Genomic DNA, 56,987 nt, shown 5'->3' with positions numbered 1-56,987 from the left:
GCGAGCTCGCCGGCGTTCTTGATCGCGAAGTGAACCGTCTGGTCCTGCCGAACCTTGATGGTGGCCGGGGTGAAGATCATCCTGCCGTCGTCGGTTTCCTTCATGGTGACGCGGATCGTCTGCGTCGCCTTCTTGCTGTCGCCGGGCTCGCCGATGGAGACCTTATTGTGGCCACCTGCGTGGCTGCCCGATGCGAAAGCCTGGGAGGAGAGGGCGGTGGCGACAACGAGCGCCAGTGCGAATGCTGTTTTCTTCATCGTATTGTTCCTGGTCGATTTGAGAGTGTTCATAACAATCAGCCGTGTCGTCATGGTTTCGGCGTGATCACGGTCTTGGCATCGTTTGCCCGCGTCGCTTCCGGCAGAGCGCCGGTCCACTCCCAGGCTTGCGTTCCCGGCGGGTTTTTGTACCAGCCGGGGTCGCTGTAATCGCCGGCGGAGATGCCTTCGCGCACCTTCACCACCGAAAACATGCCGCCCATCTCCAGCGCGCCGTGCGGACCCCAGCCAGTCATCATCGGGATCGTGTTGTCGGGGAGCGGCATTTCCATTTCGCCCATGTCGGCCATGCCGGCCGTACCCATGGGCATATAGTCGGGCTTGACCTTGCGGATCTTCGCCGCGACCGATGTCTTGTCGGCGCCGATGAAGGTCGGGATGTCGTGCCCCATCGCATTCATCGTGTGGTGCGACTTGTGGCAATGGATCGCCCAGTCGCCTTCGTATTTGGCGTCGAACTCGTAGGCACGCATCGCGCCGACGGGGATGTCGATGGTTACTTCCGGCCAACGGGCCTCCGGCCGTACCCAGCCACCATCGGTGCAGGTCACTTCGAAGTCGTAACCGTGCATGTGGATCGGATGGTTGGTCATGGTGAGGTTGCCGACCCGCACGCGCACGCGGTCATCTTTCGACACGACCAGCGGGTCGATGTCGGGAAAGATCCGGCTGTTCCAGCACCACATGTTGAAGTCGGTCATTTCCATGATGCGCGGAACGTAGGTCCCGGGCTCGATGTCGTAGGCATTGAGCAGGAACACGAAATCGCGGTCGACGCGCATGAAATTCGGGTCCTTCGGGTGCACGACGAAGAACCCCATCATGCCCATGGCCATCTGCACCATTTCGTCGGCGTGCGGGTGGTACATGAAGGTGCCCGACTTCACGAGGTCGAACTCGTAGACGTAGGTCTTGCCCGAGGGGATGTGCGGCTGCGACAGGCCGCCGACGCCATCCATGCCCGAAGGCAGGATCATGCCGTGCCAGTGGATGGTGGTGTGTTCCGGCAGCTTGTTGGTGACGAAGATGCGGACGCGGTCACCTTCGACCGCTTCGATCGTCGGACCCGGCGACTGGCCGTTGTAGCCCCAGAGATAGGCGGTCATGCCGTCCGCCATCTCCCGCTCGACAGGCTCGGCGACGAGGTGGAATTCCTTGACGCCGTTGTTCATGCGGTGCGGCAGGGTCCAGCCGTTGAGGGTGACGACCGGATTGTAGTCAGGACCGCTCGTCGGAACGATCGGCTTCTGGGTCTTGGCATTGTCCATCGTTGCCGCTTCGGGCAGGCCGGAGTTGGAGGTCTGCGCCCAGGCGGCGGTCGAAACGAGAGCTGCGCCAGCGCCGAGGAAGTGTCTTCTGTTGAACATCTTTCTATTCCTTCTTAGTGCCCTGCGCCGCCGGCTTCCGCCGCTGCGGGTGCGGCCGCTGCTCCGCCGGATCCACCCGATCCGCCGCCGTTGATCGCCGTCGTCAGATCGGCGTCGGCCAGCCAGAAATCGCGCTTTGCGTTGACGGAAAGCACGGTCGAATTGACCTTCGCCCTGACGTCGGCCAAGAGCTCGAACGTGCTGGTGATCATGCCGTTGTAGCTGAGCGTCGCTTCCTCCTCGATCTTGCTGCGCAGCGGCACGACGCTGTTGCGATAGTGGCGGGCGATCTCGTAGCGCGAGCGATAGGCTTCGTAGGCGGACCGCGCTTCCGAGCGGATATTGACCGCCTTTTCCGCAAGCAGGTTCGCCGAGCGCATATGGGCAAGCTCGGCCTTGCGCATGCGCGCGCTTCCGCTGTCGAAGATCGGGATCACAAATTCGAGCTCGAACTGGCCCGTGGTCTCGACCTTGGTGCCGTGATCCTCTTTCTCCCGCTCCGCTTCCGCGCCGGCGACGAGCTCGAGGTCGGTGACGAAGCGGGTCGCCTCGGTCAGCTTGTAGGATTTCGCTACCGCTTCGAGATCAAGCCGGGCGATCTGCAGATCGACGCGGCGTTTCAGCGCCTCCGCTTCGATGCTGTCCTTGCGGGCGAGCGCCTTCGGCAGATCCGGCAGACGGTTCGGGACCTGATAGTCCACGTCGGCGCCCCACAGACCCATCAGCCGCGTGAGGTTCTCCTTGGCAAGGCGAGCGGCAAGCCGCGCCTCGGCCGCCTGCCCGGCGAGTTCGGCGTCGAAGACATGTTCACGCGCTTGCGTACCCTTGCCCATGGCGCCGGTCTCACCCAGTTTTGCGGCCAGTTCCGAGGAGGCATCCGCCGCAACCTGCGCCCGGTTCAGCTGTGCGACGGTTTCCCATGCCGCGACGGCGTCGATCCAGGCGCGGCGGGTCTCCGCGGCAAGCTCGAGCGTGCTGAGTGCCGCTGAAAGCTGTGCCTGGCGGAAGCGCGCGTCGGCAATGGCGATGGTCTTGTCGCGCGTCAGGAGTGCCAGGATATTGGTGGTGACCAGCCCCTCGATCGCCTTGTAGGCTTGGAGTTCCGGTGTGCCGATGCCGGTCGTACCGATCGAGACGGTGGGGTTGAGGAACAGCGTCGCCTGCCAGGCGTCGGCCGAGGCATCGCCGAGATCGGCATAGGCGGCCTGCAGGCCCTTGTTGTTGAGAAGCGCGATCTGGACGGCCGTATCGGCGTCGATCGTCTTGCGCTTCAACAGCGCCTTGACCTCGGCATTGACCTTGTCGGCCTGTTCGCGGTTCTGGATCCAGACGCTTTTCTTCGTCGCGGCCGTTGCGATCTTCGCATCGACAGTCGTAAAGCCCGCGTCCTTGGCCGAATATTCTGCGTTGGTCGCGCAGCCGGCAAGCACGAGCGGCAGGCCGATTGCCGCCGCGAGGTTGAGCTTGCGAAGCCTCATGACGCGTCTCCCTTGGCGGTCGATTGCGCGTCGTTGAGAGGGCCCCAGGCCTTGGGGCCGGTCGGCTCGCGGTGGGTGTAGCCCGAAATGGGGCTGCGATACTGCGTGCTTCGAATGCCGCTCGTGCTGTCGGCGGGATCGCCGAGGCTTGAGACCTCGGCAGGCAAGGTGGCAGCGCATCCGCCCAGGATCATGGGCAGGAGCGCCATGGAAAACAATCGTTTCATGGTTCAACCTGAAATGTGAATGGCAGAGGTCGGCGATCGACCGGCAAAGGACCGGGCGGGCCTCGTCGCGGACCGCGCTGCAGGGACCTGCGTCTCACTGGACGACAACGGTCGCTGGAACGCTTGGAACTACTGCAGGTTCTTGTTCCTCAATTGGCTACGACCAAAGGAAACACGCAGCAGCGGTCACGAATTCACGAAGTCAGGCTCTTGGGGGACGATGAAGGCCGTCGAGCTCACCGGGGGTCAGCTGCGGGTGTGCGCCGAAATTACGGATGGAGCGCGGGAAATCCGGATGGCTGCCGTCGGCGTCGCCAAGCACCGCCACGGCCGCGCAGAAGGTCTTGCAGCAATCCTTCTTGTCGGCCTTGCCGCTCTGCTCTGCCGGCTTCACCTTGCCTTTGTCGAGGCTCGGGCAGTGTTCGGTCGCAGCTTGCATCGGATTGGCGGATGCCTCGATCTGCATCGCGCCGTGCGCGGCTGCATGCATCATGCCCGAAGCGGTGGAATAAGGCAGCAGGGCCAGCGACACAGCAATCGCCAGCTTCAGCACAATCAGCAAACGCAGATATGTGGCTCGTACCTTCTCCATGACCGATCCGTAGAAACGCAGACGATTCCTGTCAATGCCGCTTGCGTTTAGCGGCGTCACGAATGCGTGAGACTTTGCAAAGCGCATGGGGCCACGTCATCCATGCCGCCGGTTGCGAACCGGGTCGATGCCGCCGGCACCAAAACGGGCAGGCTCGGTTGTCTTCGCCGGGGTGTTGCCGGCATCGGCCAGATCGTCAAGAATGGGACAGTCCGGGCGCGCGTCGCCATGGCAATGGGCGGCCAGATGCTTGAGTGTGCGGCTCATCGCCTTCAGTTCTTCGGCCTTGCGCTCCAGGATCTCAACATGCTCGAGCGCGATCTTCTTGACCTCGCCGCTGGCGCGCGACCGGTCGCGCCAGAGCGCCAGGAGATCGGTCATCTGCTCGACGGTGAAGCCGAGGTCGCGCGAGCGACGGATGAAGCGCAGCGTATGGACATCGTTGTCGCCATAGTTGCGGTAGCCCGATTCGCTGCGGTCGGCCGGGGGGATCAGGCCGATCGTCTCATAGTAGCGGATCATTTTGGTCGAGACGCCGGAGGCGCGAGAGACTTCACCGATGTTCATGACTTTACCTTTGGAGCTGCGTGCAATCCTTGGGGTTGCATAGGCGGGCAAACCTGTCCGATCGAATATAGGGGGGCTGCCCGGCTTCCGCTACGTCTTGGGAAGCCGGGCAGTGTTTCAATGCGCCGCCGCAACGGGCCGGAAGCCCCTGAGGCGCAGTGCGTTTCCGAGCACGAAGACGCTCGACAGCGCCATGGCGCCAGCCGCAAAGATCGGCGACAGCAGCAGGCCATAGCCGGGATAGAGCGCGCCGGCGGCAACCGGGATCAGCACCGCGTTATAGGCGAAGGCCCAGAAGAGGTTCTCCTTGATGTTGCGGATCGTCGCCTTGGAAAGGGCGATAGCGTTCGGCACGCCGAGCAGATCGCCGGACATCAGCACCACGTCGGCGCTTTCGATGGCGACATCCGTGCCGGTGCCGATCGCAAGCCCGACATCGGCTTCGGCGAGCGCCGGCGCATCGTTGATGCCGTCGCCGACGAAGGCGACAGCGCGTCCGCCTTGCTTCAGCTTCTTCAGCGCTGCCACCTTGCCGTCGGGCAGGACTTCGGCGATGACCTCGTCGATGCCGAGCTTGGCGGCGATAGCTTCCGCAGTGCGGCGATTGTCGCCGGTGATCATCGCGACCTTGAGACCGAGATCGTGCAGCATACGGATTGCCTGCGGCGTCGTTTCCTTGATCGGGTCGGCAACGGCAATGATCGCTGCAAGCTTGCCGTCGATCGCGGCATAGAGCGGGCTCTTGCCTTCCGAACCCAGCCGAGCGGCCTGTTCGGCAAAGACGGCAACATCGAGATTCAGTTGCGCCATCAGCCGGTCTGCGCCGACATGGACCGTGCGGCCCGCCACTTCAGCGCTAGCGCCGAAACCGGGGATGGCCTCGAACTTGGCCGGATCAGCGATCGCCAGGCCTTTTGCCTTTGCCGCCTCGACAATTGCCTCGGCAATCGGGTGCTCGGAACGGGTTTCGACGGCAGCGACCAGCGCCAGAACGCTGTCACGTTCAAAGCCAGCGGCGGTTTCGAGGTCGGTCAGTTCGGGCCGTCCCTTGGTCAAGGTTCCCGTCTTGTCGACGGCGATGACGGCGGCATTGCGCAGCGTCTGCAGCGCCTCGCCCTTGCGGAAGAGCACGCCCATTTCGGCGGCGCGGCCCGTGCCGACCATGATCGAGGTCGGGGTGGCAAGGCCCATGGCGCAGGGGCAGGCGATGATCAGCACGGCGACGCCATTGACGAGCGCGAAGGTCAGCGCCGGATCGGGTCCTAAGACCAGCCAGATGCCGAAGGTCAGAAGCGCAATGGCGATGACGGCCGGCACGAACCAGGCCGTGACGCGGTCGACCAGCGACTGGATCGGCAGCTTCGCGCCCTGGGCCTGCTCGACCATCTTGATGATCTGCGCGAGCACCGTGTCGGCGCCGACCTTGGTGGCGCGGAAGGTGAAGGAGCCGGTCTTGTTGATCGTGCCGCCTACCACCTCGCTGCCTGCGGTCTTTTCGACCGGCACCGGCTCGCCAGTGATCATCGATTCGTCGACATAGGAGTTGCCGTCGATGACGCTGCCATCGACCGGAACCCGGTCGCCAGGGCGCACCACCACGGTGTCACCGCTCTGCACGTCGGAAAGCGGGACCTCGACGGTCTCGCCGTCGCGGATGACGCGGGCCGTCTTTGCCTGCAGCCCCATCAGGTGCTTGATCGCCTCCGACGTGCGGCCCTTGGCGCGCGCCTCGAGGACGCGGCCGAGCAGGATCAACGTGACGATGACGGCAGCAGCTTCGTAATAGACGTTGGCTGTACCGTCAGGCAAAAAGTCCGGCGCAAAAGTAGCGACGACCGAATAGATCCAGGCTGCCGACGTACCGATGGCGACCAGCGAGTTCATGTCCGGTGCCAGGCGGAAGAGGGCGGGAACGCCCTTCTGGTAGAAGCGCAAACCCGGGCCGAAGAGCACCAGCGTCGTCAGCACGAACTGCAGGTACCAGCTTTCCTGCATGCCGATGTTGTTCATGACGAAGTCGTGCACGGCCGGGATGAAGTGCGAGCCCATTTCGAGCAGGAAGATCGGCAGCGTCAGGACGCCGGCGAGGAGCAGGGAGCGCGCGAGCTTTCGGGTCTCCTGCTCGCGCTTCTCACCTTCGCGGTCGACACTTTCGTCGCCGGTGATGCGCTTGGCGGCATAGCCGGCAACGCGGACAGCCTCTTCGAGCGCGGCCGCGGTGGCGATGCCCCTTGTCACGCGGACCGAGGCGCGCTCGGTCGCCAGATTGACGTTTGCTTCGGTGACGCCCGGCACCGTCTTCAGCGCCTTTTCGATGCGTGCGACGCAGGACGCGCAGGTCATGCCTTCGATGGTGAGCTCGATGGTGTCTTCGGCCGCACCATATCCGGCGTTCTCGATCGCCTTGACGATGTCGGCCGATTTGGTCGTCGCGTCGAAGCGGATGTCGGCGCGTTCGGTCGCGAGATTGACCGAAGCCGAGGTGACACCTGGCACGGCGCGGATCGCCTTTTCGACGCGTGACACGCACGACGCGCAAGTCATGCCCTCGACGGGAATACTGGCACTCATCGCAGTCGCCGAAAATTCCTCGGCATCGTTGGTTCTAATGGGGGTCACAGATCCCATAATCGCGCTCCTTTCACATCCTTTTATTGGAAGATGGGGCTTCCAACGATGGGAAGGTCAAGAGCATTGCTGAACTTTCCGCTCGGCGGCGAACGGTGACAGGGCGCCGACCGACGCGATAACCCAGCGGCGTCACAGTGGCCCTCTCGTTTGGATCGGCGATTAGTTCAAGCTTGGTTGTGACGCCAAAGGCACGAAACGCGCCGGCTCGCATCGCGAGCCACCGCTTCACGCCACATGGCGTGCGCGCCTTCTACCCCTCCGGCTTCGCGGTGATAGGTCATCCATCCCAGTGCGTGGCGTGCCCTGAAAAGTGGTCTCGACATTCAGGGCCAAGGCCGTCCATCTCTTCAAAATTTGCGCCAGCATTCTCTTGGAAATGGGTGAGGACTAACCCGCAATCAAGCCATCGAAAACTTCGAGCATCGCGTCACTGATCGCTTTTCCAAGCGCGGCTGCGGTTTCTGCCAGCTCTTGTTCATTCATGTCACGGGCGGCAACCGCGAAGGCAGCGCCTTCGATGGTCACTATTTCTTGCGCGCGCTCGATTGCCCAAAGGGCGAAATCGCTGCGGCCGTTGATTTCCACGGTCTCCATGTCTTCTCCTGATTTGTTTAAGCGGGTGTCTTATAGTGGAAGCGTTGGATGCGATATGCCGAAGTTTATCAAGGTCGACTGCCTGGCGCTCGGGATGCTCGCCGAAGCGCAGCCGCGCACTATCAGGCGAACAAGGGGCAACATTGTCGATCTCGCGATACCGATATAGGTTCGCAGCTCTAGATGTGAGCATCCCGTCCTCAGGTGGAATCACCGACGTCGGAGAAGATGCTCCAGAACCAAAATGCTGGAGCGACCTTTGTGCGTTCATCTGAGCACACGGCGCCCCAGAATGCTGCGAGGTTCCAGGTGGTCACTGTGCCGGTCATCAAAGTGAGAGTTCCTGCATCCGCTGACCCATGCCACAAGGGTACCCTCTCGATCGGGGACTGGGCCATTCCGTGCGTTGTCGGGCGAGCCGGTCTCGTTTCGGCAGCGCTCAAGCGGGAAGGCGATGGTCGAACCCCGATTGGCGTGTTTCCGTTACGCTACGGCTTTTTCAATCCGGTCGCCCGACCGGATTTTCCACGTGATCTGGCCTATCCGTTCGTTCCTGCGTCCGCCGACATGATCTGGGAGGAGGCGGGGGCCAACTACAACCGACTCGTCTACGCCGATGAAGGCGAGCGCGCGACAGAGCGGCTGACCCGCGAACGTGCCGAGCCCCTGTTCGACGTCATCGTTCCTATCGGCTTCAACGATTCCGTCGCCAGGATGGGCGGCGGCAGCGCGCTGTTCATCCACGCAGCAAGGGCCGATTTTGCGGGCACTGCCGGTTGCGTGGCGGTCGCTGCCGGCGATGTCATGGCTCTTGTCCGGCGATTGCGGCCCGGCATGCTGATCGACATCGATTTTGAACCTCGTTCTATCTTGCCTGAGCCGGCCGACGAAGGAACGCCGATCGAGGTCGTGCGCTTCTCTGGGCTGCAGCGTGGGCCCAAGCTGCTCGTTACCGGAGCAGTTCACGGCAATGAAACCTGCGGGCCAGACGCAATTTGGAGAGCGATAACGGCGTGCCGAACGGGCGAGCTCGCCGTCCGCCGCGGAGAGGTTACGTTCGTCCCCGTGGTGAATGGGAAAGCCTATCGACAGGGAACCCGCGAGGGGGATCGCAACCTGAACCGCGACCTGTGCGAAGTAACGATCGAAAGGGACTACGAGGATCGGGTCGCCAACACGCTCTGCCCGCTGCTGCGCCAAAACGACGTCCTGTTGGACATTCATTCCTATCGCTCGGCGGGGGAACCCTTTGTATTTCTTGGCCCTGACAACAGCACAAAGGGGAACCAACCCTTCTCCAAGGCAGAATTGGAGACAAGCCTGGCAGTGAGGCTTGGACCCGGCCTGATCCTCCACGGCTGGCTCGACGCGTACGCCAAGTCGATTGCCGAACAGGCGCGACACGGCGGAGCCGGAAACGCGTTGTCGCACGCCGTCGGGACGGCGGAATACATGCGCTTCTCAGGTGGCTATGGGCTTACTTTGGAGTGCGGTCAGCATAAGGACCCAGGCGCGGTCGACGTCGCCTATCAGGCAATTGTGCGCGCATTGGCTCACCTCGGGATCATCGATTCGCCGGCACCGGAAGCAGTGCATCCCAGGGCTATTCATCTTGTCGACGTTGTTCTCTGCCTTTCGCCGGGAGACCGTCTCGAAGGGGACTGGCGCACGGGTGACCCGGTCACTGCAGGCCAAACGATCGCCCGGCGCGCCTCCGGTGAGGCTGTTGTCGCCCCGAGGGACGGGTTCGTGATCTTTCCGGACGCCGCGGCCACTCCGCTTCAGGAGCTATTCTACTTTGGTGTCGCAAGCGATCGCTTCGCCTGACCGTTCGGCGGCCTCCCACCGCCTGCCTGCAAGGGGCGGGAGGGACAACCGCGGCCCCTACACGTCTCGTGAGACGCGCGGCGCCGTCATCCTCACTTCCACATGGTTCGCATTCGGGCGCCGACATCGATGCGGATTTGCCGGGCGCTGCGTTCACCGGCAGCGGCGGATACTTTCGGCCAGGTGGTTGCCTCGAAAAACTGCAGCAGCGTTGCCGGGATGAACCGCGTGCGTGATGCGTAGACGTGACGGTCGCCTTGCGCATTCTGTCCGTGGGTGAAGAACCTCTGAGGCGTGATCAGCGAAAGGCTGTCGCGCGCCCTGGTCATGCCGACATAGAGCAGCCGGCGCTCCTCCTCCAGTTCCGCGGTCGTTCCCACGCCGAGATCGGAGGGAATGCAGCCGTCGACGACGTTGAGCATGAAGACCGAGCGCCATTCCTGGCCTTTTGCCGAATGGATGGTGGAGAGGATCAGATAGTCTTCGTCGAGGAGGGGCACACCGGCCTGGTCGCTGGTCGCATCCGGTGGATCGAGCGTCAGCTCGGTCAAGAAACGCTCGCGGTTCGGATAGCCACCGGCGATCTGTTCGAGCTGGATGAGGTCAGCCTTACGCGTGTCCGCGTCTTCATGGATGCGGTCGAGGTGCGGCTCGTACCAGGCGCGGGCGGTGCCGATCTCCGCCGGCCAACCGGCTCCGGATTTTCGGAGGCCCGAAACGAGCGTTATGAAACTGGACCAATCATCACCGGTCTTGGCGGGGGCGGGGATATCGGCAAGCGCTGCCAGCGGCTCCGGATCGGCGGCGATGGCGTCGAGGATCTTGCCGGCGGTCTGCGGACCGACGCCCGGAAGCATCTGCAACAGGCGGAACCCGGCGACACGGTCACGCGGATTTTGGGCAAACCGCAAGACCGCCAGGAGATCCTTGACATGGGCGCTGTCGAGGAACTTGAGCCCGCCGAACTTGACGAAGGGAATGTTGCGACGGGTTAGTTCGACCTCCAGCGTCCCGCTGTGGTTGGACGAGCGAAACAGGACCGCTTGTTGCTTGAGGGAGATGCCGACCTCGCGGTTGGCGAGCACCTGATCGACGATGTAGGCCGCCTGATCGGTTTCGTCCTTGACGGTGACAAGGAACGGGCGTTGCTCGGATTGCCGGTCGGTCCAGAGGTTTTTCGTGAACCTTTCCCGAGCAAGCTCGATTACGCCATTTGCGGCAGCGAGGATCGGCTGCGTCGAGCGGTAATTGCGATCGAGCGTGATGACGTCGGCGGGGTCTGGCGAAAACCCCTTCGGGAAATCGAGGATGTTGCGAACCGTTGCCGCGCGGAAGGAATAGATCGACTGCGCGTCATCTCCGACGACCGTTAGTCCGTTACCATCCGGTTTCAGCGACATCAGGATGGAGGACTGGAGGCTATTTGTGTCCTGGTACTCGTCGACGAGAACATGATCGAAGCGGCTGCCGATATCTTCGGCGAGCTCCGGCGCGGAGACCATCTGCGCCCAGTAGAGAAGCAGGTCGTCGTAGTCGAGCACGTTTTGGGCCTGCTTGGCTTCGACATAGCCGGAAAACAGCGCTTTCAGCTGTTCTTCCCAGCCGGCGACCCAGGGAAAGGCCGACTTCAGCACATCGGCAAGCGGGATTTCGGAATTGACCGCGCGCGAATAGATGGCAAGGCAGGTGCCCTTTGTCGGAAAACGGCTCTCGGTCTTGGAGAGCCCGAGTTCATGGCGAACGAGGTTCATCAGATCGGCGCTGTCTTCGCGATCATGGATGGTGAAATCGACGTTCAGGCCGATCTGCTCGGCATAGATGCGCAGCAGCCTTGCGCCGATCCCGTGGAAGGTGCCCGCCCAGGCAAGCGCATCGGTCATGACTGCGGCATTGCCGCTCAAAACCTGGCGACAGATTCGCTCGACCCGACGGGTCATTTCGGACGCTGCCCGCCGCGAAAAAGTCATCAGCAGGATTCGCCGCGGGTCGGCGCCATTGACGATGAGGTGCGCTACACGATGGGCAAGCGTGTTGGTCTTGCCCGAGCCAGCGCCGGCGATGATGAGAAGCGGGCCACCGATCCGGCCTTCCGGCAATCCGACACCATGGACGACCGCCTCGCGCTGACGATCATTGAGCTTTTCGAGATAGGCGGCACCCATAAATTCCTCGTATTCCGACAGATTGCTGTTCCGCTGGTGTCCCGGCGCTCTTCTTCAAGGCCGTGTGACCGTCGCCACTGTTCGCGCGTGCATGTGTACGGTGGACCGGAACATAGTGGGAACCTATCAATTCAAGGTGACACTGAAAACCCGTAAAGTGTTCGGCGACGGAGATCCCCGCCTCTTCCGCCCGGTGAGGTCGTCTGCGCACGGGATTGAGGTTCGATCCGCGCTCGACAGAGCGATAGTGGGTTGAGGTGGCATCAGGCAATGGTTATGTCGTGCCCCACACGCCCTTAGATCAAAGAAGCATAAGGCCAATCGGGATGACCCCAGACTTTCTCGTTACGCATTCCGGTGGGTTCCACGCCGACGAACTTTTGTCCACCGTCATTCTCACGCGGCTCTTTCCGCAGGCTCGTCTTATCCGCAGTCGCGCCGCCGAATGGATCAAACCAGGCGCAGACCGCATCATTTATGATGTCGGGGGGGTATATGACGCCGCCGCCGGGATTTTCGATCACCATCAGCGTGGCGCCCCGATGCGAGAGGATGGCCAACCTTACAGTTCGTTCGGACTGATCTGGAAACACTATGGCCGCGACTATCTTGCCGCCTCAGGTGTTCCTGAAAATCATATCGAAGCGGTACATGCCTCCTTCGACGCTCGCTTCGTGCTGCCTGTCGACCTGGTTGACAATGGTGCGCTCGACCCCTCCCTTCTCGGACCGCTCGCGGGCCTCGCATTGCCGGCTCTTTTGGAAACCTTGAAGCCCGTTTTCGACGAGGCAGGCCCGGAGGCCGACGATCGCGGCTTCCACGCAGCCTTGGCGATCGCCCGCACGCTCGTCGAGGCCAGTGTCTCCCAGCGTGCCGCAAAGCTCAGGGCCGAGGCGCTCGTCCTTCAGCAGATCGCCCATGCCGGTGAGGGACGAATACTCGAGCTGCCAAGGGGAATGCCCTTTCGTCCAGCCATCGTGAAAGCTGGCGCCGATCACCTGTTGTTCGTCGTTCATCCGCGCGAGAGTGACTGGTGCCTGACGGGCATTCGCAAGGCGGATGAAGGGTTTGAACTGCGCGCAGACTTGCCCGCAGCCTGGGCTGGCCTGACGAACAGCGACTTGGAGGCGGCTTGCGGAGTGGCTGGTGCAAGCTTTTGCCACAACGGCCGTTTCATCGCGGCCGCAAAGACGCGCGAAGCTGCGATCGCAATGGCTGAGCTGGCCGTCGCAGAAGCCGTTTCGGTGTAAACCCGCCACCTTGCCCAGCCGCTCGTCATAGCGGCTGGGAGCGGCAGGCGCGGCGGCTGCCGAGGGCGGAATACGATCCGGCGAAATGAGACCCGCCAGGGTTCTCGTTCATGTCGAAAGCGCGGCCCTAAGTTTGCTCGGCGATTGGCCGTAGGTTTTTGCGAATACCCTGGAAAAATGTCCGGCGTTCTCGAAGCCGACTTCGAGGGCTATGTCGATCAGTGGTGCCTTCGTCTGGGTGAGGAGGTGCTTGGCGCGCTCCAGTCGAAATTTCCTGTAGACGAGCGCCGGCGACATTTTCGCTTTCTCCATGAACAGGCGCTCCAATTGCCGGCGGGACAATCCGACGGACGCCGCCAGTTCGGGGATAGAGAGCGTGCTTTCGGTCTGCTGCTCCATGATGATGAGGGCCGCGTTTAAGCGAGGATCGTCGCTCTCGATTGCGAGCGGTTTTCTCGGCTGGACATGCAGGTGCGAGCGCGCTTTGTCGATCTGCAGCACCTCAAGCGCATTCCGCTCCGCTTCCTTGCTGATATGAAGGCGCACGATATGGGCTGCCATATCGGCCGCGCTGCTGCCGCCGGCGCAGGAGCCGCGGGTGCGATCGAGATTGAACAGGCGATCCGAGCGAACCTTAAGGTCGGGGAAACGTTCGCGGAACGCCTGGTAGTGGAGCCAGCTGACGCAAACATTGTGTCCTGTCATCAGGCCCGCTTCAGCCAGGATGAAGGTTCCCGTGCACAGGCCGATCAACGGCACTTTTCGCGCGGCTGCTTTCTGAATGAACCGAACCGTCTCGTCGTCGATCGGGTGTTGGCTGTTGAGCAGGCCGCCGACCACGACGATGTAGTTGAAGGGGGTAGGGTCGACGAGGTCCGACGTCGGCGCCACCTGCACGCCGCAGCTGGAGGTGATGAGATGCCGGGTGTTGCCGAGCACCTGCCAATCTGCGCGGATGCGGCCGGACTTGTCGAGTTCGTCGCTCGCAAGCCTGAGCGTATCGATGAAGAGAGCGAAGGCGGAAAGGGTGAAGGATCGGGCAAGCACGAAGCCGATTTTGAGGCGGCCGGCCGGAGCATTGTTGGATTTCATCGTCATCGGTGTTTCACGCTCTGGCCGCGGAATGCGCCCGCACCTTCGAGTTTGTCGACGCTTGCGCGGCGTTGACATAATCGAGCGGGTAACTGGCGGCGGTCGAGCCTTGCCTTTCGATTGTCAATGGGAGCCGAGCTTTGCCGCTTCGAGCGCGCTCCCATGGATTGGCGCTGGAAGTCGAAGGCGCAGCCGGACGCTTCTCGTTATCACCATGGGGAGCGGCCGGTTCTAAATTGCCCTTCCCACGACTTGCGCTGCCACGGTTACGAGCATCGCCGCAAGCGTAAGCGCTGCGCCAAGGCGTGCAGCCTTCATTCGTCGTCCGCGCGCACCGCTCCAATCATACCCCATCACTTCGCTCCTCGCGACCGGCTTCGGACGCGACCGCTCAGCTATCGGCCAAACCGCAGCGTGATAGGTCGCGGCTCTGAGTTACCGCTCATGCTGCAGCGATGTTGTCGATCGAGTCAAGCTTGCCTCTTCTTGCCCCTAGCAGTGGCGCCAGGGCTGCCGACTTTTCGCGTTTTTGAAGGCAGCTTCAAGGGCGGCCCAGCATCCGGCGTGACCACCGCCGATGACGAGCATGTCGCAATCGATTTCATTGCCTCCGGGACGGGCCTCCCGTGACCCTTGCGATAGTCATGCTCATGACAGGCATCCTTTCGATGAAGAAATGTCGTTGCGATTTAAATCTATGCAATGCATAGAGTTCTGAGTTGCCTTCCCTGGAGCCCACGCATGCTTCTCGCCAGCCTTGCCATGTATGTCAGCCCGCCGCCGGTCCAGGAGGCGACGCGGTTGTTCTGGGAAGCGTTGGGGAAACGGATACGTGGATACGGCCTCGAAGCGCCGAAGGCGCTCGACGAGACCGTGGCCTATAACGAGGCGTGGTTTCGTCCGGATCTGCTGTTCGGCCAGGCCTGTGGGTATCCCTATGTCCAGCACCTGCGGGGCAAGGTGCAACTGGTGGCGACGCCGACCTATGGTTTGCCTGGCTGTGACGGACCGCTCAAATGCAGTTTCATCATCGTCAATGCCGGTTCGTCGGCCGGCTCGATTGGCGATCTGCGTGGTGCGCGCGCGGCGATCAATGAACCGGGCAGCAATTCCGGCTACAACCTGTTTCGGGCCGCCGTGGCGCCCCATGCGATCGACGGGCGCTTTTTCTCGTCGGTCGTCGAGACCGGGGGCCACCGGGCAAGCATCGATGCCGTATCGAGCGGCGCGGCCGACGTCGCGGCCATCGACTGCGTTACCTTTGGCAACACGCTGCGTTTCGATCCCGAACGAGTGGCCGGCGTCCGTATTCTCGCGGAGACGACGAAGGGGCCGGGCCTGCCCTTCATTACCGCCGCCTCGACCTCGGCGAAGGACCTCATCATCTTGCGGCGTGCACTGGCCGAGACGATAGCCGATCCGGAACTCGGTGGCGTCTGTGATACGCTCTCGCTTGCGGGCATCAGCCTGCTCGGCGATGCCGACTACGAAGCGTTGGCCGAGCTTGACCGAGACGCCGCGCGCCATGGTTACCCCGCGATCGCTTGAGGGATGACGGGCGGCTTTGCGGCTAGCGGAAAGTGCATGCGACTTTGCGCCCGCCTTCGTCCGTCTGAGGGGCCGGGTGGACGCCGCCGGGGCAACGATGGTCGCGATGGAAGCGCCGCCAGCAAGCACCTGTCGACGCGTGGGATTGAATGTCATGGGACGTCCGGCCAAGGGCCAGGACTCGTCAAGTCGATGGAGGGATTAAACTCAATAATATATAAATTACATAGAATAAATATTCTCCGTTGATGCTCGCCAACACGACCAGTTTTCCGTTCATCGGGTCTTTCTTGCAAAGTCATACGGCGCGGCCCGAGGCAGCGTGCCTCTATATTGGCGCTTGAAATCTAATGCTTTTTCGCCACCCGGAATTCGCCTCATGTCCAATCGACCGTCATCCGACGCTCTCCCTCCGCAATCAGCTCTCTCCGTGATCGCTGGCATCGAATGGCAGACCCTGACGCTTGCCATCGTCATCTATGGCGGCTTCTTGGCACTCACCTGGTTCTGGCAATCGCTTCCGATAGTGGTCGTTGTCGGCCTTGGCGGCTGGCTGACCGCATGGCACGGCTCTCTCCAGCATGAGGTCATTCACGGTCATCCCACCAGAAACCGTTTCATCAACGATGCGATCGGCTGGCCGCCGTTGTCGCTCTGGTTGCCCTATGCGATCTATCGTGAAGGTCACCTGACGCATCACCGCGACGAGCACCTGACTGATCCGGTCGAAGACCCGGAGTCCTCCTACTTCACACAAGCCGCCTGGGATCGGATGGGCCGCCTTGGCCGCGCCCTTGCGGCCTGGAACACCACCCTCTTCGGCCGGTTGACGCTTGGCCCCCTGGTGATGATCGTCAGCTTTCTGGTGCAGGAGGCGGCGATGCTCAAAAACGGCGATCGCGCCCGGGCGACCCTCTGGATCACTCACGCGCTCGGCGTTGCCGCCGTCTTGGTCTGGGTCATTGGCGTTTGCGCCATGCCGGTCTGGCTCTATCTTCTCGGCTTTGTCTATGTCGGGGCGGCGCTAACCAGATTGCGTTCCTATGCGGAGCACCGCTACGCCGACAATCACGATGAACGCACCGCCATCGTCGAAAACAGCATCGTTTTCGGCTTGCTGTTTCTCTACAACAATCTGCATGTGCTGCACCATCAGCGTCCGGGTCTGCCGTGGTACCGGGTCCCGCTGCTCTATCGCAAACACAGGAGTTCTCTGCTTTCGATCAATGGTGGCCTGATCTATGATGGCTACCTGGATGTCGCGCGGCGTTACCTCTTCAAGCCACATGACGACCCGCGCCACCCCCGACATCGACAGCCAGCTCGAGCTGCAGTTCCAACCGTCAGGGCCGAGGAGAAAACCATGCGGCCACGGTGCGCAATCGCAGAGTAGTCGACCTCGGCGTCACAGGCTCGTGAACGAAAAAGGGCTCCTGTTTCCCAAACCCCACAGTTGTGCGGGGCCTCTCGTTTTGCCGTTGTGGTAGTTTCCCTTGCGTGTGAACTCGAAGGGGAGGCCGAAAATGCCGGGCACATTCTCTACCGCCGACATGGACGCCATTAGACAAGAGCATGAGGAATGGTGCCTTGCGAATGACGTCGACCCGAACAGTACCATCGGAATCGGGAAGGCGATGCAGATGTTGGCAGACTATAGTGGCAGTGCGAGCCGGCAATCACCAAAAGCATCGAACGCGCAGCGTACAAAGGTCCGCGCCTAGTCGCCGAAACTGACCCACACAAGCGAGGCTATTTCACCAATCCCAGCCGTCTCAAGCGACATTCGAAGTGGCTTTGGCACCGCGTCGGCAATTCCTGCGCATGATGCGCAAGCGTGGTCCGGAGGGGTGGCCGATGGATAGGCGCGCGCTGCCGGGCAATCCTTCGGCGGGCTTGGCCGGCGGACCTCAAGGCATTTGCAGCCGGCTTTTCAGGAGGGGCGCGGTTCAGAGGTTCTCCTTGAGAAGGACTTCGATGCGGATTTTGTCCTGTCCGGCGTGGGGTTCTCGTGCGTCGGCGCGTGCGCGCATGATGCGTATCGCGCTTCGCACTGCATGTCCTGGGTCCTGGGCAATCACCGCATCGATGTGCTCGTCGCGCAAACCGCTTTCACTGAACGGCGTGCGTTCGTGGACGACCACCGTGAGTGGTCGCAGATCCGTGTATGCCGCGGCCCCCTCCAAAGGAATCCGTGCCTCCGAACTCAAAACATAGATCGAGACAACATCCTGATTTCTTTCCAGGATTCTCCTGAGGATCTGCGCAGCCCTGCGTTCATCGCCATAAGTCTCGACCGAGGGAAGACACTGGAGATGAGGAAATTGCGAATTGATGACGTTGTCGAAACCGAAGCGGCGTTGGATACTGTCCAAGGACTGCATCGTCTCGGCCACGATCAGTACTTTTCCCGCTTTCCCGCCGACGAATCGACCGACTATTTTGGCGGCGGTCGCCCCGGCGGCGAAATTGTCGACGCCGACGAAGTCAGCGGTCGGAAGCTTTTCCTGTCCGGAAAGAAATTGCACGAACTTGATGCCACGCTCGATGAGGCGGCCGATCGCGTCGCGGACCTGCGGCGATTCCGGCGCCATCAACGCAATCCCGTCGAACTCGTTCTCGTCTACTTCGGACAAGTACTTCGCAACCTTGTGTGGATCGTCGACGGGAATCTGGACGACGTCGAGGTCGATAAGGTCGCCTTTCATGACCGCCCTCGCATCTTCCACCCGATGGATCAGTTCCGCCAGGTAGAGGTCACCGGTAGTCGGGAGAAGGAAGCGGAACCGGTAGCTCTTGTTTCGAGCAAGGCTAACCGCCGCAGGATTGCGGATAAATCCAATTTTTTCAATGGTTTCATTGACTTTTCGAACCGCCTTCTGGCTCACGTTCGGCCGATCGTTCAGGACGCGGTCCACGGTTGCGAGGCTTAACCCCGCCGCCTCAGCAAGATCTTTGGCTGTTGGCCGCATACGGAACTCCAGAAGTAATCATCCTGCAATCTACTCCATCAAAACCGTTCCAAAATCAACAATTGATGTGCGCACCTCAAAAATCGCTTGCACTGAGGTGCGCACCTCAGTATGAATTGTTAGGCGATAAGACGCGGGCTCCGAGTGCAGCCGCGCGCACCGCTGGTGCCAAGAGGATTTCGGTACGCCAACCGCCCGGCTCGGGCGTTTTCCTTCTGATGGAGGTCGGAAGGTACAAGGGGAGGAGAACCCAATGATGAAGCAGATGCTATTGAGCTCCACAGTTGTGATCGGAGCGTATTTTGCTATTTCGGGCGCTGCTGGCACGCATGCCGAGGCGGCCGAGCTGACCCTTTGCTGGGCGGCCTGGGATCCGGCCAATGCACTGGTTGAGCTGAGCAAGGATTTCGAGACCAAGAGCGGCAACACGATGAAGTTCGAGTTCGTGCCGTGGCCGAACTTTGCCGACCGGATGCTGAACGAACTGAATTCCGGTGGAAAGCTGTGCGATCTCATGATTGGCGACAGCCAGTGGATCGGCGGTGCCGCCGAGAACGGCCAGTACATCAAGCTCAATGATTTCTTCGACAAGGAAGGGATCAAGATGAGCGACTTCATTCCCGCAACCGTCGTCGGCTATGCGGAGTGGCCGAAGAACACGCCGAACTATTGGGCATTGCCGGCCTTTGGCGACGTGGTCGGCTGGACCTACCGCAAGGATTGGTTCTCTCGTCCCGAGCTCCAGGCGGAATTCAAGCAGAAGTACGGCCGTGACCTGGCCGTGCCGAAAACCTTTGCCGAACTCAAGGACATCGCCGAATTCTTCCAGAAGCGCCAGATCGACGGCAAGACCGTCTATGGTGCGGCCATCTACACGGAGCGTGGGTCGGAAGGCATCACCATGGGCGCCATGGATGTGCTCTACAGCTTCGGCTTCGAGTATGGCAATCCGAAGAAGGCCTACGAGCTCGACGGCTTCGTCAATTCGGCCGACGCGGTAAAAGGGCTGGAGTTCTACAAGGCGCTCTATGACTGCTGCACGCCTCCAGGGCATTCCGACGCCTACATGTCGGAGGACATCGACGCCTACAAATCCGGCCAGGTGGCGCTGCAGATGAACTTTGCCTTCACATGGCCCGGAATCCACGTCGATGCCAATGTCGGAGGCGACAAGTCCGGCTATTTCCCGAACCCGGCCGGCCCGACCGGCATCCAGTTCGCCCAGCTCGGCGGGCAGGGGATCTCGGTTGTCGCTGCATCCGACAAGCAAAAGGAAGCGCTCGACTACATCAAGTGGTTTGCGCAGCCTGAAATCCAGAAGAAATGGTGGTCGCTTGGCGGCTACTCGGCGTTGCGCTCGGTCGTCGAAGATCCGGGCTTCGCCACGAGCCAGCCCTATGCGCAGACCTTCCTCGATTCGATGGCGATCGTGAAGGACTTCTGGGCCGAACCCTCCTATGCGTCCCTGCTTCAGGCTTCCCAAAAGCGCTTCCACGACTATGTCGTGGCGAAACAGGGTACGGCCCAGGATGCGCTCGATGGTCTGGCGGAGGACTGGAAGGACATCTTCGAGGACGAAGGCAAGTACTGACGCAAACAGGCCGCCGCCTCCCGGCGGACAGCGTCCGTGCAGGGCCGGTCGTGTAACCGGTACCGGCCCTGCACGCCATCGTCTCAATGCCTTAGGGGAATAGCATGCTCCATTCTTCGATCGATCGCGTCGCGCACGCGACGCCGCCGGCGGTTGCGCAACGGATCAGAGGCCTGTCGGACCGCGCAATCGCCTGGATTTTCGTGGCTCCATCCATCGTGCTCTTGCTCGCCATCAACATATTTCCGCTGATCTGGACGATCCGGCTAAGCTTCACCAACTTCCGCGTCAACCGACCGAACGAGCCTGTTCAGTTTGTCGGTCTCCGCAACTACTTGAATATCCTGACCGATGAAGACATCTGGCTGACGATGCAGGCCACGGCCCATTTCCTGATCTGGACGATTGTCCTTCAGGTGCTGATTGGCTTTTCTCTCGCCTATCTCATCAACAAGAAGTTCCGCGGCAACGACCTGTGGACGACCCTCATCGTGCTGCCGATGATGCTGAGCCCCGCTGTCGTCGGCAACTTCTGGACCTTCCTCTACCAGCCGCAGATCGGCCTCTTCAATTATGCAGTCGGATTTTTGACCGGAGCGGATCCTTCCAGCTTCTCGATGATCGGCGACACCTCGCTTGCGCCCTGGGCCATCATCATCGTCGATACCTGGATGTGGACGCCTTTCGTGATGCTCATCTGCCTGGCCGGCCTGCGCTCCATTCCAAACAGCATCTACGAGGCGGCGGAATGCGACCGCGCCAGCAACTGGCGGCAATTCTGGACGATCACCATCCCGATGGTGCTGCCTTTCCTGATGCTCGCCATCCTTTTCCGCGGCATCGAGAACTTCAAGATGTTCGACCTTGTCGTGCAACTGACGGGCGGCGGGCCGGGCTCGATCACCGAACTGACGTCGATCAACCTTAAGCGTGAAGCCTTCGAGAAATGGCGCACCGGATACGCTTCCGCCTATGCCGTGATCCTCTTCGTCACCGTCTTCGGCCTTGCGTCGATCTATGTCAAAGCGCTCAACAAGGTGAAACAGAGATGAGCAGCTATTCCGTAACGGAGCCATCCGCACGGCAGAAGTGGTTCGCAGGCACCCTCGTCGTGCTCTATGCCGTCATCACCATTCTGCCCCTCCTTTGGATCATCGGCACGAGCTTCAAATCCCCCTCGGATGCCATTGCCTATCCGCCAAAGACGTTCTTCCAGCCAACGCTCGAGGGCTATGTGAACCTGTTCACCACGCGTACGCGGGTCACGGAAGAGCAACTGAAGCAGATGGGCGAGCCGACGACCTGGTACGATCGGCTCGTGCGCAAGGATGGACTGATCATCGCCGGGCCGTCACGGTTCACCGAGCGCTTCTATAATTCGGTCATCATCGGATTCGGGTCGACGGTGCTGTGCATCGTGCTCGGGACGGCGGCGGCCTATGCCTTCTCTCGCTTCAAGGTGCCGCTTAAGGACGACCTGCTGTTCTTCATTCTCTCGACCCGGATGATGCCGCCGATCGCCGTTGCGATCCCGATCTTCCTGATGTTCCGTTCGCTCGGGCTGAATGACACCCATGCCGGCATGATCCTGCTTTATACGGCGGTGAACCTGTCGCTGTCCGTCTGGCTGCTCAAGGGTTTCATTGACGAAATCCCGATCGAATATGAAGAGGCAGCGCTGATCGACGGCTACACCCGCTTCCAGGCCTTCTACAAAGTGGTGCTGCCCCAGGCGGCGACGGGCATCGCGTCCACGGCTATCTTCTGCCTGATCTTTGCCTGGAACGAGTACGCCTTCGCCGTGCTGCTGACGTCTGGTACGGCACAGACCGCGCCGCCCTTCATCCCGACGATCATCGGCGTCGGTGGCCAGGACTGGCCGGCCGTGGCCGCCGGCGCAACCCTCTTCCTTGTCCCCGTGATGGTGTTCACGATCCTTCTTCGCAAGCACCTGTTGCGCGGCATCACCTTTGGAGCGGTTCGAAAATGACAGCTTTCCTCAACCAGTTGCTGCGCCTTCGGCGCGGCGCGTGGGAGATGGTGGCTTCGGTCCTCATCGCGCTCGGCGTGCTGATGCTGATGCAGCCGCTGTCGCTGACGCTCTACTCTTTCTCGTTTCTTGTGACGCTGACCGGAACCGTGATGTTCATCATCGTCAGCCATTTTCCGGAGTAACCGATGGCACAGATCAGAATTGAGAATGTGCGCAAGGAATTCGGGGCGTTTACCGCCGTCCAGTCTTCGACCTTCACCGTGGAAGACGGTGAGTTCTTCATGCTGCTCGGTCCATCCGGCTGCGGCAAGACGACGACCTTGCGCATGATGGCGGGGCTCGAACTGCCGACGAGCGGACGGATTTATATCGGTGGCGAAGAAGTCGGCATGAAAAGGGCGAGCGAGCGGGATATCGCCTTCGTCTTCCAGATGTTTGCCCTCTATCCGCACATGAATGTGCGCAAGAACATCTCCTACCCGCTCGTCAGCCAGGGAATGAAGAAGGCAGAGGTAGCCACGCGCGTCGCCGAGGTTGCAAAGATCCTGAGGATCGAAGGTATTCTCGACAAGCCGGTCGGGGGGCTCTCCGGCGGCGACCGTCAGCGGGTTGCCCTTGGCCGCGCGATCGTCAGGAACCCGAAGGCCTTCTTCATGGACGAGCCGCTCGGCGCGCTCGACGCGGAGTTTCGCGAACATATGGCGGGCGAACTGCGTGCGCTGCATGATCGCATGGGCGCCACCACCGTCTACGTCACCCACGACCAGCTGGAAGCGATGCAGATGGGCGACAAGATCGTTGTCATGAACCACGGCGTCACAGAACAGTTCGGCCGGCCGCAGCAGATCTATGACTGGCCGGCGACGAAGTTCGTCGCCAAGTTCATCGGATCCCCGCCCATGAACTTTCTGGAGTTTGACGGCATGATCGGCGTTGGTGGCGACAGCATCGATCTCTCCGGCAAGAAGGTGAAGGTGCCGGCTTCGCGCGAGGGCCGGGCCGGCTCGCTGACCCTTGGTGTCAGGCCGGAGCACATCCGGTTCGTCGATGATTCCGCCTATCGGGGTCGCGTCATCGCCGTCGAATATCTCGGTACGACGCAGATCGTCACGCTCGATACGCCCAATGGCGAGCTCAAGGCGCGCACGCCATCGAGCCAGGCTGCCCGTGCCGACGAACTCATCGGTCTCGATTTTGATGCGCGAACGCTGACGCTCTTCAACGCGGAGACGGGCCGTGCTCTTGTCTCCGAAGCCAATGAGGGAGTCTTGCGCCGTGGCTGAAGTCATCTTGCAAAATGTGACGAAGACGTTCGGCGCTCAGCGTGCGCTCGACGATGTCTCGATGACGATCCCGAACGGGTCGTTCGTTGTGCTTCTGGGGCCGACGGGGGCCGGAAAAACGACGACGCTGCGCATGGTCTCAGGCCTGGATACGCCCGATAGTGGCGAGATCTTTATTGGCGGGCTGTCCATGCACGGGCTGACGCCGGCGCAGCGCAATGTTGCGATGGTGTTCCAGCAATACTCGCTCTATCCGCATCTGTCCGTGCGGCAGAACCTGGAGTTTCCGCTGAAATCTCCGCTGTTGAAGACGCCGCAGAAGACGATCGACGAAAAGGTGAACGCGATCGCGGAAGTCTTACAGATCTCGCACAAGCTGGACAACAAGGCGACCGCCTTGTCTGGTGGGGAGATGCAGCGCGTGTCGATCGGGCGGGCGCTGGTGCGCAACCCGCAGATATACCTCATGGATGAGCCGCTGAGTTCACTCGACGCGAAGCTGCGGGCGGATCTGCGCGTCGAACTGAAGAATATCCAGGCGAAGTCCGGGGCAACGCTGCTCTACGTCACGCACGACCAGATTGAAGCGATGACCATGGCGACGCATATCGGCGTGCTGGAAGAGGGCAGACTTGTGCAGTTCGGTTCGCCGAGAGAAATCTACGAAACACCGGTAAGTGTCTATGCCGCGAGCCGTCTCGGCCAACCGCGCATCAATGTCCTGCCGGCCGACCTGTTCCCGGGTGCCCCAGCGAAGGCGAAGTCGATTGGTCTGCGCCCTGAGCATATCGTTCAGGGAAGCGGCGAGGATGCCCTCGTCACGCGTGTCGAGCATCTCGGGGACCAGACGCGTCTCCACCTCTCGTTCAAGCACCACGATCTCATAACGGTCACGGACCCCCACACCGGGTTCCGGGGCGGTGAGACAATCAAGATTCAGCCAAGCAAGCCGCTGTTCTTCGACGCGGCCGGAATGCGTATCGTTTAAGGAGGCGAATATGAGTCAATTCATCAACCGCAAGGAAAATGCGGTGACGGAAGCGGTCGATGGGGTTCTCGCCGCATCCGGTGGCGCGCTCAGTCGCCTCGATGGCTATCCACATATCCGGGTGGTGCTACGTTCCGATTGGGACAAGGATCAGGGCAAGGTTGCCCTGGTTTCCGGTGGCGGGTCGGGGCACGAGCCCGCGCATATCGGTTTCGTCGGCAAGGGCATGCTGACTGCGGCCATCTGCGGCGACGTCTTCGCATCACCGAGCGTCGATGCGATCCTCGCTGGCATTCTGGCCGTCACGGGACCGGCCGGCTGCCTGCTGATCGTTAAGAACTACACGGGCGACCGGTTGAATTTCGGCCTCGCAGCAGAGCGCGCGCGGGCCTATGGCCTCAATGTGAGCATGGTCATCGTCGACGACGACATTGCCTTGCCCGACCTTCCACAGCCGCGCGGCGTTGCCGGCACACTGTTCGTGCACAAGATTGCCGGGGCGCTGGCTCAGCGCGGCGCAGATCTTGATGCAATCGCCAGTGCGGCACGCAAGGTCATATCCGGCACGAGGACGATCGGCATGTCGCTCGATACCTGCACGGTGCCGGGCTCTCCGAAAGAGCATCGAATTCCGGAAGGACATGCCGAACTCGGCCTTGGAATCCATGGCGAGGCAGGCGTCGAGCAGATCGAATACTCTGACGCACGACATGCCGTTGCCGCCATGGTCGAGCGGCTGAAGGCAGCGATGGCCGACAGGCCGCATGTCGCGCTTGTCAACAATCTGGGCGGCACCTCGATCCTGGAGATGTCGGTTCTCGCGCATGAGCTGGCCCTTTCCGCCATCGGCGACAGGATCGCGCATCTGGTCGGACCAGCTGCGATGATGACATCGCTCGACATGCGCGGTTTCTCGATATCCGTCTATGCGGCCGACAAGGTCGAGTTGGAACTTTTGTCCTCCCCTGTTGCGCTTCCGGCCTGGCCGGGAATGACGGAGATCAAGCCCGTATCGGTCCTGGCCCTTCCCGATGGCTTGACCCCGATCGCTCCGTTGCCCTCGCGGCATGAGCCGACGAAGCAGTTTCTGCTTGCCTGCTGCAATCTCCTGATCGGTGCGGAGAAGGAGTTGAACGCGCTCGACGCCAAATCCGGGGACGGAGACACCGGATCGACGCTGGCAGGCGCAGCACGGGCTCTGATTGACGCTATGGACCGTTTGCCTCTTTCGGACCATACGCAGCTCTTCCGCGCGATCGGACAGGAATTGAGCCAGACCATGGGCGGTTCTTCCGGCGTGCTTCTCGCGATCTTTTTCGCGGCAGCCGGAGACGGTGCGTCAAGCGGGCTCTCCATCGGAGAAGCGCTGAAGGCAGGTCTCGCACGCATGCAGGAAATCGGTGGCGCGCAGATCGGCGACCGCACCATGGTCGACGCTCTCGCACCGGCGCTGGATGCACTCGACGCAAGCATGACTGCGGCGGCCGAGGCGGCCCGCGCCGGCGCCAACCTGACGGCGACGCTCGTGCGGGCGAAGGCGGGGCGGGCCGCCTATATCAATGCCAAGCAACTCGAGGGGCACATCGATCCGGGTGCCGAGGCTGTCGCTCTTCTGTTCGAGCATCTGGCCCGACGCCCGGCATTCAATGCGGTTCGGCCGGAGACCGCAACGGCCGGCTGACGCTTTGCTGCTTGCCGGAAAATAAAACGCCCCGGATAGCCGGTGCGTTTTACGTGGGGGATGGCAAAATGCGGTTGCCTCTCAGAGGGAGCGGCTCTCATAGCCGGCCGCCTTCAGGGCTTCGGCGATCGGACCGGCGGCTGCGGCGGTCTCGACGCTGACTTCCCGGTTGCCGAGATCGACCTTGATCGTCGCCTGCGGGTCGACGCTCAGGATCGCCTTCTGGACGACGCCGGCGCAGTGGCCGCAGGTCATGTTGTCGATCTTGTAGTTCTGCATGCTTGTCTCCTTCGTTTCGTTGTGAGAGAAACATGGCGTTTCCCACCGTTGGAAGGTCAAGAGGGGCTTTCAACATATTTTTCGAGGGTTCTTTGAGGCCCTTCGCAAGGTGGAAGAAGACGCGACGGCACGATTTCAGCGCCGCCAAATGCTCCGAAAAATTTGAAAGTCTTTCCTCATCGATCCCGGGAATGGACGGCTAGCGGACCGGCGCTGGAAGACGCACAATCCCAAGGCTGTGCAAAAGGCATTCGCGTCGTCTGAAAGAGGGCGGACGATCGCCAGCCGGCACGGAGCCTCAAGCGGTTCTGTGGAACGATCGCCCCGGAAGCCTCCGGGCGTTCGAAATGCACTGGTCGGGAACTGGAGGAGACGGTTTCCCGCTCACTGTCGTTCGGCTGCGTCGTGGTGACGCCGCCAAGGGAGGAAAGATGTTTGAACGACTATTCAAGCTGAAAGAGCATCAGACGACGGCGCGCACCGAGGTGATTGCCGGTATTACGACATTCCTGACGATGTCCTACATCATCTTCGTCAACCCCGACATCCTGTCGAGCACGGGCATGGATAGGGATGCCGTCTTCGTCGCAACCTGTATCGCTGCGGCCCTCGGCTCAGCAATCATGGCGCTCGTCGCCAATTGGCCGATCGGCATGGCGCCGGGCATGGGCCTTAACGCCTTCTTCGCCTTCACCGTCGTCGCGGCGCTGGGCTTTACCTGGCAACAGGCGCTGGGTGCTGTCTTCATCTCGGGCGTAATCTTCCTGATCCTGACCGTGACCGGGGTCAGAAGCTGGCTGATCGCCGGCATTCCGCACTCGCTTCGAAGCGCGATCGCCACCGGTATCGGCCTCTTCCTCGGCATCATCGCGCTGAAAAACGCCGGCATCGTCGTCGACAACCCGGCAACGCTCGTCGGTCTCGGTGACCTCAAGCAGACCGGCCCCCTGCTCGCCATTCTCGGCTTCTTCGTCATCGCGGTACTTGACGCATTGAAGGTCCGCGGCTCGATCCTGATCGGCATTCTCGTCGTCACGGTCCTGTCGATGATCCTCGGCGTCAGCGAATTCAAGGGCATCGTTTCGGCTCCGCCGAGCATTGCGCCGACCTTCCTGCAGCTCGACATCATGGGCGCACTGCATGGCGGCTTGGTTCATGTGATCCTCGTCTTCGTACTCGTCGAAGTCTTCGACGCCACCGGTACGCTGATCGGTGTCGCCAAGCGCGCCAAGCTGGTGGAAGAAGGCAAGCCGAACCGTCTCGGCCGCGCGCTTCTCGCCGACAGCACCGCGATCGTCGCCGGCTCGCTGATCGGCACCAGCAGCACGACCGCCTATGTCGAAAGCGCCTCGGGCGTTCAGGCTGGCGGCCGCACGGGTCTGACCGCACTCACGGTCTGTGTTCTGTTCCTGGCTGCGCTGTTTTTCTCGCCGCTGGCAGCGGCCGTTCCGTCCTATGCGACGGCACCGGCTCTGCTCTACGTCGCCGGCCTGATGATGCGCGAACTGACCGAAGTCGACTGGGACGATCTGACGGAAGCGGCCCCGGCAGCACTCACCGCGCTTGCCATGCCCTTCACCTACTCGATCGCCAATGGTCTCGCCTTCGGCTTTGTGAGCTATGTCGTCTTGAAGGTCTGCACCGGCAAGTGGAGTGTCATCCACCCGGCCACCCAGATCGTTGCGGCACTGTTCATCGTGCGCTTCGCGTTCTTTGCCGAGTAGACGAAATTTGGCCGAGGCGTCTTCGCCTCGGCCAATCAGAACTTCCCCGTAAGTGCTGGCCGGAACGACGAAATGTCGCTCCGGCCTTTTTCGTGTCCGGCCTGGATGGGCTCAGTATTGCCCGGCCGGCAGGTGCACGACGAGGCCATCGAGCTCGGCCGAGACCATGATCTGACAGCTCAGGCGGCTGCGCTCGTTCGGATTGACGACGCACTCGATCATGTCCTGCTCCTGAAAATCGGGTGCCGGCAAGCGCCCTGCCCATTCGCCGTTGATGTAACAGTGGCAGGTGCCGCAGGCGCAGGAGCCGCCGCATTCGGCAGCGATGGCGTCGATGCCGTTCTGCACGGCCGCCGACATCAGCGACTGGCCAACCTCCGCCTGCACTTCCTTCGTCTTGCCGTCCGCATCGATGAAGACGATTTTGGGCATGGGTATTCTCCGGATTAGAATTTCGGTTTCGGTGCGGATCAGGCCGGCCGGATGGCGATCGTCAGCCGCTTGGGACCACGGACGGACAGCCCACGCTTGTACTCCGGCGCCTGGTCGACGAGTTCGATCGTCGGGAAGCGGCGCAGCAGTGTGCTGAAGATGATGTCCATATCCAGGCGTGCCAGATGGTTGCCGAGACAGAAGTGCACGCCGCCGCCGAAGGCCAGGTGCCGATTGGGCGTACGGCCGATATCGAAGGTGTCGGCTTTGTCGAACTGCTTGGGGTCGCGGTTGGCCGCGCCGTAGAGCAGGCCGAACTTGGTGCCGCGCTCGAAGCGCCGGCCGCAGATTTCGACGTCCTCGGCGCAATGGCGGTGGAAGAAGGGAAGCGGCGACTCGTAGCGGAACATCTCCTGCACCCCCGTCTGGATGAGGCCGGGCTCGCTGCGCAGTCGCGCCATCTGTTCGGGGAAGCGCAACAGCGCATGCATGCCGCTGCCGAGCACGTCGATCGTCGAGCCGTGACCGGCCATCAGGATCAGCATGCAGGTCGAGATGAACTCGTCGAAGTTCATAGCACCGGCGCGTTCAGCCTCGATCAGCACCGAGATGAGGTCATCCTTCGGCGCCCGCTCACGCTCGGCCTTCAGCGCCGTCAGATATTCGTAGAATTCGGTCGTGTTGGTCTCGGCGATCTTCTTGCGCGCATCCGAGCGGTCGACGTCGAAGAACTGCACGATGTTTTCCGACCAGATGCGCAGCTGCGGACAGTCCTCGTCCGGAACGCCGAGCAGGCGGCCGATGATGTGGCCGGGAACGTGGGCGGCGAGGTCATCGACGAAATCGATCTCGCCACGATCGGCAAGGCCGTCGATCAGCCGGTCGACATAGACCTGGATCTGGTCGCGCAGCTTGGCGATCATGGCCGGCGTAAACAGCTTGAACACCTGCTTGCGCAGCCGGTCGTGCACCGCCCCGTCGCTGTCGAGCAGGCTGAACTGAACGAAGCGCTCGTGGTGCGGCATGTCGTGCCAGTTGGCCGCACGCTGCAGTTTCGCAAGCTCTTCGGCCGTCGCGATGTCCTCCAGCGAACGCACCATGCGCTTGTCCATGACGATTGCCGACACGTCCTCGAAGCGCGAGGCGAGCCAGATATCGAAGTCCGCGAAGTAATGCAGCCCTTCCTTTTCGCGCAGGGCGCGGTAGGTTGGGTAGGGATCGCGGGCGAAATCCGGAGACAGCGGCGCGAAGATCAGCTTCGCGGCTTCGCCGTTCGGCGCGGCTTCGGTCATGGGCAACACTCCGTGCATAAAGCTGCATGATAGCGTCGCTGCAGTATCTCTGGGAATGGCGCCCTGTCGCAAGTTGATGGACAAAACTCTCATCGACTGTCAGAAACGACGATGCTGTCTGAAAACGAAGAAATCCATTTCCACACACCGGCGAAGTTTGCCGATGCGTTTCCCTATCTGGCGCTGGTCGCCGGAAGCCGGACGGCCCGTCCTGACGAAGCGCCGATCCGCAAGCGCTTCCACCAGCATGTCTTCGTCTATACGATCGGCGGCCGTGGGTTGATCGAGGTGCGCGGACAACGCTTCCTGGCTGAAATTGGCAGCGTCGTCTGGCTTGATACCGCCCAGGCCTATGCGCACAGTTGTGCGCCTGACAGCGAAACCTGGCGCTATCTCTGGATGGGGATCGAGGGGCACGGGCTTGATGCGCTCTACCAGTTTCTCGGCGTTCAACAGTCGCCGCTGTTTGTGCCGAGAGAACCAGGGATAGCGCAGGGCGCCTTCGAAGCGGTGAGCGGCTATCTGGCGGAACGCTCACCCGCAACCGATGCCTTGGCGAGTGCGGCGATCTCCGGGCTGATCGCGGACATGATCGCGCCACGGCTGATCGGCAAGGCGGCAGCACAGGATGATTTGGGCGAAGACCGCTTGCTGTTGGTTCTTTCAGCGATGCGCGACGATCTCGCCCGCGCCTGGACGATCGATGATCTCGCGGCGTGTGCGCGGCTCAGCCCGTCGCAGCTTTTTCGCCGCTTTCGCGATATGGTGGGCACGACGCCGATGGATTGGCTGCGCCATGAGCGCATCAACCAGGCAAAACGTTTGCTGGTCGCCCCCGACGCCAAGGTGTCGGCGGTGGCCGCCGTCTGCGGCTATCCGGATCCCTATCACTTCTCCCGCGATTTCCGGCGGGTAACGGGATATACGCCGACAAAATTCCGGCGCGACGGCGGGTACTGAGGCCGCAGTCGTATCGTCCGATTTCGGCGGCCAGCGAGGCCCTGGCGCACCGATGAACCCGACCGGACGACCGGGTCATGCGTTCATTCACACGATCAGGAACGGCTCCTTGAAGAAATGCTCTTCGAGGTTCACACCTTCGCCACCGCGGTCGACCACCGCAAAGTCCGAGACGTCGTCCAGTGGCGTCAGAATGCCGTGCCAGACATTGCGGGCGATGTTGACGCCCTGGCCCGGCGTGGTCTTGAAGGCGATCGGTTCGCTCGGGCCTTCATCGGTTTCCCGCGAGACGACGATCAGAAACGGATTGTCGCTCAAGGGGATGAAGGCCTGGCTGCCGAGCGGATGACGCTCGACCATCGTGAGCTTCAGCGGCAGCGGATAGGGTACGCCGCGCACCAGGCTGATCATCGGCCGGGCCTTTTCGCCCGTCGTATCGATCTTGGCGAGATCATGAAAGCGGGTTGCGTTTCCACCGTTGATGGGGAAGTTGTGGGCATTCTCGGTTTCAATCACGTCTCCGAAGGGCGCAAAGGCCTCCCGGGTCAGTGGCTGTATGACGATCTCCTTCATGTGACGCTCCTCCGTCCAATATTGATCGGGCTTTAAAGTTCGATCGTTTCGCCTCCTCGGCGAATTGATCTAGATGCCGGCTTTCGCAATACGCCCGAAGACACGCAGCCGGCTGACGCCGCCGTCGGGAAAGATGTTGAAACGCACATGGGTTGCGGGTCCGAAGCCCGCGAGTTCGCTCGCTCCATAAGCATGAATGCTGTCGGCCTGAAGCTTCTGCTGCGGCAGGACCTCGCGCCAGAACATCGAGGACGCGGTAATCGAGGTCGCAAGTTCGCAGGCGGCTTCGCCCAGGTCGGCCGCCTGCAACGAACAGGCATCGGGATAGTTGCCCTTGAAATGGGCGGTATCGACGACGAGCCGTTCGATCTCGCCGCGGGCGGCAAGTTTCACGACGATCCAGTCGTTTCCGGGCTCGCGCCGCCGGCGCGTCTCCCAGCCGTCGCCCATGTTGATGCCGCGTCCGGGCGCAAGCAGCCGCTGGTGGCCGTAGTGCCCGTTCGAGTAAGCGATGATGCGCCCACCCAAGAGAGATGACGCGAGGTCGATGACCGCGTCGCGGGTGGCCGCATGATCAAGCGCCGGCGCGCCGTAGACCCGCAGGCGTGCGATGCCGCCATCCGGGTAGATGCGGAGGCGGACATGGCTCCAGATCGCGTCTGACCTGGCCTCGAAATAATGCTGGGCGCTCGGCCCGAGCGGCCGCGCACAGACGAGTTCCGTCCAGACCGTGCGCTCATTCGGTCCATCAGGCGCCAGGCAGGCATCGATGGCGCAGGCGGTCGGATAGTTGCCGGTGAAATGCGCGGTGTCGACCTCGAAGCCGGTGATGCGCCCGTTGGCGGCAAGCGCAATGATCGCATGATCGTTGCCGGGGCCGCGGCGACGCCGCGTCTCCCAGCCGTCCATCCACTTGCCGTTCTCGTCATAGACGCCGGGATGATAGACCGGCGGCGCGTCCTGCAGCATACGCTCGAGCGGCGCGAAGAACTCGTCGGTAGCGAAGACCGGCCGCGCGCCGAGACCGGCGGAGGCAAGGTTGATCGCGTTCAGCGCGAATGCGGGCAGGCTCATGCCGGCGGTCGTCATCGCAACGGTCCTCAGCTCGGAAGCATGTCCTTGAGGCGCAGATAGGCGATCCGCTCGACCTGCCGACATGCGGTCTCGAATTCCGTGTCGCGATCGTTGCCAACACGGTTTTCGAAGGCCGCAAGGATCTCGTCCTTGGAGCGCCCCTTGACCGCCATGATGAACGGGAAGGCGAATTTCTCGACGTAGGTCGCGTTGAGCGTGGTGAAGCGCTCGCGCTCGGCGTCGGTCAGCGCATCGAGGCCGGCACCGGCCTGCTCGTTGGTCGAGCTTTCGGTAAGGCGTTTTGCCTGTGCGAGCTTGCCGGCAAGATCCGGGTGGGCGATCAGAACGGCAAGCCGCTCCTCGGCCGAGGCTTCGCGGAAGACGGCGGAAAGTGCGGCGGCAAGTCCGATTGCCGTGTCGTTGGCGGGCGAAAGCTCGCCCTGGAAGGCGCGCTTGGCGATCCACTTCGAATGTTCGAAGACGCCGCCGAATTTGGCGACGAAGGCTTCTTCGGAAAGCCGCGACGGACGATCGTCCCAGGCCTTGAAGGGATAGGTCTCTGTCCAGTAGCGAGCAATGTCGACGCGCTTTGCGAGCCAGACCTTTTCATGGCTCTGCACATAGTCGAGGAAACGCGCCAGCGCTGCGGCGCGGCCGGGGCGGCCGACGAGGCGGCAATGCAGCCCGATGCTCAGCATCTTCGGCGCGCCGGCTGTACCTTCGGCATAGAGCACGTCGAAGCTGTCCTTGAGGTAACTGAAGAACTGGTCGCCGCTGTTGAAGCCCTGCGGCGTGGCGAAGCGCATGTCGTTGCTGTCGAGCGTATAGGGGATGACCAGCTGATGGCGCCCGGCGTGTTCATGCCAATAGGGCAGATCGTCGGCATAGGCATCGGAAACATAGTCGAAGCCACCGGCTTCCGTGACGAGATCGAGCGTGTTGTCGGAACAGCGTCCCGTGTACCAGCCGCGCGGCCGCTCGCCGGTGACAATTGTGTGCAGCCGGATCGCCTCGGCGATCTCCTGGCGCTCGCGCTCCGGGGAAAAGTCCTTGTGCTCGATCCATTTGAGGCCGTGCGAGGCGATTTCCCAGCCGGCATCCTGCATGGCGGCGACCTGCTCCGGCGAGCGCTTCAGCGCAGTGGCGACACCATAGACGGTTGCCGGCACACCGCGCTCGGTGAACATGCGGTGCAGCCGCCAGAAACCGGCGCGGGCGCCATATTCGTAGATCGATTCCATGTTCCAGTGGCGCTGGCCCTGCCAGGCCTGCGCACCGACGATTTCCGACAGGAACGCTTCGGAGGCCGCGTCGCCATGGAGCACGCAGTTCTCGCCGCCTTCCTCGTAGTTGATGACGAATTGCACGGCGATCCGCGCGCCGTCGGGCCATGTGATCTTGAAGTTCGGGCCGTGGCCGTGAAGATCGCGGGGGTATCTCATCAAAGCAGCTCCTCCAGACATTTTCGTCTCTGCATCCAATTTCTACCGGCATTTGCTTCGAGCCATTCCCCCCAAAAATTTTGAAAGTCTCGAATGATCCGCTCGCTACCCGGCAAGCGCTTTTGCCGGAATACTGCGAGGTGGAAAGCTGACTTCGGGAGGAGTGAAAAGAATGCAATCTCATGGTGGAAACGCCGGTCGCCTGACGACGCACGTGCTGGATACGGCAAGCGGCAAGCCGGCCGAGGGGCTGCGCATCGAACTCTTCCGGGTCGATGGCGATCGCCAGACGCATATCAAATCCGTCAGGACCAACGACGACGGCCGCTGCGACGAGCCACTATTGAGCGGCGAGCGCATGCAGACCGGCACCTATGAGCTGCAGTTCCATGCCGGCGACTATCTCGGCGGCGCGGCCAAGCGCGGTGAGAACCCGTTCCTCGACGTCATCCCGATCCGCTTCGGCATCGATAACCAGGGCGCGCACTATCACGTGCCGCTGCTTCTCTCGCCCTATGGCTATTCCACCTACCGCGGGAGCTGAGCAATGACCATCCAGATCCGCAATACCATTCGCTTCATCCTGAACCATCGCCTGGTTGAGCTCTCGGACGTTTCGCCGGTCCAGACCCTGCTCGATTTCCTGCGCATTGACCGCAATCTGAAGGGCACCAAGGAAGGCTGCGCCGAAGGCGACTGTGGAGCCTGTACGGTGCTCGTCGGCCGGTTGGTCGACGGCAAGCTCAAGTATGAATCGGTCAACGCCTGTATCCGCTTCGTCGGCTCGCTTGACGGCTGTCATATCGTGACGGTGGATTCGCTGGCGCAGCCGGCCGGTCCGCTGCACCCGGTGCAGCAGGCGATGGTCGACACGCACGCCTCGCAGTGCGGTTTCTGCACCCCGGGCTTCGTGATGTCGCTCTATGGCCTCTGGATGGAAAACCCGAAGCCGTCGATTGCCGAGATCGAGAAGGCGCTGCAGGGCAATCTTTGTCGCTGCACCGGCTATGCCGCGATCATCCGCGCCGCCGAGGCGATCTCGACGATCGGCGATGTCGGCAAGGATCCGCTGGTCGCGGAGCGCGGCCGGATCGCGGGCGAACTGGTCGCTCTCCAGGACGGCCGCCGCGTCGAGATCGGCTCGGATGCGGAGCGCTTCATTCTTCCAGGCTCAGTCGACGATTTCGCCGCCGTGTTCGAAGCCAATCCGAAGGCGACGATCGTCGCCGGCTCGACCGATGTCGGGCTCTGGGTGACGAAGTTCATGCGCGACATCTCGCCGGTCATTCACCTGACCCATCTCGAAGAGCTGCGGCGGATCACGGTCGATGCGGATGGCGTCACTCTTGGAGCCGGCGTCAGCTATGCCGATGCCTATCCCGTCATCGTCGAGCATTTCCCGGAACTGACGGAACTCTGGGACCGCATCGGTGGCCAGCAGGTCCGCAACATGGGCACCGTCGGCGGCAACATCGCCAATGGCTCGCCGATCGGCGACACGCCGCCGGCACTGATCGCACTTGGCGCCTCGATCACGCTGCGCAAGGGCGCGCGCCGGCGCACGGTGGTGCTCGAGGATTTCTTCATCGCCTATGGCAAGCAGGACCGCGAGCCCGGTGAGTTCGTGGAAAGCGTGCGCATCCCCTTCGTCTCCGACAATGCCCGCCTTGCCGTCTACAAGGTGACGAAGCGGCTCGACGAGGACATCACCGCCGTCTGCGGTGGCTTCAATGTCGCCTTCGACGCCGGCCGGGTGACCGACGCTGTGATCGCCTTCGGCGGTATGGCTGGCACGCCGAAGCGCGCCTCCAACGTCGAGGCGGCGCTTAAAGGGGCCGAGTGGAACGAGGAGACGATCGAGCGGGCGGTCGCGGCATTCGATCAGGACTTCACGCCGCTCACCGACTGGCGAGCTTCGGCGGAGTATCGCCAGCTGGTGGCGAAGAACCTGCTTCGTCGCTTCTATCTCGAAACGCAGTCGAGTGGCGGCCAGCTCCGCCTCGATCGCACCATTGCTGTCGCGGTTTAAGGGAGGAAGCCATGAACGTGATGCAGCCCATCGACCGCATCCGCGGCGCCGTGCATGAAAAGGAACGGCACGAATCCGGCCACAAGCATGTGTCGGGAACCGCTGAATACATCGACGACATTCCGGAACCCCAAGGCACGCTGCATGGCTATCTCGGCCTGTCGCAGCGGGCGCATGCCGAGATCCTGTCGATCGACTTCGAGGCCGTATCGAGCAGCGAAGGCGTTATCGGCGTCCTGACCGCGGCCGACATCCCCGGCGAAAACGACATCAGCCCGGCCCACAAGCACGACGAGCCGATCTTCGTCACTGACAAAGTGGAGTTCCACGGCCAGCCGATCTTCGCGGTTATCGCCACCTCGCGTGAGGCGGCCCGGCGTGCGGCGGCCAAGGTCAAGATCGAGTATCGCGAACTGCCGCATGTGACCGATGTGCTCGAAGCGGCGGCCGCCAATTATCCGCTGGTGATCGATCCCCTGAAGCTCGAGCGCGGCGACATTGAAGCCGGGTTTGCCAAGGCGAAGAACATTCTCCAGGGTGAGATGCGGATCGGCGGCCAGGACCACTTCTATCTCGAAGGTCAGATCTCGTTTGCCATCCCCGGCGAGGACGATGAAGTTCTTGTCTATTCCTCGACCCAGCATCCGAGTGAAACCCAGCACATGGTCGCGACCGTGCTCGGCGTGCCCTCGAATGCGGTCACCGTCAACGTGCGCCGCATGGGCGGCGGCTTCGGCGGCAAGGAAACGCAGGCGAACATCTTCGCAGCCGTCGCGGCGGTTGCCGCCAAGAAATACCGCTGCCCGGTCAAGGTCCGGCCCGATCGCGACGACGACATGAGCGCGACCGGCAAGCGTCACGACTTCCACGTCGACTACAAGCTCGGCTTCGACGACGAGGGGCGCATTGAGGCGGTGGACGCCGTCTTTTCGGCACGCTGCGGCTATTCGGCCGACCTTTCCGGCCCGGTCACCGACCGCGCGCTGTTCCACGCCGACAATTGTTACTTCTATCCGAACGTGCGCCTGCGCTCGCGTCCGCTGAAGACCAACACCGTCTCCAACACCGCGTTTCGCGGTTTCGGCGGGCCGCAGGGCATGGTCGGCGGCGAGCGCATGATCGAGGAGATCGCCTATGCGGTCGGCAAGGATCCGCTCGAAATCCGCAAGCTGAATTTTTACGGCGGCGAGGGGCGGAATCTCACGCCCTATCACCAGACCGTGGAAGACAACATCATCGGCCGGATCATCGAGGAACTGGAAACCTCGGCGGATTATGCCAAGCGCCGCGAGGCGGTGATCGCGTTTAACCGCGAGAACAACGTGGTCAAGCGCGGCATCGCGTTGACACCGGTGAAGTTCGGCATCTCCTTCACCAAGACCGAATACAACCAGGCGGGCGCCCTGGTGCACGTCTATACGGATGGCTCCATCCATCTGAACCACGGCGGCACCGAGATGGGGCAGGGGCTCTATACCAAGGTCGCCCAGGTGGTGGCCGACGAGTTCCAGGTCAATCTCGACCGGATCAAGGTAACGGCGACGACGACCGGCAAGGTGCCGAACACCTCGGCGACCGCAGCCTCGTCCGGCTCGGACCTCAACGGCATGGCGGCCGCCAACGCCGCCCAGCAGATCAAGGCGCGGCTCGTGCGCTTTGCCGCCGAGCGGTGGAACGTTGCCGAGGCTGACGTTGCGTTCGAGCCGAACACCGTGCGGATCGGTGCCGAACGTTTGAGCTTCAACGAGTTCATCAAGATCGCCTATGGCGCCCGCATCCAGCTTTCGGCGGCCGGGTTCTACAAGACGCCGAAGATCCACTGGAACCGCGCAGAAGGTCGCGGCCGTCCCTTTTTCTACTATGCCTATGGCGCCTCGTGCTCCGAAGTCAGCGTTGATACGCTGACCGGCGAGTACCAGGTCGATCGCACCGACATCCTGCACGATGTCGGCCGCTCGTTGAACCCGGCGCTCGACCTCGGTCAGGTGGAAGGTGCTTTCGTTCAGGGCATGGGCTGGCTGACGACGGAGGAACTCTGGTGGGACGCGAAGGGCCGGCTGCGCACGCACGCGCCCTCGACCTACAAGATCCCGCTCGCGTCGGATCGGCCGCGCGTCTTCAACACCCGCCTTGCCGAATGGTCGGTCAACCGCGAGGAAACCATCCGGCGTTCCAAGGCGGTGGGCGAACCGCCGTTCATGCTCGGCATTTCGGTTCTTGAGGCGCTATCCATGGCGGCGGCGAGCGTTGCGGAGTATCGTATAGCACCGCGCCTCGATGCACCGGCAACGCCGGAACGGGTGCTGATGGCGATCGAGCGGCTCAGGGCGGCTGCACGGCAGAAAGGGTGAGGAAGGGCTGATCGGTCATGGTAACGAGCCGCGAGGATATCAGGGACTTTCTCCGACGCGAGCCGGATTGCGTGCTCGTGGAAGTGACGGGTGCGGCCGGCTCTACGCCGCGCGACACCGATGCCTGGATGCTCGTCGCGACCGATAGCCTGTTCGGTACGATCGGTGGTGGGCAACTCGAATACATGGCGATCGACCATGGCCGGCGGGCGCTGAAGCGCGGCGACGCGCTGGAGGCAATGACGATCCCGCTCGGGCCTGAGATCGGCCAGTGTTGCGGCGGGCGCGTGGCGCTCGCCTTCACACGCATCGATCGGGAGAAAGCCGCTATGCTGATTGAACGCAGCGACCTGGAAATCGCCAGCCGGCCACATGTTTATGTCTTCGGTGCCGGCCATGTCGGCGATGCGCTCGCCATGGCCTTGTCGCTGGTGCCGGTGCGCACCGTGCTGGTCGATACCCGCGAAAACGAGCTTTCCGCCGTTGCCGACATTCCCGGCATCGAGACCTGCCTGACGGCGATGCCGGAAGCGGTCGTTCGCGACGCGCCTCCCGGCAGTGCCTTCGTCATCCTGACGCACGACCATGCGCTCGACTTTTTAATTGCGGCAGAGGCGCTTCTCCGTGATGACGCTTCCTATGTCGGCATGATTGGCTCGAAGACGAAACGTGCCACCTTCAAGAACTGGCTGTCGCGCGAGATCGGCCGACCGGAGCTCTTCGACCGGCTCATCTGCCCAATCGGCGGCACGACCGTGAAGGACAAGCGGCCGGCGGTCATTGCAGCACTTGCCGCCGCCGAAGTCATGGCGGCGGCGCTGAATTTCCGTCAACCGGCACAATCCGATACCGTGCGCCGGCCTGCTGTTGCCAAGCTTGCGCGCTAGCGGTTAAGGCGCCGTCGCCCTATTGCGTCGCGCCGTTCAGGTGAAGCGCAAAGCCGCGTGCGTCTGCGGTCTCGAGATCCGGGCGCAATTCAAGGGTGGGGATCAGGTAGTCGCCGCCATTCTGCCGGCGATAGGGAATGGGCGTCGTGGTCGCAAGCGCGCGCATTCTTTCCCTGAGCCGCTCGGCGGTTGCTTCGAAACCGGCCTCGCCGAGGCCATCGACGCGATAGGCGACGAAAGGCGGAAGCACGTCGTAGCCGGGATAATAGAGCACGCCGTGATTGATCGGGAACAACAGGTCGTCGATCGGCCCGTTGACCCCACGCGACGAATAGTGCTCCTCCCAACCGCCCGTCGTCACCACAAGCATGGCGCGCTTTCCTGCAAGCGTGCCTTCGCCGAAGCGCTTGCCCCAATACTTGTCGCTGTGTTCGCCGACGCCGTAGGCGAAACCATAGGCATAGACGCGATCGACCCAGCCTTTGAGGATCGCCGGCATCGAATACCACCACAGTGGAAACTGCAGGATCAGTGCATCGGCCCAAAGCAGCTTTTCCTGCTCGGCTTTGACGTCGGCGGTCAGGGTGTCGGTCGCAAAGGCATCCTTCGAGGCGCGGCTTGGCTTGAACCGGGTATCCGAGGCCAGGGCGGGGAAGTCCGCCCGGTCGATTTCCGACTTCCATCCCTCGGCGTAAAGGTCGGTAACGCGCACATCGTGGCCCTCTGCCTCAAGCGCCTTGATGGTGACATCGCGCAGAGCGCCGTTAAGCGAGCGGGGTTCGGGGTGAGCATAAACAAGCAGTACTTTCACGGTCGGTGTTCCCTGGTGTCATCAACTGAGACTCCAAGTAGACCCCAACAAGCCTATGCGGTAGATATCAGAAATGCATAGGATTCTGCTAAAAAATGGATAAATCGGACGTCACGCTTGAGCGCATGCGCACGTTCACACGCGTTGCCGAGCGCGGTAGCCTTTCGGCTGTCGCGCGCGAGCTCGGCATCGGCCAATCCACTGTTACCCGGCAGTTGCGGGAACTGGAGGAAGCCGTTGGCGTGCCGTTGCTCAGCCGCACCACCCGGCGCGTCACGCTGACCGATGAGGGCAGCCGCTATTATGCCAACAGCATCCAGATCCTGCGGCTGGTCGAACAGGCGGGCGACGAGGCACGCGGCACACGCGGCACTGCCGCCGGCACCATTCGCGTATCCTGCACGTCTGCCTTCGGAGTGTTACACGTCAGCCGGCTGATCTTCGCCTTTCAGGACAAGTATCCTGATATCGGCATCGATCTTAGCCTGACCGATGAGCGTATCGATCTGGTGCGGGAAGGGATCGATATCGCGCTGCGTCTCGGGCCGCTCACCGACAGCTCGATGAAGCTGCGGCCACTTGGCGAAAGCCGGCGCTTGCTCGTGGCGGCGCCGGGCTATCTGGCCGCGCGTGGGGTTCCCGGCTCCCCAACTGACCTTACCGCCCATGAGGGGATCCGCATGTCGAATGTGGCAGGGAGCGACAAGCTTACCCTGAAGGGACCGGACGGACGGCATCATGTCGTGCCCTTCGGCGGGCGCTTTCGAGTCGATCACGGGCTCGCCGTCCGCGAAGCGCTTGTCGCCGGCCGCGGCATTGCACCGGCACACCAGTGGCTGGTGGACGATCTTCTGGCGAGCGGCCGGCTTGTGCCGTTGCTTCAGGACTATTCGCTGCCTTCGGTCCCGCTTAGCCTGTTAATCGTGCCCGAGCGCGCCGGCATTGCCCGTGTTCGCCTGTTGGTTGATTTCCTGGTCGAGCGGATCGGCGGTCTTGGCGGGATTGAGAGAACGAAGGGCTATCAGCCTCCCTCGTTAAATAGTCTGACGGCCGAGCCGCATGAGCCATAACCCAAATGGATTGGTTGCATGATCCGCCCGCCTTAAACGCATACCACAAATGTGTCGCTTACCGATTGCCACTGGATCTGCCTATTATCATTGGTTTCTAAAATAAGGTTGGCGCTGAGGTCGACCTTTAAGGGAGTAACGCGTCCCGGATTTTCTTTAGTGCTTTTCAGACAAGTCGCGTTTTACGCAACTGCACGGAGACAGGGCGCATCAGATCGGGAGACGACGATGAAGAAATTGACACGTGCTCTGCTTTTGTCCACGGCATTTGCGGTGGTGACGCACTATAGCGCGCCGATCATGATCGGCATTGCGCACGCCGACGAGGGGACCACCAGTGGTGAAAGTGGTACTGGCGGCGACGGCGATGGTGACGGCGGCGGTGATGGCGGCGGCGATGGTGACGGCGATGGTGGTGGCGATGGTGACGGCGACGGCGATGGTGATGGCGACGGCGATGGTGACGGCGACGGCGATGGTGATGGCGATGGTGACGGTGATGGCGACGGCGGCGGCAAGACCAAGCATGCCAACAACGGCTTCGGTAACGGCGGCGGTGACGGCGTTCCCGGCAAATCGAAGCACAGCGACGTGAACCGCTGATACTTCGTTGTTGCGGAGGGCCGGCGCCTCGGCAATGCGCCCTCCGTCTTTCTTCCCGCAATCGAAGCCGTTGCGGAAAGAGGTGCCTCGCTTCTTGGGACAGAGCGCATGACGCCCCGGCGAGGGCGCCCTCGTCGGGCCTCATTGCGTTGGCCGCCTGACCACGCCTTTGCGGAGGTTAGGCCAGCATACCGTTGATCAGCCGCTGACAGCGCTCAGCCATGTAGTCGATCATCAGCCTGACTTTCGGGTCCTGGAAACGTTTGTGGGGATAGATCGCCGCGAGTTGCACACTAAGCGGCGGCGTGTCGGAGAGGATTGGCACCAGCGCACCGGCATTGATGTGGGCCTTCACCTCGAACAGCGGCTTGTTGATGATGCCGCGGCCGTCGAGCGCCCATTGGGTGAGCACGTCGCCGTCATCAGAGTCGTAAGGGCCGGTCACCTCAAGCTTGCGCACGCCTTCCATCGTCTGGAGCGTCCAGAAGTATTCCTTCGAACCGGGATAGCGCAGCAGCAGACAGTCGTGTTTGTCGGCAATCAGCGCATCCGGCGTTTGCGGCACGCCGCGTTTCTCGAAATAGGCGGGCGCACCGCAGATCACCCGCTCGCAATTCATGATGCCGCGCATGCGCAGGTTCGAATCTTCGAGGATGCCGAGCTTGAAGGCGACGTCGACGCCCTCGGAGAGGATATCGACGTTGTGATCCGACAGGCGAAGGCGCACTTCGATATCGGGATACTTGTCGTGAAACTCAGGAATGCCTGATGCGATCAGTCGCCGACCTATCCCCAAGGGAGCAGTAATCTTCAAGGCGCCCTTCGGGTTGCGCGAGAGATCGGCGATTGCATTTTCCGCTTCGTTGACCGCTTCGAGGATCTTCACGGCGCCATCGTAAAAGACGCGGCCATGCTCCGTCGGGGTCAGCTTGCGCGTCGTCCGATTGAACAGGCGAACGCCCATATGGCGTTCCAACTCTTTGATTCTATTGCTTGCAACCGCCGGCGTCACGCGCTGGTCGCGACCGGCCGCCGACAGGGTTCCAAGCTCTACGACGCGCACGAAGACGCGTACATTGTCCAGATAAGACATGCCTCCGTCCCACTCCTCCGGCTTCTTACTAGCCTATCCATTGCGTCGCTATTTTATAGATTTTTTTGAAAGTGTTGGTGAAGCAGCGACGTTCCCGCGACCTCCAGCAATGACACATAATGGCCTGAGGAGAAATGGGAGAATTGCATGTACGACTATGCCATCGCCTGGGATTGGCTGACCTTTGCCGTGAGATGGCTGCACGTCATCACCGCCATTGCATGGATCGGTTCGTCCTTTTACTTCGTCGCCCTTGACCTTGGTCTGAAGAAACATCCCGGCCTGCCGGTCGGCGCCTATGGCGAAGAATGGCAGGTGCATGGTGGTGGCTTCTACCACATCCAGAAGTACCTGGTTGCACCGGCCAACATGCCGGAGCACCTGATCTGGTTCAAATGGGAATCCTACGTCACCTGGCTTTCGGGCTTCGGCATGCTGTGCCTGGTCTACTACGCCGGTGCGGATCTCTACCTGATCGATCCGAACGTGCTCGACGTCTCGAAGCCGGTGGCGATCGCCATCTCGCTCGGTTCGATCGCCTTCGGCTGGCTCGCCTATGACACGATCTGCAAGTCGCCCTTCGGTCGTGACAACACGAAGCTGATGGTGCTTCTCTACTTCATCCTGGTCGGCATGGCCTGGGGCTACACGCAGCTCTTCACCGGCCGCGCGGCGTTTCTGCATCTCGGCGCCTTCACCGCGACGATCATGTCGGCCAACGTGTTCTTCATCATCATCCCGAACCAGAAGGTGGTCGTGGGTGACCTGATCGCCGGCCGCACGCCGGACCCGAAGTACGGCGTGATTGCCAAGCAACGCTCGACCCACAACAACTACCTGACGCTGCCGGTTCTGTTCCTGATGCTGTCGAACCACTACCCGCTGGCGTTCGGCACCCAGTACAACTGGATCATCGCCTCGCTGGTCTTCCTGATGGGCGTCACCATCCGCCACTATTTCAACACCCGCCATGCCGACAAGGGCAACCCGACCTGGACCTGGCTCGTCACAGCACTGCTCTTCGTTGCGATCATGTGGCTCTCGACCGTGCCGAAGATCCTTGCCGGTGGCGCCGAGGAGAAGATCTCGGCCGCGCAGCAGCCCTTCGTCGCGGCGGAAGCCTTTCCGAAGGTGCGCGACACCGTGCTTGGCCGCTGTTCCATGTGCCATGCCAAGGAGCCGGGCTGGGAAGGTCTGGTTGTCCCGCCGAAGGGCGTGACGCTCGAGACGGACGTGGAGATCGCCAACCACGCGCGTGAAATCTATCTGCAGGCCGGCCGTTCGCATGCGATGCCGCCGGCAAACGTCACCGGCGTATCGGACGAGGAGCGCCAGCTGCTGGTCGCCTGGTACGAGTCCGTCGTGAATGGAGGAAAAACCCAATGACCGAATTGCTGATCCGCGGCCGCGTCCTGACCTTCGTCGAAGAGCCCAAGGGCATCGACGATACCGCCTCCTATCGCTATTTCGAGGATGGCGCCGTGCTGGTGCGCGACGGCAAGGTTGCCGATATCGGAGAGCACGCCGAAGTCGCCCGCCGCGCCGGACCCGGCGTCAAGGTTGCCGACCATCGCCCTAATCTCGTGCTGCCGGGCCTGATCGACACGCACCTGCATTTTCCGCAGACCCAGGCGATCGCCTCCTACGGCGCGCAACTTCTCGAATGGCTGAACACCTACATCTTCGTCGAGGAGCAGAAGCTGCGGAAGCCGGAGCACGCCGACTTCATCGCCGGCCGCTTCCTGGACGAACTGCTGGCGAACGGTACGACGACGGCCGCCGCCTACTGCTCGGTGCATCCGGAAAGCGTGGATGCCTATTTTGGTGCGGCCGAAGCGCGCGGCATGCTGATGATCGGCGGCAAGGTGATGATGGACCGCAACGCCCCCGATGCGCTGCGTGACACGCCGCAGCTTGGCTATGACGAGACGAAGGCGCTGATCGCCAAGTGGCACGGCCGCGGCCGCGCGCATTATGCCATCAGCCCGCGCTTTGCCATCACCTCGACGCCGGAGCAGATGGAGATGAGCCGCGTGCTCGTCGCCGAGCATCCGGAATGCTACGTCCAGACCCATCTTTCCGAAAACAAGGACGAGGTGGCCTTTGCGACCTCGCTCTATCCGGAAGCCAAGGACTACACGGATATCTACGCGCGTTACGATCTCCTGACGCGCAAGACCTTGCTCGGGCACTGCATTTACCTGAGCGACCGCGAGATCTCCGTTCTTGCCGAGACCGGCGCCGTCGGCAATTTCTGCCCGACCTCGAACCTCTTCCTCGGCTCCGGTCTCTTCGACCGGGATCGCTTCGACAAGTTCGGCGCCCGCTGGTCGGTCGCGACCGATGTCGGCGCCGGCACCAGCTTCTCCATGCTGGAGACCATGGACGAAGCCTACAAGGTGTTGCACCTGCAGGGCCAGCGGCTGACGCCGTTCAACTCGTTCTACCGCATGACGCTCGGCAATGCCCGGGCGCTCGATCTCGACGATCGCATCGGTTCGCTGCATGTCGGCGCCGATGCCGACATCGTCGTGCTCGACAGCCGCGCCAAGCCCTCGATGGAACTGCGCATGCGGGTCGCCGGTTCGCTGGCGGAAGAGCTCTTTATCCTGCAGACGATGGGCGACGACCGTTGCGTTGCCGAGACCTACGTTGCCGGCAAGCCGATGAAGCGTGCCACGAGTGAGGCGAAGGATACGGCATTGGTGGCCAAGAGCCTAGAAACCGCCTGAACGGCATTGCACTGCCTTCTTGGGGCTCGCAGATCTGCAAGGATCTGCGAGCCCTTTTCGTTTCCGCGGCCTATTGCAACGGGGTGAGCGGCGCATTCTCCTGGGCGGTTACAGCTCTTCCGGCCGTTTGCCGCCCATCGCCTTGGTCAAGGCATCGGCGCGCTCGCGCACGATTGGGCCGAGCGTCGAGAGTTTCTCGTTGCTGACGCGCACCGAAGGACCGGAAATCGAGATACCGGCGATCGTCTCGCCATATTCGTTGAAGATCGGGGCGGCGACGCAGCGCATGCCGAGCGTGTGCTCCTCGTCGTCGACGGACCAGCCGCGGTGGCGGATCTCCTGGATGTCTTTCAGCAGCGCCGGCAGCGTGTCGCGGGTCTTGTCGGTGAAGTGGGCAAGCTCGCGGCCGCCGAGAAGCTGAGCGATCTCCTTGTCCGACCAGGTCGAAAGGATCGCCTTGCCGATGCCGGAGGCGTGCACGGGGCCGCGGCGGCCGGGGCGGAAGAAGGCGCGCATCGGCGCGTGGCTTTCGACCTGCGAGATGAAGACGACGTCGCCGCCTTCCTCGATGCCGATATTGGCTGTCTCACCGCTTTCCTCCATGAGGCCCTTGAGGAAGGGGCGGCTGATGGTGCCAAGCTTGCGGAAGCGCAGATAGGCATTGCCGATCTCGAATGCCTTGAGGCCGACGGTCCAGGCGCCCGTATCAGGGTCGTTCATCACCATGCCGTGGCCGGAAAGCGTCGTCAGCAGACGATGCACGGTGGATGGCGCCATGCCGGTCTCGTCGGCGAGCTGGGTCAAGGTTGAGCCGTCTCCCTGCGCCACGACCTCCAGCAGCGCGAGGCTGCGATCGAGCACCTGGACGGACGACGGCGCTGCATTTTCGCCCGCCTTGCGCCCGCGTTTTCCCCTGCCGTTGCCGTCCATCGATGCCTCTCCAAATCACGTCATTCGCCCATCATCCTCTATCAGGCCGCGAAGGGATTTTCTCCGATTTGTTGAAAATCTTTATTTCCACATGATGGAAATGATTTCCATTTGTGTATTGCGTATCGAAAATAATGGATTATCTTTTCAGGAAATTGGAGGAGTTCCCATGGCTAAGATGCGTGCCGTTGACGCGGCTGTTTATGTTCTGGAGAAGGAAGGCATCGGCTGCGCCTTCGGCGTACCTGGCGCTGCCATCAACCCGTTCTATTCGGCGCTGAAGGCGCGTGGTTCCGTCCGCCACATTCTGGCGCGCCATGTCGAGGGTGCCTCGCATATGGCGGAAGGCTACACCCGCGCCAAGCACGGCAATATCGGCGTCTGCATCGGCACATCCGGCCCTGCCGGAACCGATATGATCACGGGCCTCTATTCGGCCTCGGCCGACTCGATCCCGATCCTGTGCATCACCGGCCAGGCGCCGCGCGCCCGCCTCGACAAGGAAGACTTCCAGGCGGTCGATATCGCCAAGATCGCAGCACCGGTCACCAAGTGGGCGGTCACGGTCATGGAGCCGGCGCTCGTTCCCTTTGTTTTCCAGAAGGCATTCCACATCATGCGTTCCGGTCGCCCGGGCCCGGTCCTGATCGACCTGCCGGTTGACGTCCAGCTCGCCGAAATCGAGTTCGACCCGGACACCTACGAGCCGCTTGAAGCCTACAAGCCGAAGGCGACGCGCGCCCAGGCTGAGAAGGCGATCGCGATGCTGAACGAGGCGGAGCGTCCGCTGATCGTCGCCGGTGGGGGCATCATCAATGCCGACGCCTCCGATCTTCTGACCGAATTCGCCGAGATCACCGGCATCCCGGTTATCCCGACGCTGATGGGCTGGGGCACGATCCCGGATGATCATCCGCTGATGGCCGGCATGTGCGGCCTGCAGACATCGCATCGCTACGGCAATGCCAACATGCTCGCTTCCGACTTCGTTCTCGGCGTCGGCAACCGTTGGGCCAACCGCCACACCGGCAACGTTCCGACCTATACGGAAGGCCGCAAGTTCGTTCACGTCGATATCGAGCCGACCCAGATCGGTCGCGTCTTTGCACCTGACTTCGGTATCGTCTCGGATGCCGGCGCTGCCCTGAAGCTGTTCCTCGACGTCGCGACCGAATGGAAGACGGCCGGCAAGCTGCGTGACTGGTCCGCCTGGGCCGAAGAGTGCCGCGAGCGCAAGCGCACCATGCTGCGCAAGACCCATTTCGATCAGACACCGCTGAAGCCCCAGCGCGTTTACGAAGAGATGAACAAGGCTTTCGGCCGCGACACCTGCTATGTCTCGACCATCGGCCTCAGCCAGATCGCCGGCGCCCAGTTCCTGCACGTCTACAAGCCGCGCAACTGGATCAATTGCGGCCAGGCCGGCCCGCTCGGCTGGACCTTGCCGGCAGCACTCGGTGTTCGCGCCGCCGATCCGGACCGGACGATCGTCGCACTTTCCGGTGACTACGACTTCCAGTTCCTGATCGAGGAGCTCGCGGTCGGCGCCCAGCACAAGCTGCCCTACCTGCATATCGTCGTGAACAATTCCTATCTCGGCCTCATCCGTCAGGCACAGCGCGGCCTCAACATGGACTTCGAGGTCAGCCTCGCCTTCGACAACATCAATGCGTCGGGCGATGCGGAGAAGGGTTACGGCGTCGACCACGTCGCGGTTGCCGAAGGTCTCGGCTGCAAGGCGATCCGGGTGCGCAGCCCGAACGAGTTCCAGGAAGCCTTCGACCGTGCACGGGCGCTGATGGACGAGCACCAGGTTCCCGTCGTCATCGAGTTCATCCTCGAGCGTGTCACCAACATCTCCATGGGTGCCGACATCAATGCCGTCGTCGAGTTCGAGGAACTGGCGCTGCGCGGCGAGGACGTGCCGACCGCAATCACGGCCCTGCTCGACTGAGCAAAATGCGGGCGGTCTTCCGCCCGCATCCCGCTCCAAAGACAAACACAAGGAGGAGACATCGCATGGCGAAGTTCGCTGCGAACCTGACAATGCTGTTCAACGAGGTGCCGTTCCTCGATCGTTTCGCCCTTGCCGCCAAGGCCGGCTTCGAAGGCGTGGAGTATCTCTTCCCCTACGAGTTCGAAAAGGTGAGCCTGCGCGCCGAGCTTCAGCGTCACGGCCTGACCCAGGTTTTGCACAATCTGCCGGCCGGCAACTGGGCGAGCGGCGAACGCGGCATCGCCATCCTGCCGGACCGGGTCGACGAGTTTCGCAAGGGTGTCGCAAGCGCCATCGACTATGCGACGGCGCTCGACTGCAAGCAGGTGAATTGCCTGGTCGGCATTGCGCCGGCGGGTGTCTCGGAACAGGTGCTTCGCAACACGCTGGTCGCAAATCTCAAGCTTGCAGCAGGTGAACTGGGCAAGCAGGGCATTCGCCTTTTGATCGAGCCGATCAACGACTTCGATATTCCCGGCTTCTATCTCAACACGGTCGAACAGGCCGCTTCGATCATCGAAGAGGTCGGCAGCGACAACCTGTTCATCCAGTACGACCTCTACCATCAGCAACGCACCCAGGGCGAACTGATCGGCACCTACAAGCGCTTTGCCGATCGCATCGTTCACGTCCAGCTGGCCGACAACCCCGGCCGCAATGAACCGGGCACTGGCGAGATCAATTATCCCTTCGTTTTCGACGCGCTGAAAGCGGCCGGTTACGACGGCTGGATCGGTTGCGAGTACAAGCCGCGCACCACGACGGCCGACGGCCTTGGCTGGCTTGGCGCTGAGCGCAAGCGCACCCAATCCGCAGACATCATCAAGATCAGGAGCTAAGCACCATGGCAACAATCGGTTTCATTGGACTGGGTATCATGGGCACGCCGATGGCGCGCCACCTGCAGGATGCCGGCCACACCATCGTCACCTCGAAGTTCGTCATCCCGCCGCGCCAGGAGCTGCTCGATAACGGCCTGAAGTTCGTCGACACGCCGAAGGCGCTCGCCGAAACCGTCGACACGATCATCCTGATGCTGCCGGACACCCCGGAGGTCAAGGACGTCCTCTTCGGCGAAAACGGCGTCGCCTACGGTCTTTCCAAGGGCAAGCTCGTCATCGACATGAGCTCGATCTCGCCGATCGAGACGAAGGAATTCGCCAAGAAGGTTCGCGAGACCGGCGCCGAATTCATCGACGCCCCGGTCTCCGGCGGCGAAGTCGGCGCCAAGAACGCCTCGCTCTCGATCATGGCGGGTGGCGCCCAGGAAAGCTTCGACCGGGCTTTGCCGCTCCTGAAGCTGATGGGCAAGAACATCACGCTCGTCGGTGACTGCGGCGACGGCCAGGTCACCAAGGTTGCTAACCAGATCATCGTCGCGCTGACGATCGAGGCGGTTTCGGAAGCCCTCGTCTTTGCGTCCAAGGCCGGCGCCGATCCGGCCCGCGTCCGCGAGGCGCTGATGGGCGGCTTTGCCTCCTCGCGCATCCTCGAGGTGCACGGCGAGCGCATGATCAAGCGTACCTTCGATCCGGGCTTCCGCATCTCGCTGCACCAGAAGGACCTGAACTTGGCGCTGCAGGGCGCAAAGTCGCTCGGCATCTCGCTGCCGAACACGGCCGCCACGCAGGAACTGTTCAACAACTGCGCCGCCAATGGCGACAGCGGTCTTGATCACTCCGGTCTTGTCCGGGCGCTGGAGCGCATGGCGAACCATCAGGTCGCCTGAGACTTCTAGCAGGCACGAAACGCACATGATCCGCCCGGCGTCCCATTGTGCCGGGCCGGTCATGTGTCCGGGCGGCGGTTGGAGGAACCGCCGCCCGAGACATCATTAAGTACGGGGAGAAAAATGCCAGCGATCACTGACCCACGCCGTTTTCTCGAAACGCTGTTCACCTCGGCCGTTGCCGCGGCTGACCCGGAACGGGTGATCGTCGCCAACCTGCCGGAACGGCCGAAGGGGCGCACGGTCGTCGTCGGCGCCGGCAAGGGCGCTGCCCAGATGGCGGCTGCCTTCGAGCGCCATTGGGATGGACCGCTTTCGGGTGTCGTGGTCACACGCTACGGTTATGCCGCTCCCTGCGACAAGATCGAGGTGCTTGAGGCGTCGCACCCGCTTCCGGATGAGAATGGTTTGTTGGCATCGAAGCGCTTGCTCGCAGAAGTCAGCGGCCTGACGGAAGACGACCTCGTCGTCGCTCTTGTTTGCGGCGGTGGCTCGGCGCTTCTGCCGTCGCCTCCACCCGGCCTGACGCTGGAAGACGAGATTGCGGTCAACCGAGCACTGCTTGCCTCCGGCGCGCCGATCAGCGCCATGAACGCCGTGCGCAAGCACGTTTCGATGATAAAGGGCGGCAGGCTCGCAGCTGCCGCCTATCCGGCGAAGGTCGTCTCGCTGATCGTCTCTGATATTCCGGGCGACGATCCGGCGCTGGTCGCATCCGGGCCGACGCTCGCCGATGCAAGCTCGCGCGAAGATGCGCTGACGCTGATCGACCGCTACGGCCTGGAATTGCCGGCCAAGGTCATCGCCTGGATCAACAGCCCCGACAGCGCCGCGCCGTTGCCGGATGATCTGCGCTTTGCCCGCAACGAAGTGCGGCTGATCGCATCCGCCTCCGTCTCGCTCGAGGCAGCCGCGGCTGAAGCGCGTGCAGCCGGGATCGCGGCGATCATTCTGTCTGATGCGATCGAAGGCGAGGCACGCGATGTCGGCGGCGTGCATGCGGCGATCGCCCGTGAAGTCGCCGGCCGGGGACGGCCGTTCAGCAAGCCTGTCGTCGTGCTTTCCGGCGGCGAGACGACCGTGACGATCCGCGGCAAGGGCAAGGGCGGCCGCAACAGCGAGTTCCTGCTGGCCTTGGCGCTTGGTATCGATGGCGCCAAGGGCGTCTCGGCACTTGCGGCTGACACGGACGGGATCGACGGCTCGGAGGACAATGCCGGCGCTTTCGCAGACGACACGACCGTAGCCCGGCTCGTGGCGCAGCGGCTGGATGCTGCAGGACTGCTGCAGAAGAATGACAGCTGGACAGCGTTCGATGCGCTCGGCGATCTCTTCAAGCCTGGGCCGACCGGCACCAACGTCAACGATTTCCGCGCCATTCTGGTGCAGTGAGCCGCACGCAATTCCAGGAAAAGTGTGGAACGGCTTTCCGGCCGGGCCCGCGCGAGTAAAGGTCTCGTCCCGGCGCCTCCGCCGTCACGCGAAATGGCAGCTCACGGAGCCGTAGGGGCCGAAATCGGCAACGATCGTATCGCCATTCTTGGCTTCGATGGTGCGGATGAACGAACCGGAAAGAACGATCTGGCCGGGCTCGATCGCATCTCCGCACTGCGCGAGGCGGTTGGCAAGCCAGGCGATACCGCGGGCCGGATGATTGAGCACGCCGGCCGCAAGCCCCGTCTCCTCGATCGCCGCATTGCGCGAGACGATCGCGCCCATCCAACGCATGTCGACGGTATCGGGACGCACGGCGCGGCCGCCGAGAATGAGGCCGCCATTGGCGGCATTGTCGGAAATCGCATCGACGATGGTCCGCGTCCTCTTGGTCTTGGGGTCGGTTCGCACGATGCGCGTGTCGAGAATCTCAATTGCCGGCATCACATAATCAGTGGCGTTCAACACCTGCACCAGATTGACGCGCGGTCCCTTGAGACCAGCCTTCATGACGAAAGCGATCTCGGCTTCGACGCGTGGCTGGATGAAGCGATCGGCCGGAATGCTCGCACCGTCGTCGAACAGCATGTTGTCGAACAGCACACCGGAGTCAGGCGTATCTATGCCAAGCGCCTGCTGCATGGCATTGGAGGTCAAGCCGATCTTCCAGCCGATGATACGGTGGCCGTCGTCGCGCTTGCGCCTAACCCAGGCGGCCTGGATCGCATAGGCGTCATCGATCGTCATTTCAGGATGCTTGAGCGATAGAAGTCCGATTTGCTTGCGGTCGTGTTCCGCCTGATGCAGGCTTTCGGCGGCTTTGGTTATCTCGGTCGCATTGAGCATAGTCCGGCCCCTCCACTCCAGCGTGTCTTACGATACACCATGGCTGCCACGTGGGCACGGGTCGTCTTTTGACGTTCACACCGGCTGGCCAGCCAACATCAGGCCGAGGGCAATGAGAATAGAGCCGCAGGCGCGCGGAACCAGCCGGCTACCGCTGCCGGTCAGGCGCCCAAGTGTGAACGAGGCGAGGAACACGGCAGCGACGTCAGCGATCGAGAGGGCGAGGTTCACCAGCAGCCCGAACATCAGGAACTGCATTGACAACGGCATAGATGCCGTAGGGTCGACGAATTGCGGCAGGAACGTCACGAAGAACAAAGCTGTCTTGGGATTGAGGATTTCGACGACGATGCTGTCACGCAGGACGCCGGGTTTGGCCGCTCCGGTGTGGGCGGTGTGTTTCCCGGCCCCGAGCAACATGGTTGCGCCGAGCCAGATTAGATAGACGGCGCCCGCGAGCTTGATCACCGTATAGAGAAGCAGTGCATGATGCAGCAGGGCGGCGAGCCCGAGGGCAGCCGCAGCGATATGGACGTAGCAACCGATATGGATGCCGAGCGCGGCGAGAAACCCCGCCTTGCGTCCATGGGCGAGCGTCTGGGCCGTCATGTAAAGGATAGCCGGGCCCGGCATGCAGGCAAAGATCGCTGTGGCAAGCACAAACGAGATCCAATGCTCCATCGAGGGCATGGCTGTTCCTCCAGATATCGCCGACCCTTCTCGGGGTGGTGTCCAATCGTCGATCCACGAGAATCGTGGTTCGATCTGGCGGAAGAACTACGCTTGGTTGTATCAGCGAGACATACGGCGGATGCCGTATTTCGCCCTGTGGGCCGGCACGCCCATGCTGGCGTGGTTAAGGGAGTGTGACCGTCAAAGCAGGCGGAGAGAAAATGCGGCCATCATCCGATCGGCAGGCCGATGCGCATGGCATAGGCGGCGATCTCTGCCGCATTGTGCAGGCTGAGCTTGCGCATCAGGTTTTCGCGATGCTTGCGCGCCGTCAGCGGGCTGATGCCGAGGCGATCGGCGGTTTCGCGCGCCGTCAACCCTTGCGCTGCGAGTGTCAGGATCTGCATCTCGCGCCGGGTAAGGGGGACCGGCGAAAGAGCCGCATCGGTCAATGGCGGCGGCTGGTGGCTTCGAGGATCATCGACAGCGAAGCGAACCGCCTGGCTGAGATAGACTTCGTTTCGCAGCATGGCATCGAGCGCCGCGTTCAATTCGGCGGGATCTCCGCTCTTCGTAAGATACCCGCTGGCACCGGCGGCGATCGTGGCCCGGACGGTGCGGGCTTCGATGTTGGCCGTCAGCACCAGGATCTTCATACGCGGCGCAATCGCCCTGAGTTCGCTGATGAACTGCACGCCAGCGACCCTCGGCATGCCGAGATCGAGGATCACCAGGTCTGCGCCGCCAGCCCGCACGATGGCTGCCAGCGCCTCGCCGTCGGCAGCCTCCGCAACCACCGATACATGATCCATGGTGGAGAGCAGCAGCTTCAGGCCTTCGCGAACGATGGCGTGATCGTCGGCCACCACGACCGTCAGCAGTTTGCGCATGTAAGCAATCCTTCATCGATTTCGGCAATTGTCGGCGGCTACTGCACAGCATCGAGAGGGGAGCGGCAATGGACACTCGCGAGCATCTGCAACCTCTCCTGATAGACTTATTATTTCGTCAATCTTACGCGGTGCTTTTTGCCAATTTCGCAATTCCACTGCCGGTTGCTTATGTCCTGCGTGAATGGGTGCCGGCAAACCTGCTCTTGACCTGGATCGCTGCCCTCTATCTGCTGACGTTCGCCCGCATCCTTCTCGACTGGCGCTATCGGCGCGAGCCCGATGAACAGCGCAAAAGCGATTGGGGGCGATGGGCCTGGCGTTTCACCTTGCTCTCCTGGCTTTCGAGCGCCCTGTGGGGTGCGCTTGGCTGGGTTGCTTTCCTGCCGGACGAGCCGCAGACGCTCGCCTTCATCTGCATCGTCATCACGGGCATTGCCAGCGGCGCGGTGCCATCACTGTCTGCTTTTCCGCTGGCTTACGCCGGATCGCTGCTGGCGATGTTGCTGCCTTTCGCGATCCGCTGCTTCATGGGCGACGGTCCGATCTATGACACCTATCTGGTCTTCACCATCTGCCTCTTCGGCGTCGACCTCTACTACAGCCGCGTCACCCATCGCACTCTCGCAGAGACCGTGCGGCTGCGTTTCGAGAACCTGTCGCTAATTGGCGACCTGCAGGAAGAACGCGACAAGGCGCAAAGCGCTGATCGCGCCAAGTCGCGTTTCCTCGCGGCGGCGAGCCACGACTTGCGCCAGCCGATCCATGCGCTCGGCCTCTTCATCTCCACGCTCGGTGCGCTCGCCCGAAACGGCGACGTGCCGGCAAGGAACGGGCGTGATCTTGCCGAGCGGGCACGCTCCGTCATTGGCAGCCTGAGCGGTCTGCTCGATGCACTGCTCGATATTTCCAAGCTTGATGCCGGCGTGGTTGCCGTGGAGCGCGAGCCGGTCGCCCTGCGGCGCCTGTTCTTTGACCTCAAGTCGGAATTCTCCAGCATTGCCAAGGGACAGGGGCTCGACTGGCGCGTCGTGGTGACCGATGTCTGGGTCGATACCGATCCAATGATGCTGAAGCGAATACTCGACAACCTGCTTTCCAATGCCTTTCGCTACACGCAAAGCGGCCGAGTGCTGATCGGCTGCCGACGTCGCGGCGGATCGGTCGAAATCCAGGTCTGGGACACAGGCGTCGGAATCCCCGAGGTGGACCGGGAGGCAATCTTCGAGGAGTTCGTTCAGCTCAGAAACCCGGCACGCGACCGCGCTCAGGGACTGGGACTGGGTCTTGCGATTGTCCAGCGCACGGCCGCTCTGCTCGGGCATCCGATCACGGTGGTTTCAACGGAGGGGCGCGGCTCGGGTTTCTCCATCACCCTGCCCATCACCGCTCCGATCCCGTCACCGCAGAAGATCCGTCCGGATTTGACGGCCGCGACCCACCACGGGGGCATCATCGTCATCGATGACGAACGCGACGTGTTGGAAGCAACGGCATTGCTCCTTGGAACGCTCGGCTATCGGGTCTACGCCGGTCGCTCGGCGGTGGCCGCCTGTTACGAGCATACGAGGGCTTCGAGCCAGGGCGCAGCACCGGTCGATCTTGTCATCACGGACTACCGCCTCGAAGACGGCGAGACGGGAATTGGCGCCGTTGGAGCAATCAAGCGTTATCTCGGCAGGGACGTACCGGCCTTGATCCTTTCAGGCGATACCTCGCCGGCGCGGCTGAAGGAGGTGACCGCCAGCGGCCACCGACTGCTGCATAAGCCGCTCGACGCCGAGCGCCTCGAAGAGGAAATCGCGGCTGCACTTTGGGGGGACACTCCCGAAAGTGGACGCAACTCTACCGCTATTCGATGAAGACGCGAACGCTTGCGGCGCGGCCGACCGCGTCGATGACGGTGAGCGTCGAATAGCCGACACCGTCGGGTTGCCATTGTGTCACTCGACGGCGGGTCAGCTCCGGCAACGGCCTGCCGTTGGCAAGCCAGCGGAACGGCGCCCGCCCGCCCTGAAGCTTCAGCGTCAACGGTGAGATCGCCTGATGATCTGCGCCGAGTTCGACACGTGCTCCCTCGGGCGGGAAGACGATCTGCGGCGCCGGCTCGCGCGCCGAGGCATTGACCAGGCCGCTTGCAGTCAGCGAGAAGCGGCGCTGGCTGATTGGCAGCTCCGCTTGCGAAATGCGGATCGCCCCGGCCGGCGCGTCCGGGAGCGGCTTGATGCCGAAGCCGGATTTGGCAAAGCCTTCGAAGAGGATGGGCGCGGCGCTGCCGTAGCCGGTGAGGCCCGGAACCGCGCCATTGTCGGGCCGGCCAACCCAGACCCCGAGCACATGGCGCCCGTCATAGCCGACTGACCAGACGTCACGATAGCCGTAGCTCGTGCCGGTCTTGTAGGCGATGCCGCGCTGTCGGCTGCCCGTCGGCGGCAACACGCCCGAGAGCGCATCGGAGACATTCCAGACCGCGACAGGAGACAGCAGCGGCTCCGCCTCGATCAGGCCGGCCTTGCCATCAATGCCGTCACCGAGCCTCAAGGGGAAGCCGCGATTGGCAAGGGCGGCATAAAGCTGGACGAGGTCGCGCAGCGAAAGCCCGACGCCGCCGAGACCGATCGCAAGCCCCGGCGCTTCGCCTACAGGCAGCGCCGGTTTCACCTCGCCGCGGCGGAAGCGCATCATCAGTTCGGCCGGGCCGACGGCGTCGAGAAGGCGGATCGCCGGCACGTTCAAGGACAGTTGCAACGCCTCGCGCACGCTGACATCGCCCTGATAGCTCATGTCGAAGTTGCGTGGACGATAGCCGAAGAAATCCGCCGGCCGGTCCTCGATGATCGTCTCCTGGCTGACGAGCCCTTCCTCGAACGCGAGACCATAGATGAACGGCTTGAGGGTCGAGCCGGGCGAGCGCGTGATGCGGGTCATGTCGATCCAGCCGGAACGGCTCGGGTCGAAGTAATCGGCCGATCCGACCGACGCGACAATCTCGCCGGTTCGCGCATCGGCCATGACCATCG

Annotated in this window: 50 protein-coding genes (2 of these 50 cut by a window edge); 26 read left to right on the top strand and 24 right to left on the bottom strand. The window is 62.3% G+C overall.

Features of this window, described 5'->3' with window-relative positions; translation table 11 throughout:
- From BBX50_RS27330 to BBX50_RS27295, 8 genes are all read right to left on the bottom strand, one after another.
- A protein-coding gene (locus BBX50_RS27330) for a plastocyanin/azurin family copper-binding protein (RefSeq protein ID WP_065778424.1) crosses the window boundary here: on the bottom strand, window positions 1-257 show its 5' portion. 229 nt of this gene lie to the left of the window's left edge; 257 of the gene's 486 nt are visible here — the first part of the coding sequence; it begins with the start codon at window positions 255-257; its stop codon lies beyond the left edge, outside the window.
- Between the two features lie 50 nt (window positions 258-307).
- Window positions 308-1,645 (bottom strand): copper oxidase, encoded by a 1,338-nt coding sequence (locus BBX50_RS27325; RefSeq protein WP_065778423.1) that lies wholly within the window; start codon window positions 1,643-1,645, stop codon window positions 308-310.
- A 14-nt stretch (window positions 1,646-1,659) separates the two neighbouring features.
- Entirely contained in the window at window positions 1,660-3,123 is a 1,464-nt protein-coding gene (locus BBX50_RS27320) for a TolC family protein (RefSeq protein WP_065778422.1), read from the bottom strand.
- Window positions 3,120-3,350: a hypothetical protein gene (locus tag BBX50_RS27315; protein WP_065778421.1), complete on the bottom strand. Its 231-nt coding sequence runs from the start codon at window positions 3,348-3,350 to the stop codon at window positions 3,120-3,122. The genes BBX50_RS27320 and BBX50_RS27315 overlap by 4 nt, the downstream gene beginning before the upstream one ends.
- A gap of 202 nt (window positions 3,351-3,552) precedes the next feature.
- Window positions 3,553-4,029, bottom strand: coding sequence for a hypothetical protein (locus BBX50_RS27310; RefSeq protein ID WP_065778420.1), 477 nt, complete (start codon window positions 4,027-4,029; stop codon window positions 3,553-3,555).
- Window positions 4,030-4,038: 9 nt separating this feature from the next.
- Window positions 4,039-4,509 carry a Cu(I)-responsive transcriptional regulator gene (gene cueR, locus BBX50_RS27305; RefSeq protein ID WP_065778419.1) on the bottom strand — a complete coding sequence of 157 codons (471 nt, stop codon included), beginning with the start codon at window positions 4,507-4,509 and terminating at the stop codon, window positions 4,039-4,041.
- Between the two features lie 117 nt (window positions 4,510-4,626).
- Window positions 4,627-7,080: a heavy metal translocating P-type ATPase gene (locus tag BBX50_RS27300; protein ID WP_065778517.1), complete on the bottom strand. Its 2,454-nt coding sequence runs from the start codon at window positions 7,078-7,080 to the stop codon at window positions 4,627-4,629.
- A gap of 447 nt (window positions 7,081-7,527) precedes the next feature.
- Window positions 7,528-7,734, bottom strand: a complete 207-nt coding sequence (locus BBX50_RS27295) for a hypothetical protein (protein ID WP_065778418.1) — start codon at window positions 7,732-7,734, stop codon at window positions 7,528-7,530.
- A 228-nt stretch (window positions 7,735-7,962) separates the two neighbouring features.
- On the opposite strand from BBX50_RS27295, the gene BBX50_RS30355 reads away from it, so the two are divergent.
- Window positions 7,963-9,561: a succinylglutamate desuccinylase/aspartoacylase family protein gene (locus BBX50_RS30355; protein WP_083219774.1), complete on the top strand. Its 1,599-nt coding sequence runs from the start codon at window positions 7,963-7,965 to the stop codon at window positions 9,559-9,561.
- Window positions 9,562-9,653: 92 nt separating this feature from the next.
- Here BBX50_RS30355 and BBX50_RS27285 read toward each other — a convergent pair whose 3' ends face one another.
- A complete protein-coding gene (locus BBX50_RS27285; RefSeq protein ID WP_065778417.1) occupies window positions 9,654-11,723 on the bottom strand; it encodes an ATP-dependent helicase in 2,070 nt (689 codons plus the stop codon).
- Window positions 11,724-12,049: 326 nt separating this feature from the next.
- Between BBX50_RS27285 and BBX50_RS27280 the strand changes: the two genes are divergently transcribed.
- Window positions 12,050-12,973: an MYG1 family protein gene (locus tag BBX50_RS27280; protein WP_065778416.1), complete on the top strand. Its 924-nt coding sequence runs from the start codon at window positions 12,050-12,052 to the stop codon at window positions 12,971-12,973.
- A 108-nt stretch (window positions 12,974-13,081) separates the two neighbouring features.
- Here the strand turns inward: BBX50_RS27280 and BBX50_RS27275 are convergent, their stop codons facing one another.
- Window positions 13,082-14,071, bottom strand: coding sequence for a GlxA family transcriptional regulator (locus BBX50_RS27275; RefSeq protein WP_065778415.1), 990 nt, complete (start codon window positions 14,069-14,071; stop codon window positions 13,082-13,084).
- A 735-nt stretch (window positions 14,072-14,806) separates the two neighbouring features.
- Between BBX50_RS27275 and BBX50_RS27270 the strand changes: the two genes are divergently transcribed.
- Both BBX50_RS27270 and BBX50_RS27265 read left to right on the top strand, forming a co-directional pair.
- A complete protein-coding gene (locus BBX50_RS27270; RefSeq protein WP_065778414.1) occupies window positions 14,807-15,613 on the top strand; it encodes a PhnD/SsuA/transferrin family substrate-binding protein in 807 nt (268 codons plus the stop codon).
- Between the two features lie 379 nt (window positions 15,614-15,992).
- Window positions 15,993-17,006, top strand: a complete 1,014-nt coding sequence (locus BBX50_RS27265) for a fatty acid desaturase (RefSeq protein WP_083213833.1) — start codon at window positions 15,993-15,995, stop codon at window positions 17,004-17,006.
- Between the two features lie 553 nt (window positions 17,007-17,559).
- Here BBX50_RS27265 and BBX50_RS27255 read toward each other — a convergent pair.
- Window positions 17,560-18,582, bottom strand: coding sequence for a LacI family DNA-binding transcriptional regulator (locus BBX50_RS27255; protein WP_065778412.1), 1,023 nt, complete (start codon window positions 18,580-18,582; stop codon window positions 17,560-17,562).
- 256 nt (window positions 18,583-18,838) lie between these two features.
- Between BBX50_RS27255 and BBX50_RS27250 the strand changes: the two genes are divergently transcribed.
- From BBX50_RS27250 to BBX50_RS27220, 7 genes are all read left to right on the top strand, one after another.
- Window positions 18,839-20,173 (top strand): extracellular solute-binding protein, encoded by a 1,335-nt coding sequence (locus BBX50_RS27250; protein WP_083213845.1) that lies wholly within the window; start codon window positions 18,839-18,841, stop codon window positions 20,171-20,173.
- A 104-nt stretch (window positions 20,174-20,277) separates the two neighbouring features.
- A complete protein-coding gene (locus BBX50_RS27245) occupies window positions 20,278-21,225 on the top strand; it encodes a sugar ABC transporter permease (RefSeq protein WP_065778411.1) in 948 nt (315 codons plus the stop codon).
- A complete protein-coding gene (locus BBX50_RS27240) occupies window positions 21,222-22,163 on the top strand; it encodes a carbohydrate ABC transporter permease (protein ID WP_065778410.1) in 942 nt (313 codons plus the stop codon). The genes BBX50_RS27245 and BBX50_RS27240 overlap by 4 nt, the downstream gene beginning before the upstream one ends.
- Window positions 22,160-22,348, top strand: coding sequence for a hypothetical protein (locus BBX50_RS27235; protein WP_065778409.1), 189 nt, complete (start codon window positions 22,160-22,162; stop codon window positions 22,346-22,348). Before BBX50_RS27240 ends, BBX50_RS27235 begins: the two co-directional genes overlap by 4 nt.
- A 3-nt stretch (window positions 22,349-22,351) precedes the next feature.
- Window positions 22,352-23,449 (top strand): ABC transporter ATP-binding protein, encoded by a 1,098-nt coding sequence (locus BBX50_RS27230; RefSeq protein ID WP_065778408.1) that lies wholly within the window; start codon window positions 22,352-22,354, stop codon window positions 23,447-23,449.
- Window positions 23,442-24,437, top strand: coding sequence for an ABC transporter ATP-binding protein (locus tag BBX50_RS27225; RefSeq protein WP_065778407.1), 996 nt, complete (start codon window positions 23,442-23,444; stop codon window positions 24,435-24,437). Before BBX50_RS27230 ends, BBX50_RS27225 begins: the two co-directional genes overlap by 8 nt.
- Window positions 24,438-24,447: 10 nt before the next feature.
- Window positions 24,448-26,118 (top strand): dihydroxyacetone kinase subunit DhaK, encoded by a 1,671-nt coding sequence (locus BBX50_RS27220; protein WP_065778406.1) that lies wholly within the window; start codon window positions 24,448-24,450, stop codon window positions 26,116-26,118.
- 81 nt (window positions 26,119-26,199) lie between these two features.
- Here the strand turns inward: BBX50_RS27220 and BBX50_RS27215 are convergent, their stop codons facing one another.
- Window positions 26,200-26,397, bottom strand: a complete 198-nt coding sequence (locus BBX50_RS27215; protein ID WP_065778405.1) for a heavy-metal-associated domain-containing protein — start codon at window positions 26,395-26,397, stop codon at window positions 26,200-26,202.
- Window positions 26,398-26,828: 431 nt separating this feature from the next.
- On the opposite strand from BBX50_RS27215, the gene BBX50_RS27210 reads away from it, so the two are divergent.
- The gene (locus BBX50_RS27210) at window positions 26,829-28,121 is read left to right on the top strand and encodes an NCS2 family permease (RefSeq protein WP_065778404.1); all 1,293 of its coding nucleotides are present in this window, start codon (window positions 26,829-26,831) and stop codon (window positions 28,119-28,121) included.
- 111 nt (window positions 28,122-28,232) lie between these two features.
- Here BBX50_RS27210 and BBX50_RS27205 read toward each other — a convergent pair whose 3' ends face one another.
- Both BBX50_RS27205 and BBX50_RS27200 read right to left on the bottom strand, forming a co-directional pair.
- Window positions 28,233-28,553, bottom strand: a complete 321-nt coding sequence (locus BBX50_RS27205; RefSeq protein WP_065778403.1) for a 2Fe-2S iron-sulfur cluster-binding protein — start codon at window positions 28,551-28,553, stop codon at window positions 28,233-28,235.
- A gap of 38 nt (window positions 28,554-28,591) precedes the next feature.
- Window positions 28,592-29,845 carry a cytochrome P450 gene (locus BBX50_RS27200; RefSeq protein ID WP_139108255.1) on the bottom strand — a complete coding sequence of 418 codons (1,254 nt, stop codon included), beginning with the start codon at window positions 29,843-29,845 and terminating at the stop codon, window positions 28,592-28,594.
- 111 nt (window positions 29,846-29,956) lie between these two features.
- Between BBX50_RS27200 and BBX50_RS27195 the strand changes: the two genes are divergently transcribed.
- On the top strand, window positions 29,957-30,805 hold the full coding sequence (locus BBX50_RS27195) for a helix-turn-helix domain-containing protein (protein ID WP_083213832.1): 849 nt from the start codon (window positions 29,957-29,959) through the stop codon (window positions 30,803-30,805).
- A gap of 87 nt (window positions 30,806-30,892) precedes the next feature.
- Here the strand turns inward: BBX50_RS27195 and BBX50_RS27190 are convergent, their stop codons facing one another.
- From BBX50_RS27190 to puuE, 3 genes are all read right to left on the bottom strand, one after another.
- Entirely contained in the window at window positions 30,893-31,378 is a 486-nt protein-coding gene (locus BBX50_RS27190; protein WP_065778401.1) for an ureidoglycolate lyase, read from the bottom strand.
- 69 nt (window positions 31,379-31,447) lie between these two features.
- On the bottom strand, window positions 31,448-32,467 hold the full coding sequence (alc, locus tag BBX50_RS27185) for an allantoicase (protein WP_065778400.1): 1,020 nt from the start codon (window positions 32,465-32,467) through the stop codon (window positions 31,448-31,450).
- An 11-nt stretch (window positions 32,468-32,478) separates the two neighbouring features.
- Window positions 32,479-33,894 (bottom strand): allantoinase PuuE, encoded by a 1,416-nt coding sequence (gene puuE / locus BBX50_RS27180; protein ID WP_065778399.1) that lies wholly within the window; start codon window positions 33,892-33,894, stop codon window positions 32,479-32,481.
- 172 nt (window positions 33,895-34,066) lie between these two features.
- On the opposite strand from puuE, the gene uraH reads away from it, so the two are divergent.
- The 4 genes from uraH to xdhC are packed head-to-tail and all read left to right on the top strand — an operon-like array spanning window position 34,067 to window position 39,161.
- Entirely contained in the window at window positions 34,067-34,438 is a 372-nt protein-coding gene (uraH, locus tag BBX50_RS27175) for a hydroxyisourate hydrolase (RefSeq protein WP_065778398.1), read from the top strand.
- Window positions 34,439-34,441: 3 nt separating this feature from the next.
- Window positions 34,442-35,923, top strand: coding sequence for a xanthine dehydrogenase small subunit (gene xdhA / locus BBX50_RS27170; protein ID WP_065778397.1), 1,482 nt, complete (start codon window positions 34,442-34,444; stop codon window positions 35,921-35,923).
- 11 nt (window positions 35,924-35,934) lie between these two features.
- On the top strand, window positions 35,935-38,274 hold the full coding sequence (gene xdhB / locus BBX50_RS27165) for a xanthine dehydrogenase molybdopterin binding subunit (protein WP_065778396.1): 2,340 nt from the start codon (window positions 35,935-35,937) through the stop codon (window positions 38,272-38,274).
- 17 nt (window positions 38,275-38,291) lie between these two features.
- Window positions 38,292-39,161 (top strand): xanthine dehydrogenase accessory protein XdhC, encoded by an 870-nt coding sequence (gene xdhC / locus BBX50_RS27160; RefSeq protein WP_065778395.1) that lies wholly within the window; start codon window positions 38,292-38,294, stop codon window positions 39,159-39,161.
- Window positions 39,162-39,180: 19 nt separating this feature from the next.
- Here xdhC and BBX50_RS27155 read toward each other — a convergent pair whose 3' ends face one another.
- Window positions 39,181-39,972 (bottom strand): NAD(P)H-dependent oxidoreductase, encoded by a 792-nt coding sequence (locus BBX50_RS27155; RefSeq protein ID WP_065778394.1) that lies wholly within the window; start codon window positions 39,970-39,972, stop codon window positions 39,181-39,183.
- A gap of 95 nt (window positions 39,973-40,067) precedes the next feature.
- Here BBX50_RS27155 and BBX50_RS27150 point away from each other — a divergent pair, with 95 nt between their 5' ends.
- Both BBX50_RS27150 and BBX50_RS30630 read left to right on the top strand, forming a co-directional pair.
- A complete protein-coding gene (locus BBX50_RS27150; protein WP_065778393.1) occupies window positions 40,068-41,042 on the top strand; it encodes a LysR family transcriptional regulator in 975 nt (324 codons plus the stop codon).
- A 228-nt stretch (window positions 41,043-41,270) separates the two neighbouring features.
- A complete protein-coding gene (locus BBX50_RS30630; protein ID WP_065778392.1) occupies window positions 41,271-41,645 on the top strand; it encodes a hypothetical protein in 375 nt (124 codons plus the stop codon).
- 178 nt (window positions 41,646-41,823) lie between these two features.
- Here the strand turns inward: BBX50_RS30630 and BBX50_RS27140 are convergent, their stop codons facing one another.
- Window positions 41,824-42,738, bottom strand: a complete 915-nt coding sequence (locus BBX50_RS27140; protein ID WP_065778391.1) for a LysR family transcriptional regulator — start codon at window positions 42,736-42,738, stop codon at window positions 41,824-41,826.
- A gap of 147 nt (window positions 42,739-42,885) precedes the next feature.
- On the opposite strand from BBX50_RS27140, the gene BBX50_RS27135 reads away from it, so the two are divergent.
- Together BBX50_RS27135 and guaD are read left to right on the top strand one after the other, a co-directional pair.
- Window positions 42,886-44,124 carry a urate hydroxylase PuuD gene (locus BBX50_RS27135; protein WP_065778390.1) on the top strand — a complete coding sequence of 413 codons (1,239 nt, stop codon included), beginning with the start codon at window positions 42,886-42,888 and terminating at the stop codon, window positions 44,122-44,124.
- A complete protein-coding gene (gene guaD, locus BBX50_RS27130; RefSeq protein ID WP_065778389.1) occupies window positions 44,121-45,470 on the top strand; it encodes a guanine deaminase in 1,350 nt (449 codons plus the stop codon). Before BBX50_RS27135 ends, guaD begins: the two co-directional genes overlap by 4 nt.
- A 108-nt stretch (window positions 45,471-45,578) precedes the next feature.
- On the opposite strand, the gene BBX50_RS27125 is transcribed toward guaD, so the two are convergent.
- Complete coding sequence (locus BBX50_RS27125) at window positions 45,579-46,400, bottom strand: IclR family transcriptional regulator (protein WP_065778388.1); 822 nt, start codon at window positions 46,398-46,400, stop codon at window positions 45,579-45,581.
- Between the two features lie 169 nt (window positions 46,401-46,569).
- On the opposite strand from BBX50_RS27125, the gene gcl reads away from it, so the two are divergent.
- From gcl to BBX50_RS27105, 4 genes are all read left to right on the top strand, one after another.
- Window positions 46,570-48,354 (top strand): glyoxylate carboligase, encoded by a 1,785-nt coding sequence (gene gcl / locus BBX50_RS27120; RefSeq protein WP_065778387.1) that lies wholly within the window; start codon window positions 46,570-46,572, stop codon window positions 48,352-48,354.
- 65 nt (window positions 48,355-48,419) lie between these two features.
- Window positions 48,420-49,235, top strand: coding sequence for a hydroxypyruvate isomerase (gene hyi / locus BBX50_RS27115; protein ID WP_065778386.1), 816 nt, complete (start codon window positions 48,420-48,422; stop codon window positions 49,233-49,235).
- A gap of 5 nt (window positions 49,236-49,240) precedes the next feature.
- Window positions 49,241-50,125, top strand: a complete 885-nt coding sequence (locus BBX50_RS27110; RefSeq protein ID WP_065778385.1) for a 2-hydroxy-3-oxopropionate reductase — start codon at window positions 49,241-49,243, stop codon at window positions 50,123-50,125.
- A 123-nt stretch (window positions 50,126-50,248) separates the two neighbouring features.
- On the top strand, window positions 50,249-51,517 hold the full coding sequence (locus BBX50_RS27105) for a glycerate kinase (protein ID WP_065778384.1): 1,269 nt from the start codon (window positions 50,249-50,251) through the stop codon (window positions 51,515-51,517).
- An 84-nt stretch (window positions 51,518-51,601) separates the two neighbouring features.
- Here BBX50_RS27105 and hpaH read toward each other — a convergent pair whose 3' ends face one another.
- The 3 genes from hpaH to BBX50_RS27090 all read right to left on the bottom strand — a co-directional run bounded on the left by hpaH (window position 51,602) and on the right by BBX50_RS27090 (window position 53,967).
- Window positions 51,602-52,405, bottom strand: a complete 804-nt coding sequence (gene hpaH / locus BBX50_RS27100; RefSeq protein ID WP_065778383.1) for a 2-oxo-hept-4-ene-1,7-dioate hydratase — start codon at window positions 52,403-52,405, stop codon at window positions 51,602-51,604.
- Window positions 52,406-52,480: 75 nt separating this feature from the next.
- Window positions 52,481-53,095 (bottom strand): LysE family translocator, encoded by a 615-nt coding sequence (locus BBX50_RS27095; RefSeq protein ID WP_065778382.1) that lies wholly within the window; start codon window positions 53,093-53,095, stop codon window positions 52,481-52,483.
- Between the two features lie 212 nt (window positions 53,096-53,307).
- The gene (locus BBX50_RS27090) at window positions 53,308-53,967 is read right to left on the bottom strand and encodes a response regulator transcription factor (protein WP_065778381.1); all 660 of its coding nucleotides are present in this window, start codon (window positions 53,965-53,967) and stop codon (window positions 53,308-53,310) included.
- Between the two features lie 131 nt (window positions 53,968-54,098).
- Between BBX50_RS27090 and BBX50_RS27085 the strand changes: the two genes are divergently transcribed.
- Window positions 54,099-55,829, top strand: a complete 1,731-nt coding sequence (locus BBX50_RS27085) for a hybrid sensor histidine kinase/response regulator (protein WP_244513235.1) — start codon at window positions 54,099-54,101, stop codon at window positions 55,827-55,829.
- Here the strand turns inward: BBX50_RS27085 and pbpC are convergent.
- Window positions 55,819-56,987, bottom strand: the 3' portion of a protein-coding gene (gene pbpC, locus BBX50_RS27080) for a penicillin-binding protein 1C (RefSeq protein ID WP_065778379.1). Its footprint extends 913 nt past the window's final position; only the last 1,169 of its 2,082 coding nucleotides appear in the window; its start codon lies off the right edge, out of view; its stop codon occupies window positions 55,819-55,821. The genes BBX50_RS27085 and pbpC overlap by 11 nt on opposite strands.

It is taken from the genome of Ensifer sp. LC11 (assembly GCF_001695835.1).
Classification (GTDB): domain Bacteria; phylum Pseudomonadota; class Alphaproteobacteria; order Rhizobiales; family Rhizobiaceae; genus Ensifer.
The sequence above is the reverse complement of the archived record's forward strand: the minus strand, read 5'-3'. Positions and strand labels throughout refer to the sequence as shown.

Bases quoted from the DNA above. Each gene is read 5' to 3' on its own strand.
- BBX50_RS27310 (WP_065778420.1), bottom strand. From the start codon at position 4,029: ATGCGCTTTGCAAAGTCTCACGCATTCGTGACGCCGCTAAACGCAAGC.
- BBX50_RS27125 (WP_065778388.1), bottom strand. From the start codon at position 46,400: ATGGACGGCAACGGCAGGGGAAAACGCGGGCGCAAGGCGGGCGAAAAT.
- BBX50_RS27195 (WP_083213832.1), top strand. From the start codon at position 29,957: ATGCTGTCTGAAAACGAAGAAATCCATTTCCACACACCGGCGAAGTTT.
- BBX50_RS27150 (WP_065778393.1), top strand. From the start codon at position 40,068: ATGGATAAATCGGACGTCACGCTTGAGCGCATGCGCACGTTCACACGC.
- guaD (WP_065778389.1), top strand. From the start codon at position 44,121: ATGACCGAATTGCTGATCCGCGGCCGCGTCCTGACCTTCGTCGAAGAG.
- BBX50_RS27255 (WP_065778412.1), bottom strand. From the start codon at position 18,582: ATGCGGCCAACAGCCAAAGATCTTGCTGAGGCGGCGGGGTTAAGCCTC.
- BBX50_RS27190 (WP_065778401.1), bottom strand. From the start codon at position 31,378: ATGAAGGAGATCGTCATACAGCCACTGACCCGGGAGGCCTTTGCGCCC.
- BBX50_RS27240 (WP_065778410.1), top strand. From the start codon at position 21,222: ATGAGCAGCTATTCCGTAACGGAGCCATCCGCACGGCAGAAGTGGTTC.
- alc (WP_065778400.1), bottom strand. From the start codon at position 32,467: ATGACGACCGCCGGCATGAGCCTGCCCGCATTCGCGCTGAACGCGATC.
- BBX50_RS27250 (WP_083213845.1), top strand. From the start codon at position 18,839: ATGAAGCAGATGCTATTGAGCTCCACAGTTGTGATCGGAGCGTATTTT.
- uraH (WP_065778398.1), top strand. From the start codon at position 34,067: ATGCAATCTCATGGTGGAAACGCCGGTCGCCTGACGACGCACGTGCTG.
- BBX50_RS27215 (WP_065778405.1), bottom strand. From the start codon at position 26,397: ATGCAGAACTACAAGATCGACAACATGACCTGCGGCCACTGCGCCGGC.
- BBX50_RS27140 (WP_065778391.1), bottom strand. From the start codon at position 42,738: ATGTCTTATCTGGACAATGTACGCGTCTTCGTGCGCGTCGTAGAGCTT.
- BBX50_RS27220 (WP_065778406.1), top strand. From the start codon at position 24,448: ATGAGTCAATTCATCAACCGCAAGGAAAATGCGGTGACGGAAGCGGTC.
- BBX50_RS27245 (WP_065778411.1), top strand. From the start codon at position 20,278: ATGCTCCATTCTTCGATCGATCGCGTCGCGCACGCGACGCCGCCGGCG.
- hyi (WP_065778386.1), top strand. From the start codon at position 48,420: ATGGCGAAGTTCGCTGCGAACCTGACAATGCTGTTCAACGAGGTGCCG.
- BBX50_RS27235 (WP_065778409.1), top strand. From the start codon at position 22,160: ATGACAGCTTTCCTCAACCAGTTGCTGCGCCTTCGGCGCGGCGCGTGG.
- BBX50_RS27095 (WP_065778382.1), bottom strand. From the start codon at position 53,095: ATGCCCTCGATGGAGCATTGGATCTCGTTTGTGCTTGCCACAGCGATC.
- cueR (WP_065778419.1), bottom strand. From the start codon at position 4,509: ATGAACATCGGTGAAGTCTCTCGCGCCTCCGGCGTCTCGACCAAAATG.
- BBX50_RS27230 (WP_065778408.1), top strand. From the start codon at position 22,352: ATGGCACAGATCAGAATTGAGAATGTGCGCAAGGAATTCGGGGCGTTT.
- BBX50_RS27090 (WP_065778381.1), bottom strand. From the start codon at position 53,967: ATGCGCAAACTGCTGACGGTCGTGGTGGCCGACGATCACGCCATCGTT.
- BBX50_RS27210 (WP_065778404.1), top strand. From the start codon at position 26,829: ATGTTTGAACGACTATTCAAGCTGAAAGAGCATCAGACGACGGCGCGC.
- BBX50_RS27325 (WP_065778423.1), bottom strand. From the start codon at position 1,645: ATGTTCAACAGAAGACACTTCCTCGGCGCTGGCGCAGCTCTCGTTTCG.
- BBX50_RS27265 (WP_083213833.1), top strand. From the start codon at position 15,993: ATGTCCAATCGACCGTCATCCGACGCTCTCCCTCCGCAATCAGCTCTC.
- BBX50_RS27320 (WP_065778422.1), bottom strand. From the start codon at position 3,123: ATGAGGCTTCGCAAGCTCAACCTCGCGGCGGCAATCGGCCTGCCGCTC.
- BBX50_RS27270 (WP_065778414.1), top strand. From the start codon at position 14,807: ATGCTTCTCGCCAGCCTTGCCATGTATGTCAGCCCGCCGCCGGTCCAG.
- BBX50_RS27315 (WP_065778421.1), bottom strand. From the start codon at position 3,350: ATGAAACGATTGTTTTCCATGGCGCTCCTGCCCATGATCCTGGGCGGA.
- BBX50_RS30355 (WP_083219774.1), top strand. From the start codon at position 7,963: ATGCTCCAGAACCAAAATGCTGGAGCGACCTTTGTGCGTTCATCTGAG.
- gcl (WP_065778387.1), top strand. From the start codon at position 46,570: ATGGCTAAGATGCGTGCCGTTGACGCGGCTGTTTATGTTCTGGAGAAG.
- hpaH (WP_065778383.1), bottom strand. From the start codon at position 52,405: ATGCTCAATGCGACCGAGATAACCAAAGCCGCCGAAAGCCTGCATCAG.
- BBX50_RS30630 (WP_065778392.1), top strand. From the start codon at position 41,271: ATGAAGAAATTGACACGTGCTCTGCTTTTGTCCACGGCATTTGCGGTG.
- BBX50_RS27280 (WP_065778416.1), top strand. From the start codon at position 12,050: ATGACCCCAGACTTTCTCGTTACGCATTCCGGTGGGTTCCACGCCGAC.
- xdhC (WP_065778395.1), top strand. From the start codon at position 38,292: ATGGTAACGAGCCGCGAGGATATCAGGGACTTTCTCCGACGCGAGCCG.
- BBX50_RS27135 (WP_065778390.1), top strand. From the start codon at position 42,886: ATGTACGACTATGCCATCGCCTGGGATTGGCTGACCTTTGCCGTGAGA.
- xdhB (WP_065778396.1), top strand. From the start codon at position 35,935: ATGAACGTGATGCAGCCCATCGACCGCATCCGCGGCGCCGTGCATGAA.
- BBX50_RS27200 (WP_139108255.1), bottom strand. From the start codon at position 29,845: ATGACCGAAGCCGCGCCGAACGGCGAAGCCGCGAAGCTGATCTTCGCG.
- BBX50_RS27300 (WP_065778517.1), bottom strand. From the start codon at position 7,080: ATGAGTGCCAGTATTCCCGTCGAGGGCATGACTTGCGCGTCGTGCGTG.
- puuE (WP_065778399.1), bottom strand. From the start codon at position 33,894: ATGAGATACCCCCGCGATCTTCACGGCCACGGCCCGAACTTCAAGATC.
- BBX50_RS27285 (WP_065778417.1), bottom strand. From the start codon at position 11,723: ATGGGTGCCGCCTATCTCGAAAAGCTCAATGATCGTCAGCGCGAGGCG.
- BBX50_RS27205 (WP_065778403.1), bottom strand. From the start codon at position 28,553: ATGCCCAAAATCGTCTTCATCGATGCGGACGGCAAGACGAAGGAAGTG.
- xdhA (WP_065778397.1), top strand. From the start codon at position 34,442: ATGACCATCCAGATCCGCAATACCATTCGCTTCATCCTGAACCATCGC.
- BBX50_RS27275 (WP_065778415.1), bottom strand. From the start codon at position 14,071: ATGACGATGAAATCCAACAATGCTCCGGCCGGCCGCCTCAAAATCGGC.
- BBX50_RS27105 (WP_065778384.1), top strand. From the start codon at position 50,249: ATGCCAGCGATCACTGACCCACGCCGTTTTCTCGAAACGCTGTTCACC.
- BBX50_RS27295 (WP_065778418.1), bottom strand. From the start codon at position 7,734: ATGGAGACCGTGGAAATCAACGGCCGCAGCGATTTCGCCCTTTGGGCA.
- BBX50_RS27110 (WP_065778385.1), top strand. From the start codon at position 49,241: ATGGCAACAATCGGTTTCATTGGACTGGGTATCATGGGCACGCCGATG.